The organism is Paenibacillus catalpae (assembly GCF_900112695.1).
Taxonomy (GTDB): domain Bacteria; phylum Bacillota; class Bacilli; order Paenibacillales; family Paenibacillaceae; genus Pristimantibacillus; species Pristimantibacillus catalpae.
The window spans coordinates 1-57671 of the sequence record NZ_FOMT01000008.1 but is presented as its reverse complement, the minus strand read 5'-3'; the positions used below and the strand labels follow the sequence as shown (position 1 = coordinate 57671).

58 protein-coding genes, 2 rRNA genes and 1 riboswitch (1 of these 61 running past the window's edge) are annotated in these 57671 nt (G+C 50.1%); of the genes, 5 read left to right on the top strand and 55 right to left on the bottom strand.

Features of this window, described 5'->3' with window-relative positions; translation table 11 throughout:
• The 21 genes from nadB to yabN form a co-directional block, all read right to left on the bottom strand.
• On the bottom strand, window positions 1–524 hold the 5' end (the start) of the coding sequence (nadB, locus tag BM200_RS28355) for an L-aspartate oxidase (protein ID WP_091190629.1). 1093 nt of this gene lie to the left of the window's left edge; only the first 524 of its 1617 coding nucleotides appear in the window; it begins with the start codon at window positions 522–524; its stop codon lies beyond the left edge, outside the window.
• Window positions 525–570: 46 nt separating this feature from the next.
• Window positions 571–1509, bottom strand: a complete 939-nt coding sequence (nadA, locus tag BM200_RS28350; RefSeq protein ID WP_091190584.1) for a quinolinate synthase NadA — start codon at window positions 1507–1509, stop codon at window positions 571–573.
• A gap of 249 nt (window positions 1510–1758) precedes the next feature.
• The gene (locus BM200_RS28345) at window positions 1759–2721 is read right to left on the bottom strand and encodes an ABC transporter permease (RefSeq protein ID WP_091190581.1); all 963 of its coding nucleotides are present in this window, start codon (window positions 2719–2721) and stop codon (window positions 1759–1761) included.
• Complete coding sequence (locus BM200_RS28340) at window positions 2718–3812, bottom strand: ABC transporter permease (RefSeq protein WP_091190578.1); 1095 nt, start codon at window positions 3810–3812, stop codon at window positions 2718–2720. Before BM200_RS28340 ends, BM200_RS28345 begins: the two co-directional genes overlap by 4 nt.
• Window positions 3813–3818: 6 nt before the next feature.
• The gene (locus tag BM200_RS28335; protein ID WP_091190627.1) at window positions 3819–5363 is read right to left on the bottom strand and encodes an ABC transporter ATP-binding protein; all 1545 of its coding nucleotides are present in this window, start codon (window positions 5361–5363) and stop codon (window positions 3819–3821) included.
• Between the two features lie 111 nt (window positions 5364–5474).
• Window positions 5475–6551: a BMP family lipoprotein gene (locus BM200_RS28330; protein WP_091190576.1), complete on the bottom strand. Its 1077-nt coding sequence runs from the start codon at window positions 6549–6551 to the stop codon at window positions 5475–5477.
• A 326-nt stretch (window positions 6552–6877) separates the two neighbouring features.
• Window positions 6878–8890, bottom strand: a complete 2013-nt coding sequence (ftsH, locus tag BM200_RS28325; RefSeq protein WP_091190574.1) for an ATP-dependent zinc metalloprotease FtsH — start codon at window positions 8888–8890, stop codon at window positions 6878–6880.
• 104 nt (window positions 8891–8994) lie between these two features.
• Entirely contained in the window at window positions 8995–9534 is a 540-nt protein-coding gene (gene hpt, locus BM200_RS28320; protein WP_091190571.1) for a hypoxanthine phosphoribosyltransferase, read from the bottom strand.
• A 54-nt stretch (window positions 9535–9588) separates the two neighbouring features.
• The gene (tilS, locus tag BM200_RS28315; protein ID WP_091190570.1) at window positions 9589–11016 is read right to left on the bottom strand and encodes a tRNA lysidine(34) synthetase TilS; all 1428 of its coding nucleotides are present in this window, start codon (window positions 11014–11016) and stop codon (window positions 9589–9591) included.
• Window positions 11017–11074: 58 nt separating this feature from the next.
• Complete coding sequence (locus BM200_RS28310) at window positions 11075–11992, bottom strand: serine/threonine protein kinase (RefSeq protein ID WP_091190568.1); 918 nt, start codon at window positions 11990–11992, stop codon at window positions 11075–11077.
• Complete coding sequence (locus BM200_RS28305; RefSeq protein ID WP_091190566.1) at window positions 11976–12704, bottom strand: vWA domain-containing protein; 729 nt, start codon at window positions 12702–12704, stop codon at window positions 11976–11978. The genes BM200_RS28310 and BM200_RS28305 overlap by 17 nt, the downstream gene beginning before the upstream one ends.
• Before the next feature lie 226 nt (window positions 12705–12930).
• Window positions 12931–15423 (bottom strand): stage II sporulation protein E, encoded by a 2493-nt coding sequence (gene spoIIE, locus BM200_RS28300; RefSeq protein ID WP_091190564.1) that lies wholly within the window; start codon window positions 15421–15423, stop codon window positions 12931–12933.
• 924 nt (window positions 15424–16347) lie between these two features.
• Entirely contained in the window at window positions 16348–16845 is a 498-nt protein-coding gene (locus BM200_RS28295; protein WP_091190562.1) for a S1 domain-containing RNA-binding protein, read from the bottom strand.
• Window positions 16846–16942: 97 nt separating this feature from the next.
• Window positions 16943–17254 (bottom strand): FtsB family cell division protein, encoded by a 312-nt coding sequence (locus BM200_RS28290; protein WP_175533069.1) that lies wholly within the window; start codon window positions 17252–17254, stop codon window positions 16943–16945.
• 87 nt (window positions 17255–17341) lie between these two features.
• Window positions 17342–17947: a spore cortex biosynthesis protein YabQ gene (gene yabQ / locus BM200_RS28285; RefSeq protein ID WP_091190558.1), complete on the bottom strand. Its 606-nt coding sequence runs from the start codon at window positions 17945–17947 to the stop codon at window positions 17342–17344.
• Window positions 17944–18228 (bottom strand): sporulation protein YabP, encoded by a 285-nt coding sequence (yabP, locus tag BM200_RS28280; protein WP_091190555.1) that lies wholly within the window; start codon window positions 18226–18228, stop codon window positions 17944–17946. The genes yabQ and yabP overlap by 4 nt, the downstream gene beginning before the upstream one ends.
• Before the next feature lie 118 nt (window positions 18229–18346).
• Window positions 18347–19129, bottom strand: a complete 783-nt coding sequence (locus tag BM200_RS28275) for a DUF817 domain-containing protein (protein ID WP_091190554.1) — start codon at window positions 19127–19129, stop codon at window positions 18347–18349.
• Between the two features lie 167 nt (window positions 19130–19296).
• The gene (locus BM200_RS28270; RefSeq protein WP_091190551.1) at window positions 19297–20040 is read right to left on the bottom strand and encodes a hypothetical protein; all 744 of its coding nucleotides are present in this window, start codon (window positions 20038–20040) and stop codon (window positions 19297–19299) included.
• A gap of 62 nt (window positions 20041–20102) precedes the next feature.
• The gene (locus BM200_RS28265) at window positions 20103–20381 is read right to left on the bottom strand and encodes an RNA-binding S4 domain-containing protein (protein WP_091190550.1); all 279 of its coding nucleotides are present in this window, start codon (window positions 20379–20381) and stop codon (window positions 20103–20105) included.
• Between the two features lie 3 nt (window positions 20382–20384).
• Entirely contained in the window at window positions 20385–20657 is a 273-nt protein-coding gene (locus tag BM200_RS28260) for an HU family DNA-binding protein (RefSeq protein ID WP_091190548.1), read from the bottom strand.
• A 196-nt stretch (window positions 20658–20853) separates the two neighbouring features.
• Window positions 20854–22332, bottom strand: coding sequence for a bifunctional methyltransferase/pyrophosphohydrolase YabN (gene yabN / locus BM200_RS28255; RefSeq protein ID WP_091190547.1), 1479 nt, complete (start codon window positions 22330–22332; stop codon window positions 20854–20856).
• A 165-nt stretch (window positions 22333–22497) separates the two neighbouring features.
• Here yabN and BM200_RS28250 point away from each other — a divergent pair, with 165 nt between their 5' ends.
• A complete protein-coding gene (locus tag BM200_RS28250) occupies window positions 22498–23643 on the top strand; it encodes a glycerate kinase (RefSeq protein WP_091190544.1) in 1146 nt (381 codons plus the stop codon).
• A 20-nt stretch (window positions 23644–23663) separates the two neighbouring features.
• Window positions 23664–24290: a GyrI-like domain-containing protein gene (locus tag BM200_RS28245; RefSeq protein ID WP_091190543.1), complete on the top strand. Its 627-nt coding sequence runs from the start codon at window positions 23664–23666 to the stop codon at window positions 24288–24290.
• A 384-nt stretch (window positions 24291–24674) separates the two neighbouring features.
• Here BM200_RS28245 and melA read toward each other — a convergent pair whose 3' ends face one another.
• Entirely contained in the window at window positions 24675–25973 is a 1299-nt protein-coding gene (melA, locus tag BM200_RS28240; protein ID WP_091190540.1) for an alpha-glucosidase/alpha-galactosidase, read from the bottom strand.
• A 186-nt stretch (window positions 25974–26159) separates the two neighbouring features.
• Between melA and BM200_RS28235 the strand changes: the two genes are divergently transcribed.
• Window positions 26160–27005 (top strand): AraC family transcriptional regulator, encoded by an 846-nt coding sequence (locus BM200_RS28235; RefSeq protein WP_091190538.1) that lies wholly within the window; start codon window positions 26160–26162, stop codon window positions 27003–27005.
• A gap of 72 nt (window positions 27006–27077) precedes the next feature.
• On the opposite strand, the gene spoVT is transcribed toward BM200_RS28235, so the two are convergent.
• From spoVT to BM200_RS28130, 21 genes are all read right to left on the bottom strand, one after another.
• Window positions 27078–27617, bottom strand: coding sequence for a stage V sporulation protein T (spoVT, locus tag BM200_RS28230; protein WP_091190536.1), 540 nt, complete (start codon window positions 27615–27617; stop codon window positions 27078–27080).
• A 489-nt stretch (window positions 27618–28106) separates the two neighbouring features.
• Window positions 28107–28289 carry a type II toxin-antitoxin system antitoxin gene (locus BM200_RS28225; RefSeq protein WP_091190534.1) on the bottom strand — a complete coding sequence of 61 codons (183 nt, stop codon included), beginning with the start codon at window positions 28287–28289 and terminating at the stop codon, window positions 28107–28109.
• A gap of 11 nt (window positions 28290–28300) precedes the next feature.
• Entirely contained in the window at window positions 28301–29173 is an 873-nt protein-coding gene (locus BM200_RS28220) for an SPFH domain-containing protein (protein WP_091190532.1), read from the bottom strand.
• Window positions 29174–29302: 129 nt separating this feature from the next.
• Window positions 29303–30412 carry a peptidylprolyl isomerase gene (locus tag BM200_RS28215; RefSeq protein ID WP_091190530.1) on the bottom strand — a complete coding sequence of 370 codons (1110 nt, stop codon included), beginning with the start codon at window positions 30410–30412 and terminating at the stop codon, window positions 29303–29305.
• A gap of 171 nt (window positions 30413–30583) precedes the next feature.
• Entirely contained in the window at window positions 30584–34111 is a 3528-nt protein-coding gene (gene mfd, locus BM200_RS28210; RefSeq protein WP_091190528.1) for a transcription-repair coupling factor, read from the bottom strand.
• Window positions 34112–34234: 123 nt separating this feature from the next.
• Window positions 34235–34465: an anti-sigma-F factor Fin gene (gene fin / locus BM200_RS28205; RefSeq protein WP_091190527.1), complete on the bottom strand. Its 231-nt coding sequence runs from the start codon at window positions 34463–34465 to the stop codon at window positions 34235–34237.
• A gap of 63 nt (window positions 34466–34528) precedes the next feature.
• Window positions 34529–35089 carry an aminoacyl-tRNA hydrolase gene (gene pth, locus BM200_RS28200; protein ID WP_091190524.1) on the bottom strand — a complete coding sequence of 187 codons (561 nt, stop codon included), beginning with the start codon at window positions 35087–35089 and terminating at the stop codon, window positions 34529–34531.
• 205 nt (window positions 35090–35294) lie between these two features.
• Window positions 35295–35948, bottom strand: coding sequence for a 50S ribosomal protein L25 (locus BM200_RS28195; protein WP_091190522.1), 654 nt, complete (start codon window positions 35946–35948; stop codon window positions 35295–35297).
• 59 nt (window positions 35949–36007) lie between these two features.
• Entirely contained in the window at window positions 36008–37408 is a 1401-nt protein-coding gene (gene glmU / locus BM200_RS28190) for a bifunctional UDP-N-acetylglucosamine diphosphorylase/glucosamine-1-phosphate N-acetyltransferase GlmU (RefSeq protein WP_091190519.1), read from the bottom strand.
• Between the two features lie 155 nt (window positions 37409–37563).
• Window positions 37564–37848, bottom strand: coding sequence for a septation regulator SpoVG (gene spoVG / locus BM200_RS28185; RefSeq protein ID WP_012772036.1), 285 nt, complete (start codon window positions 37846–37848; stop codon window positions 37564–37566).
• A gap of 129 nt (window positions 37849–37977) precedes the next feature.
• The gene (locus BM200_RS28180) at window positions 37978–38373 is read right to left on the bottom strand and encodes a RidA family protein (protein ID WP_091190625.1); all 396 of its coding nucleotides are present in this window, start codon (window positions 38371–38373) and stop codon (window positions 37978–37980) included.
• A 33-nt stretch (window positions 38374–38406) separates the two neighbouring features.
• Window positions 38407–39234, bottom strand: a complete 828-nt coding sequence (gene purR, locus BM200_RS28175; protein WP_091190516.1) for a pur operon repressor — start codon at window positions 39232–39234, stop codon at window positions 38407–38409.
• Between the two features lie 81 nt (window positions 39235–39315).
• Window positions 39316–40170 (bottom strand): 4-(cytidine 5'-diphospho)-2-C-methyl-D-erythritol kinase, encoded by an 855-nt coding sequence (gene ispE / locus BM200_RS28170; RefSeq protein ID WP_091190513.1) that lies wholly within the window; start codon window positions 40168–40170, stop codon window positions 39316–39318.
• Between the two features lie 128 nt (window positions 40171–40298).
• Window positions 40299–40487 carry a small, acid-soluble spore protein, alpha/beta type gene (locus tag BM200_RS28165; protein ID WP_091190623.1) on the bottom strand — a complete coding sequence of 63 codons (189 nt, stop codon included), beginning with the start codon at window positions 40485–40487 and terminating at the stop codon, window positions 40299–40301.
• A gap of 152 nt (window positions 40488–40639) precedes the next feature.
• The gene (gene veg, locus BM200_RS28160) at window positions 40640–40915 is read right to left on the bottom strand and encodes a biofilm formation stimulator Veg (RefSeq protein ID WP_012772031.1); all 276 of its coding nucleotides are present in this window, start codon (window positions 40913–40915) and stop codon (window positions 40640–40642) included.
• 155 nt (window positions 40916–41070) lie between these two features.
• Window positions 41071–41964, bottom strand: a complete 894-nt coding sequence (gene yabG / locus BM200_RS28155; RefSeq protein ID WP_091190511.1) for a sporulation peptidase YabG — start codon at window positions 41962–41964, stop codon at window positions 41071–41073.
• A 1161-nt stretch (window positions 41965–43125) separates the two neighbouring features.
• Window positions 43126–44022 carry a 16S rRNA (adenine(1518)-N(6)/adenine(1519)-N(6))-dimethyltransferase RsmA gene (gene rsmA / locus BM200_RS28150; protein ID WP_091190509.1) on the bottom strand — a complete coding sequence of 299 codons (897 nt, stop codon included), beginning with the start codon at window positions 44020–44022 and terminating at the stop codon, window positions 43126–43128.
• Window positions 44023–44027: 5 nt separating this feature from the next.
• Window positions 44028–44573, bottom strand: coding sequence for a ribonuclease M5 (rnmV, locus tag BM200_RS28145; protein ID WP_091190506.1), 546 nt, complete (start codon window positions 44571–44573; stop codon window positions 44028–44030).
• A gap of 151 nt (window positions 44574–44724) precedes the next feature.
• Entirely contained in the window at window positions 44725–45861 is a 1137-nt protein-coding gene (locus BM200_RS28140; protein WP_175533068.1) for a resuscitation-promoting factor, read from the bottom strand.
• A 239-nt stretch (window positions 45862–46100) separates the two neighbouring features.
• A riboswitch (cyclic di-AMP (ydaO/yuaA leader) is annotated at window positions 46101–46309 on the bottom strand.
• A gap of 183 nt (window positions 46310–46492) precedes the next feature.
• Window positions 46493–47266, bottom strand: coding sequence for a TatD family hydrolase (locus BM200_RS28135; protein WP_091190504.1), 774 nt, complete (start codon window positions 47264–47266; stop codon window positions 46493–46495).
• Window positions 47267–47296: 30 nt separating this feature from the next.
• Window positions 47297–48592: an HD domain-containing protein gene (locus BM200_RS28130; RefSeq protein ID WP_091190501.1), complete on the bottom strand. Its 1296-nt coding sequence runs from the start codon at window positions 48590–48592 to the stop codon at window positions 47297–47299.
• Between the two features lie 274 nt (window positions 48593–48866).
• Between BM200_RS28130 and BM200_RS28125 the strand changes: the two genes are divergently transcribed.
• Window positions 48867–49121 (top strand): AbrB/MazE/SpoVT family DNA-binding domain-containing protein, encoded by a 255-nt coding sequence (locus BM200_RS28125; protein ID WP_028609554.1) that lies wholly within the window; start codon window positions 48867–48869, stop codon window positions 49119–49121.
• Between the two features lie 122 nt (window positions 49122–49243).
• Here the strand turns inward: BM200_RS28125 and rsmI are convergent, their stop codons facing one another.
• The 10 genes from rsmI to BM200_RS28075 all read right to left on the bottom strand — a co-directional run bounded on the left by rsmI (window position 49244) and on the right by BM200_RS28075 (window position 56569).
• Window positions 49244–50125 carry a 16S rRNA (cytidine(1402)-2'-O)-methyltransferase gene (gene rsmI / locus BM200_RS28120; protein ID WP_091190498.1) on the bottom strand — a complete coding sequence of 294 codons (882 nt, stop codon included), beginning with the start codon at window positions 50123–50125 and terminating at the stop codon, window positions 49244–49246.
• A 44-nt stretch (window positions 50126–50169) separates the two neighbouring features.
• Window positions 50170–50820, bottom strand: coding sequence for a tRNA1(Val) (adenine(37)-N6)-methyltransferase (locus BM200_RS28115; RefSeq protein ID WP_245773186.1), 651 nt, complete (start codon window positions 50818–50820; stop codon window positions 50170–50172).
• A 115-nt stretch (window positions 50821–50935) separates the two neighbouring features.
• Window positions 50936–51355, bottom strand: coding sequence for an initiation-control protein YabA (locus BM200_RS28110; RefSeq protein WP_091190494.1), 420 nt, complete (start codon window positions 51353–51355; stop codon window positions 50936–50938).
• A gap of 32 nt (window positions 51356–51387) precedes the next feature.
• Window positions 51388–52197 carry a PSP1 domain-containing protein gene (locus tag BM200_RS28105; protein WP_091190491.1) on the bottom strand — a complete coding sequence of 270 codons (810 nt, stop codon included), beginning with the start codon at window positions 52195–52197 and terminating at the stop codon, window positions 51388–51390.
• A gap of 4 nt (window positions 52198–52201) precedes the next feature.
• Window positions 52202–53179 carry a DNA polymerase III subunit delta' gene (gene holB, locus BM200_RS28100; protein WP_091190489.1) on the bottom strand — a complete coding sequence of 326 codons (978 nt, stop codon included), beginning with the start codon at window positions 53177–53179 and terminating at the stop codon, window positions 52202–52204.
• Window positions 53180–53199: 20 nt separating this feature from the next.
• On the bottom strand, window positions 53200–53643 hold the full coding sequence (locus BM200_RS28095; protein WP_091190487.1) for a YaaR family protein: 444 nt from the start codon (window positions 53641–53643) through the stop codon (window positions 53200–53202).
• Between the two features lie 16 nt (window positions 53644–53659).
• Window positions 53660–53989 carry a cyclic-di-AMP receptor gene (locus BM200_RS28090; protein ID WP_012772016.1) on the bottom strand — a complete coding sequence of 110 codons (330 nt, stop codon included), beginning with the start codon at window positions 53987–53989 and terminating at the stop codon, window positions 53660–53662.
• 59 nt (window positions 53990–54048) lie between these two features.
• Entirely contained in the window at window positions 54049–54702 is a 654-nt protein-coding gene (gene tmk, locus BM200_RS28085) for a dTMP kinase (protein WP_091190485.1), read from the bottom strand.
• Between the two features lie 108 nt (window positions 54703–54810).
• The gene (locus tag BM200_RS28080) at window positions 54811–56289 is read right to left on the bottom strand and encodes an aminotransferase class I/II-fold pyridoxal phosphate-dependent enzyme (RefSeq protein WP_091190482.1); all 1479 of its coding nucleotides are present in this window, start codon (window positions 56287–56289) and stop codon (window positions 54811–54813) included.
• 88 nt (window positions 56290–56377) lie between these two features.
• Window positions 56378–56569, bottom strand: coding sequence for a sigma factor G inhibitor Gin (locus BM200_RS28075; RefSeq protein WP_091190481.1), 192 nt, complete (start codon window positions 56567–56569; stop codon window positions 56378–56380).
• A 182-nt stretch (window positions 56570–56751) separates the two neighbouring features.
• Here BM200_RS28075 and BM200_RS28070 point away from each other — a divergent pair, with 182 nt between their 5' ends.
• A complete protein-coding gene (locus tag BM200_RS28070) occupies window positions 56752–57282 on the top strand; it encodes a hypothetical protein (RefSeq protein ID WP_091190479.1) in 531 nt (176 codons plus the stop codon).
• 46 nt (window positions 57283–57328) lie between these two features.
• Here BM200_RS28070 and rrf read toward each other — a convergent pair.
• Both rrf and BM200_RS28060 read right to left on the bottom strand, forming a co-directional pair.
• Window positions 57329–57445, bottom strand: a 5S ribosomal RNA gene (rrf, locus tag BM200_RS28065).
• Between the two features lie 97 nt (window positions 57446–57542).
• Window positions 57543–57671, bottom strand: a 23S ribosomal RNA gene (locus tag BM200_RS28060); the annotation flags it as partial.

Sequence of the window (57671 nt, the reverse complement as noted above, 5' to 3'; positions counted from 1 at the left end):
TGCGTGACAAGGTCAATGACAAAATGGTCATCCCATACGTCAATGCCCGGATCCGACGTTGCCTTTTCCGATAAGGCGCGCACAATCTCATAACCAGTCGCATCACCATTGGCATGAAGAATACGGCGCTGACTGTGCGCCCCTTCCTTGGTTAATGCAAACTCGCCATTCTCCAGATCGAACTGCGTTCCCATGCTGATGAGATTGCTGACGCCTTCGGGACCTTCATGAACAAGTACATTAACAGCGTCCTCCGAGCAGAGCCCCGCCCCTGCAATAAGCGTATCCTCGCGGTGATAGGCCGGCGAATCCTCTTCCGAGATAACCGCGGCAATGCCGCCCTGGGCATAACGGGTATTGCTGTCGAGCAGTGATTTCTTCGTAATCATTAAGACCGAATGGTTATTCTCGCTTGCCCGAAGTGCGGTAAAAAGACCGGCGATGCCGGCCCCGATCACAATAACGTCCTTCTCGATTACCGGCAAGTCCTCAATCGACAGATCTACAAGGTATCTTGGTATCATCATCTTCGTAATGCGCCTCCAAGCATAGGAGTAGCGCATGCTCCTCCTATTTAACGAGTAACATGCGCTCCAGGGACTTACGGGCCTGATCCGCAACATGATCTGGAACGTAGATTTGAGGCTGCATGGTTTCTAGGCATTTCACCAGCTTCTTCAAGTTGTTCACTTTCATATTCGGGCAAACCAGATATTTGGATGCAAAATGGAATGTTTTGTCCGGGCTGTCCAGACGAAGCTGGTAACCGGTACCGTCTTCCGTACCTACGATAAACTCCTTACAATCCGATTCTTTGCAATATTTAATAATGGCCGTTGTACTGCCGACAAAATCTCCAAGCTCTACGACTTCAGGGCGGCATTCCGGATGCACAACAAACTGGGCGTTCGGATATTTCGCCTTCATCTCCTCAACGTCTTTCACAGTAAGCATATCATGCGTGTTGCAGTAGCCTTCCCAGATAATCATCTTCTTGTCGGTATTTTGCTGCACATAGTGACCGAGGTTTTTGTCCGGCACCCAGATGACTTCATCGCCTTCAACCGAATTTACGACTTTAACGGCATTGGCCGACGTACAGCAAATATCCGTCTCCGCCTTAATCTCTGCGGAAGAGTTGATATACGTAACGACTGTCGCATTCGGGTGCTGCGCTTTCAGCTTGCGCAGACCGTCCACGTTAACCATGTCGGCCATCGGACAGCCGGCACGTTCGTCGGGAATGATTACGGTTTTGTTAGGAGCAAGAATTTTCGCGCTTTCTCCCATAAAATGAACGCCGCAAAAAACAATAACGTCAGCGTCAGTTTGTGCAGCCTTCTGCGCGAGCAGGAAAGAGTCCCCGCGGAAATCGGCCACCTCTTGAATTTCATCACGTTGATAATAATGGGCAAGAATGATGGCATTGCGTTCCTTCTTCAATTGCATGAGCCTTTCACGCAGTTCACGATTCTGTTCCGCCTTGCGTTCCAGCGCCAGTGCTTCCACAGTTGATCCTCTCCTCTTATGAGGGATGGGCGATAAGTCCCATTCCGATTATGGCTATCCAGACTTTGTGAATTGATGCACAAACTATTTCAAAGTCAATGGCCTATTTATGATTCTTTTGTTAAGGTTTAATTTACTCCAGGTACAGGATGCTGTCAATGTATTAAATAATAAAAAAACCTCTTCCCCGCAGCAAATTTTGCATAAGGCGGAGAAGAGGGCTTTAATAGCTGCTTCAGCAGGACCTGGCTACCTTTTCGCCGGATCATACGGCTCGCCAAGCGCGCTTGGCGCCGACGAACGTCCCACTGCACCTGCAAGGACAATAAGTGTCAGCAGGTACGGCAGCATATAGAAAAATTCATTCGGAATATGATGCGACCATTCGAACAGCTGAGCCCAGTTGCGGAGCGCCTGTGCCATCCCGAAGAAGATCGCCGCGCCGGCTACACCAAGCGGATTCCACTTGCCGAAAATAACGGCCGCAATAGCGATAAAGCCTTGCCCGGAAATCGTGTTGTGCGCGAAGTTGCTTGTTGTTGTCAGGGCAATGGTTGCCCCGCCAAGTCCGGCTAATGCGCCACTCAGCATAACCCCGATGTAACGGTACTTCGTTACGCTGATGCCGACCGTATCGGCCGAGCTTGGATGCTCGCCCACCGCGCGGAGGCGAAGACCAAAGGTTGTGCGGTAGAGCACAATATAGCTAAGAATAACGACCCCAATGACAATATAAGTGGTCGGGTAAGCAGTGAAGATGCCTTTGCCGAGCAACGGAATATCGGACAGCCACGGAATCGCTACCGGATTAAATACGTACTCCAGAGTTGTTGTCTGCCCGGAGCCCTCGTACAGGCTCTTCGTCAAATAGATAGCTAGACCGGCTGCCAGGATATTAATAACAACCCCAACAATGGTCTGGTCCGCACGGAACGTAATGGTTGCTACAGCATGCAGCAGCGAGACCACCAGCCCTAAGACGAGACCGGCAATCAGCCCGATCCATGGAGCACCACGCGTCATTCCACCCTGGATGGCTTGATCCGCAAATACGGCAGCCCCAAACGCGCCGGCAATCATGAGACCTTCAAGGCCGATATTAACAACACCTGACCGTTCAGAGAACAGGCCGCCAAGACCGGTGAAGATGAGCGCCGTCGAGAAGACTAGCGTAATGCTTATTAATTGACCAATCGTATCGATTGCGTTCATCGCGCACCGCCTCCTTCCGACTTGCCTTTATTCGAACGGCGAATCATAAATGGCTTCAGGAAGAACTTCACAAGTCCATGCGAAGCAACAAAGAAAATAATTGAACCGATAACGATACGGACAATCTCAGGCGGTACATTCGCTCCAAAGCTCATACCGGCTGAGCCGTAGCTGAGGCCGCCGAACAGTACTGCGCCAAGGAATACTCCGATTGGGGTGTTACCGCCAAGCAAAGCAACCGCGATTCCATCAAATCCGTAACCCCATGAAGCAGCCATAACCGTCTGGTAACCAAAGACGCCGAGAATCTCGAACACGCCGCCAAGACCGGCGAACACCCCGCTGATGAACATCGAGGTAACAATCGTACGGTTAACGTTCATGCCTGCATAAAGTGCTGCGTTCGGGTTGAGACCGACCGCGCGGAGCTCGTAGCCTTTTTTCGTACGCCACAGGATGACATAAAACACAATCAGGCCGATAATCGCAAACAGCGTTCCCCAGTGCATCCGCGCGTTACCCATACTTTCGGACAGCCATTTGATCGACACAAGCGCCGATTCATGAATCGGCTTCGACTTCTGCTGGCCCTCCATAACGAGATAAGTACCAACGATATAGTTAGACAGGAAAAGCGCGATCCAGTTCAGCATAATCGAGGAGATAACTTCGTTGACGCCTCGCGCCGCCTTCAGGTAGCCGGAGAGCGCCGCCCACAGGCCGCCAAACAAACCGCCTACGATAATCGCCAGGGGAGCATGAAGGTACCAAGGAAGATCAAGCGTTACCCCGACAATCGTCGCCCCTGTCATGCCCATCATAAACTGGCCTTCTGCACCGATATTGAAAAGGCCTGTACGGAAAGCAAAGGCTACAGCAATACCGGTAAAGATAAGAGGCGTAATCGCACGAATCGCTTCACCCATATCATAAGGGCTGCCAAACAGCTTCTTCACGAGGGAAGAGTAGGCAAGCCATGGGTCGTAACCGCCGGCAAGCATCGCAAGCGCACCGCACAAGAGACCAAGAACGATCGCGACAAGCGGTACCAGGAAGGAGGACTTGTCAAATATTTTTCTCATCGTATTCATGATGTTCTAGTCCCTCCCTTCTGCTGACGCAGCTGCAGCTGCATCGCCCGCCATCATCAGTCCAAGCTGCTGATCATCGCGATGATCGGCATCCACTTCACCCATTAAACGTCCTTCGTACATAACCGCAATCCGGTCGGACAAGGAATACAGCTCATCCAGCTCAAACGAAATGAGCAGAATCGCTTTGCCTTGATTGCGGGCTTCCACGAGCCGCTTATGTACATATTCAATCGCGCCAATATCGAGACCACGCGTCGGCTGTACGGCAATAAGCAGATCCGGGTTCTTCCACAGCTCCCGGGCGATAATCGCCTTCTGCTGGTTACCGCCTGAGAGCGACCGGGCCTTCGCATGGATACCGGAGCCGCGGACATCAAATTCAGTAACAAGTTTATTGGCCAGCAAATCCATCGCTTTAAAATCAATAAAGCCGTTCTTGCCAAACTGCGGGTCGAAATAACTGCCGAGAATCATATTCTCGCTCAGCGTGAAATCAAGCACCAGGCCATGCTTATGCCGGTCCTCCGGAATATGGCTGACACCGGAGAGCGAAACTTGACGCGGCGTACGGTTCGTTATATCCTTGCCATTCAATTGAACGCTGCCACCGCTTACCCCACGCATACCCGTAATGGCATAGACGAGCTCGCTTTGACCGTTTCCGTCTACCCCTGCAATGCCAAGTATTTCGCCGGCCCGGATATCAAAGCTGATACCATCAAGCACCTGTCTGCCTTGGTCGCCTTTCATCCGCAGGGAATCTACGGACAGCACAACATCGCCAGGCTCCTGTTTCGATTTCTCGACTTCGAAGGTGACGTCTCTGCCGACCATCAGTTCGGCCAAATGCCGTTCATTGGTTTCCGAAGTTGGAAGAGTACGAATAACCTTCCCTCTGCGGATAACCGTTACCGTATCTGCCAGCGCCATAACTTCCTTCAGCTTATGGGTAATCAGTATGATGGATTTCCCCTCTGCCGACAGGTTGCGCAAAATTTCAATAAGCTCTTCAATTTCTTGAACCGTCAGGACGGCTGTAGGTTCATCAAAGATCAGAATATCGGCACCACGGTACAAGGTCTTCAAGATTTCTACCCGCTGCTGCATGCCAACCGTAATATCTTTAATCCGCATCTGCGGATCTACTTTCAATCCGTAACGTTCGGACAGATCCCGAACTTTCTGATTTGCTTTTCTATATTTCAAAAAACCAAATTTCGATGGCTCGTTGCCGAGCACGATATTTTCTGCAACCGTAAACGGCTGCACCAGCTTGAAATGCTGATGGACCATACCAATTCCAAGTTCAATTGCTTTACCTGCCCCGTCAATTACGGTCTTATTGCCATTAACCCAAATCTCGCCTTCTTCCGGCTGATACAAGCCGAACAGAATATTCATCAACGTAGATTTCCCTGCCCCGTTCTCGCCAAGCAGAGCGTGAATCTCGCCTTTTTTCAATTCAAAATTGATGTTGTCATTGGCCACTAACCCTGGAAAACGCTTCGTTATCCCTTTCAGTTCAACAGCCGTTGTGCTCCGGACCATTCCTTCATCATCCCCCCGGGTTTCTACCTGTATGGCAAAAAAGGACAAGACCGGCTTCAAGCCGGCCTTGCCTTGACACAGCGACATTAAATAATTTTCCTCGATCGAAAATTATTCAGTAGGCACTGTAATCTCGCCGCTGATGATTTTTTGTTTGTACTCTTCTACTTTTGCAAGAACATCAGCAGGTACGTTCTTCGTGGAAGTCTCAGGCAAGCCTACGCCATTGTCTTTCAAACCAAGCGTAACGACTTGACCGCCTTTCCAGTTGCCGTCGATCAGATCTTTCGATACTTTATATACGGCAGCTTCTACACCTTTCATCATCGAAGTCAGCGTAATTTCATCGCCGAATTCAAGCGATTGGTCTTTGTCAACGCCGATTACCCATACATCTTTACCCGCGTCTTTACGGGATTTCGCTTCGTTAAACACACCGTTACCGGATGCGCCGGACGCATGGAAGATGATGTCGACGCCAGCGTCATACATCGTTGCAGCCGCTTGCTTTCCAAGGTCAGGCTTGGAGAAGTCGCCTACATAGTTGATTTTCAAACCTTTTGCAGCTTCAGGGTTAACAGCTTCGATACCGGCTTTAAAGCCCGCTTCGAACTTTTTGATAACCGGAATCTTCATACCGCCTACGAAACCGATTTTATTTGTTTTTGTCATCAGACCAGCAACCACGCCTACGAGGTAGGAGCCTTCGTTCTCTGCGAACGCAACCGATTCAACATTTGGCAGTGCTTCAGTTGGCGTTGCATCAATTAGTCCAAACTTGGAGTCCGGGTTTTCCTTGGCTACCTTAGTCATCGCATCCGAAAAGAGGAAACCAATGCCCCAAGTCAGATCGTATTTCTCGGATACGAACGCCCTCAGGTTAGGCTCCATATCCGCATCGCTTTTACTTTCAAGATATTTAGTCTCTGCGCCGGTATCAGCTGTTACTTTCTTCAGAGCTTCCCATGCGCTTTGGTTAAAGGATTTGTCATTAACGCCGCCCACGTCTGTGGCCATTCCGATCTTCAGCTTGGAAGCCGGCGCTTCAGAATTTCCTGGGGATGCAGCACCTTCGTTGCTGCCTGTGTTAGAGTTATTGGCACCGTTATCGCTCTTGCTTCCGCATGCGGACAAGACAACTGTCAGCGCCAGGATGATCATAAGCATTAAGCCAACCTGTTTTTTCATTCTTTTTCTCTCCCCTGCTTTTTATTTTTTAGGGCAATTGCACTATCTTTATTATTCTTGATGTCCACCGCCACTATTCTCCTAATTATAATTACAATCTAACAGCCGTCAATCACATTATGTCAACTAATTTGACACAGAAATTATGTTCACAAACAACTGCCTTAATTATGTAACATTTGTGCGCGTTTGTTCGGAATATTCGCAATGATTACTCCCCTATTGCCCATGTTTCTGCTTCTTATTACCCCTAATACCCGAACGCAAAACAAAAAACAGCTGTCCTTCGTTTGCTTTTGAGCAAACATAGGACAGCTGTTCGATGATTAAGATCCTTTGTTAGGGTCTTCGTCGTCTGGTTTTTGCTCATCCAGTTCAGGAGGCGTAATCTCGCCTGCATCACGGGTTTGAATGCGGACTTTCACGCCGCCAATCGTATCCACGATTGGCTCGGAAGCCGATTCCGCCGCAGCGCTTCCTTCACCTGTAGGCTCATCTCCGCCTGCAAGTTCTCCGGATTCAATCAAATTCTTGATTTGCTCAAGCTCAAGCGTTTCTTCTTTAAGCAGTGTTTGAGCGATCAGATGTACTTCTCTGCTCTTCTCCGTCAACAACTGCTTCGCACGATTGTAGCAATCATTGACAAAGTTTTGCATTTCTTGATCAATCTCATAAGCGATCTTATCCGAGTAGTTCTGCTCGTGACCAAGATCTCTGCCGAGGAATACCTGGCCTTGCGATTGGCCGAACTGCATTGGACCAAGCTTTTCGCTCATACCGTATTCCATAATCATGCTGCGGACGATACCCGTTGCCTGCTTGAAGTCGCTGTATGCGCCAGTACCAATCTCGCCGATAAACAATTCCTCAGCAACACGTCCGCCCAGCAAACCGGTTACTTTATCGAGCAGCTCCTGCTTCGTTACGAGCATGCGGTCTTCTTTAGGAAGCATAATGACGTAACCGCCGGCGCGGCCGCGAGGAATAATTGTAACTTTATGAACCATGTCGGCGTGCTCCAGGAAGTAGCCGACAATCGTATGGCCTGCTTCGTGGTATGCGACGATACGTTTCTCACGATCGCTGATGACACGGCTCTTCTTCTCCGTACCAACGATAACGCGGTCAATCGCTTCATCAACCTCTTGCATGGCAATATCTTTCTTGTTGCGGCGGGCGGCAAGAAGGGCTGCTTCATTCAGCAGGTTCTCCAGATCCGCACCGGTAAAGCCTGTCGTACGCTTCGCAATGACATCCAGCTTAACATCCTTATTAAGCGGCTTATTGCGGGCATGTACTTTAAGGACTGCTTCGCGTCCTTTTACGTCAGGGCGGTCAACCGTAATTTGACGGTCGAAGCGTCCCGGACGAAGAAGTGCTGGGTCAAGAATATCCGGACGGTTCGTCGCAGCGACGATGATAATGCCTTCATTTGCACCAAAGCCGTCCATTTCAACGAGCAACTGGTTGAGCGTTTGCTCACGCTCGTCATGTCCGCCGCCAAGTCCGGCGCCGCGCTGACGGCCAACCGCATCGATCTCGTCAATGAAGATAATACATGGAGCATTTTTCTTCGCATTCTCGAACAAGTCGCGGACACGGGATGCACCCACACCAACGAACATTTCCACGAAGTCCGAACCGGAGATGCTGAAGAACGGCACGCCTGCCTCACCGGCTACTGCGCGGGCAAGGAGCGTTTTACCCGTACCCGGAGGACCAACAAGCAATACGCCCTTCGGAATACGCGCGCCTACCAGGTTAAACTTACGAGGATCCTTCAGGAAGTCGACAACTTCGACAAGCTCTTGCTTCTCTTCGTCGGCACCTGCCACATCCTCAAACGTGATGCGTTTCTTCTCTTCGTTGTAAAGCCTTGCACGGCTCTTGCCAAAGTTCATCACTTTGCCGCCGCCGCCCTGGGCTTGATTCATCAGGAAGAAGAACAAAATAAATATGATCACAAAAGGAATTATGGAAGTAAGGAACGTAAGCCAGATGCTGGGTGTATCCATAGGCTTATAGTTCAGTTTAAATCCATATTGCTCTTCTGCAGCGAGAATATCTTCTCCCGCTTCCAGACCGATCCGTGCGGAGAAATTCTTTTCTCCATTTTTGGTGTCCGCAGGCGGCTCTTTATATTTACCTGAAACCAAATAAGTATAACCATCGTACTTCACGGTCAGCTCTTCAACATTGTTGGAACTGATCGCCTGGCGAAGCTGATCGTAACGAATTCCGACGGTAGTATTATTTTGGCTGCTGATAAACTGAATAATCCCAACCGTTACTAAAAAGATGATCAAATAAAATCCAGTATTACGGATGATCCGATTCATCCCCTACCTCCTCTCAAGACGCTTCTAATATTTTAACATAGCATGACTTTCCATCTCAATAGAACCAAAGGCGAGGGCGAGACATGCCGGTTTAACCGCAAATACTATTTCTCGTAAACTTCCGGCTTCAGAATGCCGATGAACGGAAGGTTGCGGTATTTCTCTGCGTAATCAAGGCCGTAGCCGACAACAAACTCATCCGGCAGCGAGAAGCCGGTGTAGTCCGCTTCCAGATCAACCGAACGGCGCGCAGGCTTATCGAACAGCGTAGCAACCGTTACCGACTTGGCATTGCGGCGCTCCAGCACATCGATCAGATAGCTCAGCGTCAGACCGCTGTCGATAATATCTTCGACGATCAGGACGTCACGCCCTTCTACAGAAGCATCAAGATCTTTAATAATCTTGACCACGCCCGACGATTTGGTCGAAGCACCGTAGCTCGATACCGCCATAAAGTCGATCTCAAGTTTAATCGGCATCTCTTTGACCAGGTCAGACATGAATATAAATGCACCTTTAAGGACGCAAATAACGAGCGGATTGCGCCCGTCGAAGTCGCGGCTAAGCGTCTCCCCGAGCTCTTTCACCTTCGCTCTGATTTGTCCTTCATCATAGAGAACCTCTTTAATATCGTTCAACAAAATGTAAATCCTCCCATATCTTTCACTTTATAATTATGAATACAGCAGTGCTTCTTATTCGTTCTCCATGCGAATGAACAGGAAGTCCGTTGTCTCATGACCGGTTAGCGCATGGCTCGAACGTCGGATGCCCGGAACCCAGAGCAGGCGGTCCTCCGCATCAACAAGCAGCGGATAGCGCTCACGCTCGGACGGCGCGATCTTTTCGTCAACGAACATATCTTGCACTTTTTTGGAGCCGTTTAATCCTAAAACTTGAATTCGGTCGCCGGGCAGCCGATTACGTACCTTAAGCGGAAAAACGAGTTTGTCTGCGTCAAAGCAAACTTCGTTCCTTCCTGCCGGCATCACCGCTTCGCCCCGCTTCTGCCATTCCATATACAGCGTTCGTCCGCCGGCCGTTAAATCCACCGCTCCGGAATTGCGTGATATGGAATACGCGTAGCCTTCTTCAAGCGATTCCGATGCGTTCAGCACTCGCACCCACCGCATGCTGCTATACTCACGGATGCACCGAACGCCCGAGCCCGCATCATAGCGCCAGGTACTCGGGGCTACAGGAGCTGCCGCAAGCCGCATCTTCTCAATTGCGTCAAAGGAGGCAATTTCTGCATCCTTCGAAAGATAATTTAATATTAGTTTAATCAATCTTCTTTGTAAAGCGACATGAAGGCCGTTCAGCATGCCGGCGTCTACCTTGCATTCATCCGGGGCTGATGTCACAAGCGTTGCAAACAGCCGTTGCCCTTCATGCTCCATCCAGTCATCCTCTGCCCCCGCCACATCGGCGATCCGACGAAGCGAGTGGGTAAGCTGAGGGTTAAATTGTGAAAGATAAGGAATAACATCAAGCCGAACGACGTTTCGGAAATAATATCGCTCATTGTTGCTGCTGTCGAGGCAATAAGGAATATCCTGCCCGGAGCAATAACGCACAATGTCTGACTTGTTCATACGAAGTAATGGCCGTATAAGTTCCACGTTTTTTTCTTGCCGTTTGGCAGCCATGCCTGCAAGGCCGGTAAGACCTGCGCCGCGGATGACACGCATGAGCACCGTCTCCGCCTGGTCATCAGCGTGATGAGCAAGCGCAATGGCAGATGCGCCATATTTTGCTGCTGTCTCATGCAGAAAAGCGTAACGCTTCTCGCGTGCAGCAGACTGGGCGTTCATTCCTGTTTCTTCTATGTATGCGGGCATATCCAGCTCAATCATCTCAAAGGATATACCCAGCTGCGCCGCATATTGGCGGACAACCTCCGCCTCCTGCCGCGATGCCTCCTTGCGGAAGCCATGATTCACATGGGCGGCAATAATCGTAAGCTGATCCTGCCGTGCCGCCATGCAGAGCAAATGAAGCAGAGCCATCGAATCGGGACCGCCCGATACAGCGGCCACGATCCGGTCGCCCTTCGACCATAGCTGTTCAGTCGCCGCGCACTTCATCATTTCAGTCAGCAGCTTATGGTCCCCCGTTTCCATATGCGTATGTATCTCCCCGTTCCCTTCATTTTAGTTTCCTGTTTCTTCTATATACCTCTTATATACCACTGCGAAGCAGCCAGTAAACCGAGATGCCCAGCACAACCGCTGATACAGCCGCAAGTCCCTTTAACCATCCGGGTGTCTTTGAGCTTTTTACTCTCGTATCCTTCCGGTGCAGCAGCCTGCGCCAGGCTTCTACGCCTTCTGAAGCATCGTAAAACCGTCCGGCCATAGCCTGCTTCAACCATCCCGCTACGGGAGACAGCCCCTTGCACTCACTAATCAAACGTTCCAGCTCTTCGACCGAACGCGTCTGCGGCAGTCCTCCCGTCAGCGCTTGAAGCTTCTTTGGCTCATGAAGCATGATGCACAGCAGCGCAAAGGAGAACAGATCATATCTGGCGTCCGCTGAACGCGAGCCTGCATTCCAGAAGCCTCGGTCATAAATCTCGGTAAACTGACGAATGCCCTTGCCCATTGCCGTAACACCGCCATAATCAACAAGCTCCACATACCCGTAGTCGGCTACCAGCACATTATCAATCTTGAGATCGCCAAATACCCAGCCCTTACGGTGAAGCTCGGCAAGCTTGCCAAGCAGGTTAAGCCCGATAAGCGGAAACCACTCCGGCCCGTTCTTGGCCAAAAAATCAGAAATCGTTACTCCGCGCACGTATCTCATAATATAGAAGGGATACTCTTTGCCGTCAGGTCCAAACAGATCGTCCACTTCATAGAGGTAAGTCTGCTTCCGGTCCTGCTTCTCAAGCGCCTGCAGAACGTTAATCTCTGACTGCAAATCAATCGCATCCATTCCTACCTTAAGCGCGCACCAGCCGCGGTCGGCATGAACGAGATATACTTTGCCGTTCGCTCCCTCTCCAAGCAGCCGCTCGACACGATAACGGGAGTGCTTCCATTTGCCCGTTATAATAGCACCGCGGCGGAGACTTAACTTAAACGACGTAGTCACTCATCATCCCATCCGTTTCATCGTCTCTACCCTTCTTACCATAATCCCCCTGCCGGTAAAAATCAATGACCTGCATAATCGCAGGACCTGTAGGCGTTGTTCCGCTCATGGGAAATTTCGAAAATATAGAAGAAATACCTTTCAAATTATCGGTCCAATCCAAATCCAGCTTACAGTCCTCTCCATACTTGCTGCTTGGAAAATGGAACACCGCAATTTCGCTATGCCCTTGGCGTGCCTGCAGGCTCAGCATCAGGTCGTGTATCGCTTCCTCTACTGCGCGAAGCTTCGGCTTCATGCTGGCACTCGCATCAATGAGCAGCGCAACCTGCAGCTTGGAGGTTTCCCCGAGCTCGTCAATAACACGGACGACCTCACTCCGCTTCTCTGGAGGGAGCGCTTCGATCGAGCCGTTGCCGAGCACCTGCTTCAGTTCCTTCTGTACAGCCAGCTGTATCGTTTGGACCGCTGTTTTCCGCGTCATCATTTGAACCGTCTGCGACAGCTGCCGCATATTCACAAGCCTGCTAAGGCCTCCACCGGCACGGGCAATTTCTTCAATCTCGGATGCACCGAGCTCTCCTACATCACCATAATCCAGGATGCCCACGACATTGAGGGCAATCCCTTCGGCTTTAGCATGTGCTGCCGCTACAACCGGACTCATCCCGACATTGGAGCAGCCATCTGTTACCAGCAATATTTGCTTCATTATTCTTCACAGCCTCCTATTCAAACAAGCATAACCTCTCTATCAGTTTTGCCGTTTGAAGCGAGGGATAAACCGCTAGATTACCCTATTTCCCGAGAAATTATGCAGCTGCTCCCGTTCATATAACAAATAAATTTGTTGCAAAGCCAAAAGGCTCTTGTCTAAAGCGCAACCTGACGCGCTTTAGTCGAAGAGCCTGCATCCGCCCATTTGTCCTATGCCTCCTTCAGCTAACCGTCCGGGGCCGCTCCAGCCGGTTAAGCCCTGGCCAGCGGAATGACGCCCATTCCGGCAAATGTTTATCAATCCGTGCGACAAGCACGGTCATGTCATCGAGAATATCACCCTCATGATACCTTACAACGGTCTCCAGTAAGGCATCGGCTATCTCCTGCGGGTCGTCCGTCTTTAGCTCCTGAATGATCCTCTTCATCCACATCTCCTTATTGACCGCATGACCCGGCGCATCATATATTCCGTCACTCATCATGACAATCGTATCGCCCGGCTCCAGCGGCATCGAAATCAAGTCGAAATCGATATCCTGCAAAATGCCGACCGGCAAATTATTCGCCGAAACCGGAATGACCTCGTTTCCTCTCTTAATAAAGCTTGGCGTTGAGCCAATCTTCATGAAGGTTGTTTTGGCTGTATATAAATCAATCATCGCCAGATCAATTGTTGCGAACACCTCATCGGGCGACCTCAGCAGCAAAATCGAATTAACTGATTTGATCGCCAGCTTCTCATCCATCCCGGATTGCAGCAGCTGCTGCAGAATCGACAGGGCCGCGCTGCTCTCCTGCCGCGCACGCTCCCCGTTGCCCATGCCGTCGCTAATTGCTACGGCAAACTTGCCGTTGCCAAGCTCGAGCATGCTGAAGCTGTCTCCCGACAGCAGATCGCCGCCCTTGGCAGCGCCCGCAATGCCCGTCTCCACTTCAAACTCCTTGGCCGAGCCAAACACAACGAGTGTCGGCTCGCCGTTCTTCTCAGGCGGCCTCTCCGATTTGACGGCCACATGCTCGCCCAGTATATCCGACAAGAGCGGAGCTATAATTTTGCGGCATTCATCGTAGCCTCTGGCGAAGTGATGGTACAGCTCAATCTCCACATTCCCCTCCTCCAGATTGATAACCTCGATCTCCTGTATGGATAAGCCTAGTCCCTCCAATGCTTCGCGGATTTGTTCTTCCTGCAGGTGAAGCGTTTGTCCCTCCCTCTTAATCTCTCGAGCCAGATCCTCCATCACCTGCGATACGCCCGATAATTGATCCGCCACAAGCTGGCGGGAGTCGAATATTTGTTTTTTCCAGTGCATATCATTCTTATAAAGCTCGTACTCCTGCTCGATAATGCCAAGCACCTGTGCCGGCTTCGTGCAGTGGGAAGCCCATGTGCGCGGCATATTATGCGATGGTATGCGGTCCTCCTCCACAGCCGAGATCATATCCTTCATCATTTGATAGGTTTGGTAGTACTTGCCCTCCCAGCAAGCCCGATTCCGGTGGCAGTCTGCGCAGCTCCGTGCGGATACAGACTGCATAAAATGATTAAGCTCCTCCTCCCGCTTCACTGTCGTAACTGTGCTATTCAAGTGACCAAAGCTCTTCGAGAGCTGGCGGAACACCTCCGAATATTGGGATACCCGCTCTGCAGTCACATCGCGTACACGCTTGGCGTACTCATGCTGCGACTTGGCGTGTTCGTTTGTACCCGGAACATAGCGGGCAATGGTTCGAATCATAACTTTTGGGGTAAGCATAAGCAGGACGGCCGCTGCCACGGACTCCCAGGTGGATGTCATGACATCCGATCCGCTGCCGACATAGACGGCAAGGATCGAAGTACCAAGCAGCATGCCGAAAGCAACTGCCGCTTTGCCGCCTTCCCTCAGAAGGCCGGCGAGCAGCCCTGCGAAAGCGAGCAGACTCATCTGCACAACCGAATTAAAGTCGGCGAGACTCAGAATAAGCCCGGCTACTACTCCTACACAGGCTCCAAGCGGAGCACCTCCCGCCAGTGCAAACAACAGCAGCAGGAACCGCGACATAATATGTTCAACGGAAAGACCGTAAATTTGCCAGCCTACCGCCCCGGTCAAGACGGAGGCAAGCAGAATCATGAGGCATATAATCTCCTCGTTCTTGAGTGAGGCGGTCTTCTTTGACATGGTTAGAACCGGTATGGCCTGAATAAAGACCAGCGTAAGAACGAAGCTAAGCGCCGCCTCTACCACCACCATCATAAATCCATACCAGCTCATCGTATCTCCTATGAAGAGTCCAAATAGCTGCACAAGTAAGGTGGAGATAAAGACGAGTAAGGGTGCAGTCCCAAGCTCTGCTTTTTCGTACGCCTCCAGGCCTTTAAATAAGAGGAATAGAACGGCCAGCTCCATCCCGATCCATAAGGGTGCGGGTGTAACCGCGAACCAGCTCCCGGCCACAAGAGAGACAGCTGTCCAGGCGAACGCGTCTTTTCGAAGAAAGTAAACAACGGCGAAGTAAGCAGCAGCAAAGGGCATCAAGGACTCCAGGATGACCGCCCGTCCGAGCAAAAAGCCTAGCCCTACCAGCATAATGGTCCATTTTTTAGCCAGTACTAACTGGATAAGCCTTCTTGAGGATAACCACCCGCGCCCCTTATCAATAATGGAACGACTCCACCCCATCTGTTGCTCTCCTGCAGGAAACATAATGACATTCTCCTTCTTCATAACCAACACCACCCATTCCGGTTTATTGTGTTTCCCATTATAGGAGCATGTCCGTATAAAAGTTTGTCAGTTTACCGTGGGTGTACAAAAGTTTTTTCCGACAAAAGCCAAAAGCTCAAACCATAAATTGTCAACGCTTTCAAAGCCGCATTGTTATTGGTTTTATACCTAACACGAGACTAATGGCACATCTGCCGCTTCAACAAAAACCGTCGCGCCGCGCCTTCCGCAGCCTGCGACATTTTTGTTTTCTGCTGTCGGGATTACAAGGAGTATCGGGGAAATAAACAAAAACTTTTTTGGGAAAGAGGTATATTTTTTAGAAAAAGTGCATAGAGGCAGCATAAAAAACTTCTAACCGGAGTCTTTTTGAGAAAGTAGAACCCTGAAATCGCAGGAAAACCCTATCCGCCAGTCGTTTGGAGACAGCGTGACCCTGCTTATTGAGGAAGTTTGTCAGTCGTACAGACGTGCAGGATGATGTATATTACCCGTCCATGCTTTTTTATAAACTTAAGCGGCGGGAAAACCCTTGTCGAAGCGTTTGGGGAAGAATGACTCTGTCTTTAGCGGTAGGTTTTCATGCGGTTCAGGAGGATCTTGCGGTGAGAAAACCTTTATCGTAGCCATTCGGTGATGAGCGACCGCGTTTAGCGGTAGGTTTTATCGCCAAAAGAGGTGAGAAAACCCTTATCGAAGCTATTCGAGGATGAGCGACCGCGTTTAGCGGTAGGTTTTATCGAAAAAAAGAGGTGAGAAAACCCTTATCGAAGCCATACGATGATGAGCGACCGCGTTCAGGGGTAGGTTTTATCGCCAAAAAGACCTTTGTAAATTCCGCTTTTCGGAATTTATAAGGTCTTTTGTGGTAAAAAAGGCAGAACCGTTTAGGTTCTGCCCTCATATGATTGTATAAAATCCAGCTTAGACCCGTTTGGCACCGCGGCCGCCGCGTTTGCCTTCGGTATTTTTCTTGAGGGAGGAAATCCGTTCTTCGCTATCTTTCAGGAAGCGAGACATTTTATCCTCGAATGACGGTTTGTTGTAAGACGGTCTGCCAGCCGACTGCTTGTTGAATGGACGTCCACCGCGATCTTGACCACCGCCGCCGCCTCCACGGTTAAAACCTCCACCACCGCCTCCACTTGGGCGTGGCTCACGTTGTGGCGGTGCTTGGCCTTCCGGCCGGTCAACTGCCTGTTTAATGGAAAGTCCGATCTTACCGTCTTTATCAACGTTAATCACTTTGACTTTAACTACATCGTCAATTTTCAGGTGATCCTTCACGTCTTTGACGTAGTTATCGGCAATTTCCGAGATGTGAACGAGCCCTGTGACACCCCCGGACAAATCGACGAATGCTCCGAAATGCGTTATGCCTGTCACTTTGCCTTCTAACTTGGCCCCTACTTCAATTGCCATAAAATAAAATGTTCCTCCCTAAGCTAAATAGCGTTACTATCGTGATTATAACTTAATCGTCAAAGTAAGGTCAACAGACGTTCACCCGTTATGGCGTCTATTTAATGACCTGGATCTGCTGTTCACCAGGTGTTACCATTCCTTGCTCCTTCGTTGCTAGTTGTCTGATATATTCCGGATCGTTAAGCCGATCAATCTGCTGCTGAAGCTGTTTGGACTGCAGGCTGGAATCATCTACCTGCTTCTTGATCTCCGTTAATTGCACCTTTGTGACTCGGGCATCCTTAATCTGTCCGATAAAGGTATAGGCCGCCCAGCACAAAAAAAGAGTGATGAACATGGCCCATATGCGCAAGCGGCGTTTGGAGCCGGAGTTCCCTGTCGATTGATTGGCTGTGGCAGTCGTCATAACGGTAAACCTCCTAAAATGAATGATCACCCAAATAACCATTTTGAGGCCATTGCGATGATTCATGCCTTGAAAGCATAGGCTGCGTTAAAAAAGGCGTTTCCATAATTTAATCACGCCCGAACGGATCTTGTCCCATCTTTCTTTGAGCTGCAGGCTGGAGAGACGCGGTTCAAGCCATCGCCACAGCGGACGAATGAGCGGTCCCAGCAGGAATCGCAGCAAAAGCCAGAATGGTCGAACCAATTGTAGCACAATTTTTAACAGGAATATAGTGAGTGCAGTCCCAAATCCGATTAGGACGCGGATTAACCGGTACAGCAGAAGAACCGGCTTCACGATTAGAAGATCAAACGTCCGGAGCGTGAACTGGATAAGGGCTCGTACCGCATCAATGAGCCATTTCACAATACCGATAACCGGCTTGCTCAGCAGCCAATAATAGCTTAGCACGCCAATAAGCAAGCCGAGAAAAACATACGCCCGCACCTCGCCGTAGTTGCTGGCGTACAGCACCCGGAACACAAGGAGCGATGCGGCCAGCCAGTACACCATATCGAGTACCGGCAGCGACCACCGCGGAAAGCGCAATTCATTCGACACAACCCGATAGCCGTCGAAGATCACGCCCAGCCCAATGCCCGATAGCAGCATCATCCCCATTGTGAAGAACTGTAGGTTTAAGGAGGTCACTTAAACAGCTTCCCGAATAAGCCTTTTGTCTTGGTAGAGGCATTGCCGTCCAAATAGGCGAGCGAATGGACAAGCCCCTCAATCGCAACCAGGTTCTGCTCGAGGTTGAGATGCTTAATATGCAGGTTTTGCCCTTTTATCATCAGGAAGCCAAGTTCGGTATCGAGCAGAAACTCTTCGCTGTCGAAACTTTCCACATTTAATACGCCGGTAATTTCGAGCAGCTTGCGGTTTAGCATTTTGACTTCCTGCCGCTTCTGCCCTTTGCTTTGTTCAACCATTGACCCGTCCCTCCACTTCGAAAGCATAGCTTGAGACTAGCTTATGGGAGTGGGACGAACTTTAGAACAGCCGGCCGCGGCAAATCTACTCTTTCATATTTTCGCTAGAGAGCCGGAATTATCTGGCGCTCTTCACGCGCTTGAGCTGCGCTACGATAATGACGCTGATGACGACAAGCAGGAACCAGGAGCTGATCTTGCCCAGATGGACAAGCCGCCAGGAATGTTCTTGGTCCGGATACGCCCATGCCCCCATAAACGTCGAAATATTTTCTGCCAGCCATATAAAGAAGCCGATGAGAAGGAAAGACAGCACGACATGCATACGATACTCCTTGCCGCCGACCTTGTATGTGAATGAAGTGCGGTAAAAGACAATAACAAGCAGAATCGTCAGCACCCAACGCAAATCCCAGAAATAGTGATGGGTAAAAAAGTTCAAATAGATGGCCGTGCAGACGATAACCGCATATCGCTGCCGCGGCCATCCATATACGGAAATAGACAGCCGCCTCCATGCCTGACAAATATAACTCGCAACGCTGGCGTACATAAATCCGCTGTATAGCGGTACACCGGACAGCTTCGACCAGCCCTCGCCCGGATAAGACCAGGACCCCATATGAACTTTATATAACTCAAGCATAAGTCCGATGATATGGAACATACAGATAACTTTCAATTCGTCGATCGTCTCCAGCTTGAACGCCACCATGCCAATCTGGGCAATCAGGCAGATCAGCAGCAGCAGATCATAGCGGTGAAAGTACGGAATCGATACAACCTTCGTCAATGCGAGCGAAGCGAAGATAATAACCGGGAAGATGCAGGACATCGCCTGCTGATAGCCAAAAATAAAGAGCTGCCTGAAGCGGTATAGCCATACTCCCTTTGATACCATACGCATGCTCCCCCTTTCTATAATGACCAGCGGGATTTTGATGTGCTTAAGGTATCATAATGTTTATCGTTTTACAATAAATAATTAATGATATCAGTGATATATTTGTTGTTAGAAATAGAAAAGAGCACTTCTCATAGAGAGAAGTGCTCTTTAGCTTTAACCAGCTATAAAGTTACTGCTGCTTCTTCAGCCGCCTGGGCGGCCCTATTTTGTTCCGTTCTAATTTTCAAATACAGGACAAGAGGCAGAATGACCCCTAGCAAAGAGATCCAGTCTATAAATAGATTACAGAGCGTAACCGAGATCCCGTTAATGAAGCCTACTCCGTCAAATAGTTTGCCCGTGACCCGGCCAGCAAGATAGGTAATGCCGTTGATGACAATCCCATATCCGATAAAAGCCCAGAATTGCCCCTTTGCCATGTTGCGGCTGCTCTCCAGCGGATTGGTCACCGAGGTATTCTCGATAGAGACTACAGCTGGCAGCAGTAAAAGCCGTACGTACATGAAAAAGCCAGGAATGATGAACAGAAGGAAGCCTGCCGTTAGTATGATGCTTTTGAGAAAATCATACATGATCATCCTGGCCCATTTGCGCAGACCCCAGCGGTAAGCCTCGGCCACGCTGCCTTTGCTGCCTCGAAGCCGCTCGATCAGATAATGAATAACGACGGGAGTTAAGAGGGTTAGAAAGATAAATGAAATAATGATTTCCCGGATCGAATATCCCCAGGAATCAGAGTCATAAATAAAGCTGTAGTTGGCTATCAATTCAACCGGCACAGCGGTGATCGCCGTTATGAAGAGCAACACCCCGGCATTTTTAATAAATAAGGTAAAAGTCAGCCTTAACACGCCTCCGCCGTTGGAGGGGTTAATCTCGGGCAAATTCGTCATCGTAGGGATCACGGGTGCTACTCCTCCTGAGCATAGAAAAGAGCTGCCACATGAATCGTGACAGCTCTTGGTGGTTACCAGCCGAGGTCATCCTCGCGCGGGCGCTGTTCTTCCTTGATCAAAGTGTAAAGCTCACCGGCTTCATCCTTACGGGTCGTCTCCGCAATCCGTTCGATACGAACGGTTACGGTCTTCTGACCGTATTGGATCGCAAGCTCATCCCCTGGTTTAACCGTACTGCTTGCTTTCGCTTCACGGCCGTTGATCCAGACGCGTCCTTGCTCGGACACATCCTTTGCTACCGTACGGCGCTTGATCAACCGGGACACTTTGAGGAATTTATCGAGACGCATTTATTACTTGATAGCGTCTTTCAGTTTGTTGCCTGCTTTGAATGCAGGAACTTTGGATTCCGGGATGGAGATTTCTTTACCCGTTTGCGGGTTGCGGCCAACGCGGCCGGAACGTTTACGAGTTTCGAAAGTACCGAAGCCGATCAGTTGTACTTTATCTCCAGTAGCAAGCGCGTCAGTAACTTCGCCGAGGAAGCCGTTAAGTACAGCTTCTACGTCACGTTTAGTCAAACCGCTTTTTGTTGCAATGTTGTTGATCAGATCTGTTTTGTTCATTATTAATATCCTCCTAAATTCAATTCGCTTGTTTTGTTCGGTCAGCGTAGTTTAACGCTCCGTCTGTTTGGTAATTTTAAGCATAAACACAAACTCGATGATACTTATTCTGCTTGTCTTCGAAAAAATCCTGCTGCATGAGAAAAAATTTACCGAAAGATGCAGAAATGTTGCGATTAATGGCGAATTCGCGCTCCTATTGTCGCTTCGCTTCTTCCCACCAACGATCCATTTCTGTTAAATCAGTCTGGTCAAAAGTTTTGCCGTTTATACGAAGCTGCTCCTCAATATAAGAGAATCGGCTCTTAAATTTTGCATTTGTCCGAGAGAGCGCCTCTTCAGGATCCGCATGGATAAAGCGAGAAGCGTTCACAACCGCAAACAGCAAGTCTCCCAGCTCTCCTGCCTGCTCCTTAGAATCTTTCGAATCTATCGCCTCGCGCAATTCACGAAGCTCTTCTTCAATCTTGCTCAGTACCGGTCCAAGCTCGTCCCAGTCGAAGCCAACCTTGGCTGCTTTCTTCTGCAGCTGGTAGGCCTTCATCAGCGCGGGCAGATCCTTCGGAATGCCGTCCAGCTGCGACTTGCGTGCGTCGGCTTCGCCTGTGCGCTTCTTCTCCTCGGCCTTCATCTGCTCCCAGTTGCCAAGCGCCTCTGCCGCATCACCGGCACTCCGGTCGCCAAATACATGCGGATGGCGGAAGATCAGCTTCTCGTTCAGGCTCCCGATCACATCATAAACAGAGAATGCCCCTGTCTCCTCTTCCATCTGGCTATGCAGCATGACCTGCAAAATCACATCGCCAAACTCCTCGCGCATATGATCGGGATCATCGTTGTCGATCGCTTCAAGCGCCTCATACAGCTCTTCGATAAAGTTCTTACGGATGGATTGATGCGTCTGTTCGCGGTCCCAAGGACAGCCTTCAGGGCTGCGGAGAATGCCAACGATCTCGTGCAGCCGGTCGAAGGTGCGGTTAAGGACAGCATCATCTTCCGTACGCGGCACCCAAATAAGCGACAGGTTGCCAAAACCCGGTGTCCGGTCCAGCTCGTAGAGCGGAACCTTCACAATCTGCTCCTCACCCGTAACACCCAGTGCATGGCCAACGACAACCTCATAGTCATCCGGATAACGCTCCATAAGCGCCAGCTTCACGTCAGAAGCGGTATAAGCATCATAGACCTGACCAATAATCGTATGTACGCGCGGCTGTACATGAGCAGCCTTCAGCTCCGCAGCATCAAGCAGCGCAAAGCCTTCAATCGGATCAATGCCAAGACGGATAAAAGCCTGATCAAGGAAGCTTTCGCCGCCGATAATCTCCAGTATAATACCAGCTGATGAGCAGCGCTCGCGCAGCAGCTGCACCGTGCGCTCCGCTACCATCGGATGCCCCGGCACCGCATACAGGACTGGCGCAGATGCTTCCTGCGCCTTGCGGACAAGCGTACTCGCTATTGTATCATAAACCTCCGGAAAGGTATCGTGCTGCTCATACACGCTGTCAAAGGACGTGTAAGCCAGCTGGTGCTCCCGCAGCAGCGACATGACCGGATGCTGCTCCGTGCGGACATAAATCGCTTCAGCCCCCTGCAGCCGCCGCCACACGCCAAGCGTTAACTGATCGGGATCGCCGGATCCCAGGCCAACTACCGTAATCGATTGTGCCATATTCGTAAAGCCCTCCTTGCCAAATGAACATTTTACACGTAGTATACCATTTCTTGCATGCAGATTAATAATAACCGCCGGGCGGCGCTCCAGGCCTATGACCTGCACTCTCTCGTTTCGGTATAATGAGCATAAGAAGTTTATAACAAGAGAGGATGGCTGTTCATGAAATTCGTCATAGCACCCGATTCCTTCAAAGGCAGCTTGTCCGCCGCTGCTGCTGCTGCAGCCATTGCACAAGGCATCTGGCGATGCGTGCGGGATGCCGATATGGTCAAACTGCCAATCGCCGATGGCGGCGAAGGAACACTTGACAGTCTGCTCGCCGCTGCCGGCGGACAGCGCGTGACCATTAGCGTAAGCGGCCCGCTGGGAGCGCACGTGAGCGCTTCTTACGGACTATTGGAGCGTGGATCAGTGGCCGTCATCGAAATGGCCGAGGCATCCGGCCTTTGCCTGCTGACGGAGGAGCAGCGTAATCCCGCCTTAACCACAACCTACGGGACAGGCGAGCTTATCCGTCATGCGCTTGACTCAGGATGCCGGCGGTTTCTGCTCACCGTTGGCGGCAGCGCAACCAATGACGGCGGAGCCGGCATGCTGCAGGCGCTTGGCATGCGGCTGCTTGATCAGGCTGGCGGGACCATTTCGCCCGGCGGCGGAAATCTGACCGGCATTGCTGCGATTGACGATAGCTCATGGGATCCGCGGATTGCCGAATCCTCTTTCGTCATTGCTACAGATGTGCAAAATCCGTTAATCGGAGAGGATGGCGCTTCCCGGATTTTCAGCCCGCAAAAAGGCGCCTCGCCTGAAATGGTGGAGCAGCTTGAGCAGGGTATGACCGTTTGGGCGGATCTTATCGAAGCAAAGACAGGGATTCGGCTCCACGACCGCCCAGGGGCCGGAGCGGCGGGAGGCCTATGCGGTGCTTATCTGGCCTTCTTCCCCGCTTCCATACGCCGCGGCATAGATATTGTCCTTGAATACGCCCGATTTGGCGAGCATCTTGCCGGAGCTGACCTAGTCATTACCGGTGAAGGACGAATCGACCATCAGACGGCATCCGGCAAAGCGCCGATGGGCGTCGCCCAACTGGCCAAGCAGCACGGTGTTCCGGTGATTGCGATAGCCGGTTCGGTTGGCGAAGGAATAGATTCCTTGTATGCGGAGGGCATTCATAGCGTGCATAGTATCGTGAATTCGCCAATGACGCTTCAGGAAGCGATAGAGCGTGCCCCTATCCTGCTAGAACGAACAGCGGAGCAAGTAATCCGCACCTTCCTCGCGGGACGCAGAGGCAGTGAATAAACGATCTGGAGGTGTTTCAGATGAAATACGAATGGAAGAAGAATGACAAGCAGCTCTATCTGCCGAAAAATGTCCCTTCCGTTATCGATGTCCCTGCTGTCAACTATTTCATGTTAAGCGGAAAGGGAAACCCTAATCAGGCGGATTTTGAAGAGGCTATTGGCGTCTTATATTCCTTGTCTTACACCGTTAAGATGATGCCCAAGAAAGGAATAACGCCGGAGGGTTATTTCGACTACTCCGTTTTTCCATTGGAGGGTATATGGGATTTAGAAGAGGAAGCGAGGCACGCTGCAGTCCTCGATAAAGATAAACTCATTTATACCATTATGATTAGGCAGCCTGATTTTGTGACAGAGGCACTCGCATTAGAAGTAATCGAGACCGTAAGCAAGAAAAAACCGCACCCGCTCCTCGGCAAAGTAACGTTCGGACAGCTGGAAGAAGGGCTATGCGTTCAAATGATGCATCATGGTCCGTACGACGATGAGCCGGAAAGCTTTGCGAAGATGGAGCAATACTGCGACGAGCATCATCTCAAACGAATCTCCAAGTTACATAAGGAAATTTATATTTCAGACGCAAGAAAAACAAAGCCTGAAAAGCTGAAAACCGTCCTCCGGTTTAAGGTGGAGGACGCCATTTGATTTTCAGTACGGTGTAGTACTGATGGACGCATTGCGATTTCGGTTCCCTCAATCAATTGCTATATAAACCGCAATAGGCTGTCTATAGAACCGGGCAGCCGAGCTGTTGTAAGAACGGCCCATTGTCCCCGGGCCTCAAACAAAAAAGGCTGCCCAGATGAATGGGCAGCCTAACTTCGGTTACAAAATCGCCGGCTTAGGGCGATTTTTTTGATCGCCGATGCGATCGATAGATAGGGTAAAGGAACTGTACTTACTGGAGGAGCGCAGCGCCTGCCTTTGCCTGTACTTTGCAACCACCGATAAATTGTTCAGGCAAAGTACAGGCAACAGCAGCCGGAAGGAAGTACAGTTCCTGCACCCGCCCACCATCGATCATCCGCATCACTTATATCGCGGCAACCAATCCCCATGAGCCTCGATCAAATCATCGCACAAAGCCACAATATCATCGATGGACAGCTCAGCCGAAGTGTGAGGATCCAGCATCGCCGCGTGGTAAATATGCTCCTTCTTCTGCGTCAGCGCTGCTTCGATTGTAAGCAGCTGCGTATTAATGTTCGTGCGGTTGAGCGCAGCCAGCTGCGGCGGCAGATCGCCGATATACGTCGGATTAATGCCGGAACGGTCTACGAGGCACGGTACCTCTACGCAAGCTTCCTTCGGCAGGTTGGTAATGAGGCCGGTGTTCATCACGTTACCGCCAATTTTGAACGGGTTACCGGTTTCAATTGCCTCCATAATGTGGGAAGCGTATTCATGACTGCGTTTGTGCTCGATATTGCTGTTCGCGAGCAAGGATTCCCTCATATTGTTCCAGCCTTTGATCTGCTCGATACAGCGGCGCGGATACTCATCCAGCGGAATATTGAAGCGTTCGATCAGCTCCGGATAGTTGCGTTTAATGAAATACGGATGGTATTCCGCGTTATGCTCGGAAGACTCCGTAATGTAATAACCGAATTTCAGCATCATTTCAAGACGTACCATGTCATGATGCTTCTCCTTCTGCTTCTCAATCGCACGGCGCTTGATTTCCGGATACAGGTCTACGCCGTCCTTCTTCACTTCAAGGAGCCAGGCCATATGATTAATGCCCGCAATCTTCGACTCCACGCCTGTGGAATCCATCCCCAGATTCTTGAACAGATCCGAGACGCAAGACTGCACACTGTGGCATAAGCCAACGGTTCTTACCCCGCCTGCTGTAGACAGTACATTCGTCAGAACGGCCATCGGGTTCGTATAGTTCATGAACAAAGCATCCGGACAAACCTCCCGCATATCCGAAGCAAAGTCCAGCACGACCGGAATTGTACGCAAATTACGGAAAATACCGCCGATGCCTACCGTATCGGCAATCGTTTGGCGAAGACCGTATTTTTTCGGGATTTCAAAATCCGTAATCGTACATGGATCATAACCGCCGACTTGAATCGCGTTAATGACATATTTAGCACCGCGGAGCGCTTCTTTCCGGTCGGTATAGGCTTTAATCACACAGCTGCTTCCGAGTGATGCTTTCATATTCAACAGCAGCTGCTCGGAATCACGCAGCCGGCCTGCATCAATATCAAACAGGGCTAGCTCGAAACCTTGCAGCGGCTCCGTAGACATCACGTCACCAAGTACATTTTTTGCGAACACTGTACTTCCCGCGCCTAGAAAAGTAATTTTGGACATCGTTGCTTCCGCCTCCCATTATCGTAAAAGGAATTAACTCCTTCACTATATCTCCGAAGCGGTTAAGCGAACATGGCAAAGCCTCTTATTTATTTGTCATAATCCCATTTCCTTGTGACGAGCCGGCATTCACGCTTTATAATAAGCCTATAAGCTGTTGACCACCCGATGGAGGGAACTCGCCTTATGCCTATATCCGAAATTCAACTTCCGGTAACAGAAAGATATATGGATTTAAGCTTATTATTTTGGGGCAAGCAGGATTGTGATCCCGGGCATTATTGGGGCCCCGGTCTGCGTGATATGTATATTGTGCACTATGTCCATAGCGGTTCCGGGCAATTCCGTTTAGGAGAGCTCAGCTATGAGCTGCATGCGGGACAAGGCTTTCTTATCATTCCGGGCGCACTCGTGTATTACAAAGCGGATGAGCATAACCCATGGACTTATTCCTGGGTCGGGCTCAAAGGGCTTCATGCCAAGTCCCTGCTGCAGCGAGCCGGCATGAACCACTCAAGCCCGATTTTTGAAGCTAGCGAGTACAGAGACTTTTTCGAGACGGTCTACGAACAATTCCATCATGCCTTTGAAGCATATCCAAACAGCGGAGATCTGGTAAGCCAAAGTCTTCTTTACCAGTACATGGCCCGGCTCGTCGCCTGCAACAGACAATCGGCCTCTCCGCCGCATGCCGTCAACACCAAAGAGATCTACATCAGCAAAGCCGTTACCTTTATCGAGAACAGCTACAGCCTGCCCATCTCCATTCAGGACATTGCAAAGTTTGTAGGACTCGACCGCACCTACTTGTCCGGCATATTCAAAGCGCAGTTTGGCGTATCCCTGCAGGCCTTCCTGCTCCGCTTCCGCATGAACCGGGCGGTTGAGCTTCTCCATCATCAAGAGCTGACAATAGGCGATATCGCCCGTTCTGTCGGCTATACCGATCCCTTCCTTTTCTCCAAAATGTTCAAGAGAGTGATCGGCACCTCTCCCCGGGCATCCAGGGACCATATTAACCGCACCATATAAAAAAGGCTTGGGTTTCCGTGTAGATCGCGCTGCGACCGGTTGACGGGAAGCCAAGCCTTTGTTTTTGACTGCTTATTGTTCCATTTGCTTCGCCAGGAAGCCTGCCGCCGTCTCCACCATTTTGGTTTCCATCTGCGACATTTTGACCGCATCATCCTTGCTGAGCAATACGACCGTGCCGATCGGGTCTCCTCCTGCAACGATAGGTGCTGCAACATAAGCGGAGTATGTGTCATGCAAATCTTTTACGATCTCGTATGTGCCGGCAGTTCCTTCCGCCGTTTTACGGTTATCCATGCAGCTTTCCAGAATCGATCCGATCTGTTTCTCCAGCAGCTCCTTTTTCGAAGCGCCAGCTACGGCAATGACCGTATCGCGGTCGGTAATGAGAGTGACATGATTCGTGCTTTCGAATAAAGATTCGGCATACTCCTTAGCAAAGTCGCCAAGCTCGCCAATTGGAGAGTATTTTTTCAGTATCACTTCACCGTCGCGGTCAACAAATATTTCGAGCGGATCTCCTTCGCGAATACGTAAAGTACGGCGGATCTCCTTCGGAATCACCACACGCCCGAGATCATCGATGCGACGTACAATTCCAGTTGCTTTCATTTCTTGTTGCCCCACTTTCCTAGAGGATTTTAAGTCACTGGATACGATTTGCCTTCATGACAAGCGATTATGCTAAACCCTCACCTTGCAATGACGGGATAAAGCGTTCTCGCGGAAAAAGAATGATACAGCTAGCGGAGCGCCTGTTCAAGCTGCCGTATTCCTGGATGTCGTTCGGCTGCTCTTATACCTAGCGCGTTCGATAACGAATTCTTTTGTGAATCTGACCATAGTATTCATCGGCTCCCAAATTCTTATGCACGGCCATCCGCCGTATCATGCGGTCCCCTGCTGAAGCCAGGCGTATCGGATGTGTTCAGTTAGACAAGCCGTAAATCACCATTTAAAGCATTCCCTTCTATGGCAAAAACCTTGCTTCATTTCCTTTTTTTTAATAATTAACCCCGCTAATTGTTCCACGTGAAAAAAATCCGCGCATGCAAAAACCGTCGTTTCACCCTCTTGCAGGCGGAACGACGGCTCCATATGTCATGGTTGATCTGGATTTTTGGCCGAGGGCTTAGGAAGCCTGCCCGCTTTGCTCAGCGCTTCCCTGAGCAAAAACTCGATATGCCCGTTAACACTGCGGAACTCATCACTCGCCCACTGCTCGATGGCACGGTGTACATCTGGATCAAGCCGGAGCGCAAAAGCTTTCTTTTCTTTCCCCATTGGACTGACCCTTAGGAGTACAGCGTGCCCGTATTAATAACCGGCGTTGCTCCGCGGTCCGAGACAATCGCGACCATCAAATTGTTGACCATAGCAGCGCGCCGCTCCTCATCCAGTTCAATCCCGTTCTCCGCCAGCTGCTTCAAGGCCGAATCCACCATGCCTACGGCTCCCTCAACAATTCTTTGACGGGCCGACACGATCGCAATTGCCTGTTGACGCTGCAGCATCGCGCTTGCAATCTCGGGCGCATATGCCAAATGCGTCAGGCGGGTCTCCAGCACCTCAACTCCGGCTACCGCAAGCCGGTTCTGAAGCTCATTCATCATCTCCACCGCTACCTCGTCGGCATTGCCGCGCAGCGATTGAACATCATTATCCGTAAACGTATCGTAAGGATATTGTGCGGCAATATGACGAACCGCTGTTTCGCTCTGAATCTCCACGAACCGCTCGTAGTTATCAACATCAAAGGATGCCTTGGCCGTCTCCGTCACCTTGAACACAACAACGGCGCCAATCTCGACCGGATTGCCTTCCGCATCATTTACCTTCAGCGTTTGGCTGTTGAAGTTGCGAACCTTCATCGACACTTTCTTCTTATTCGTGAACGGTACAACTATCCAAAGCCCGCTGTCGCGGACGGTACCTACGTACGTACCGAAGAACGTAATCACCTTCGCCTCATTCGGCTGAACGATCGTAAGCGAGGATACCGCCACAATAAAGATCACTTCAAGCACGATCCCAAGAACGATTAGAAAAATATTCGGATCCAGCTGATCGGATCCAAATACGATAAGCGCGATACCGCCGGCAAAGGAGATAATCGCGGCAAGCAGTGCAAGGAATCCGTTCACATGCCAAGCTTTGTATTCCTTCATAAGTGAAACACCCCTTATATTGTTTTGATATAATTATGATATCACTTTTTACAAATTCAAGAAAGTCCTTTTTGCCACAAAAAAAGCTGATCCCATCATTTACATGATAAGATCAGCTTTATTCATGATTTATTTAGCAGCTGGCGATTCGCTTGCTGCCGGAGATTCGGATGCCGCTGGCGATTCCGATGCACCTGGCGATGCGGATGCGTCGGAAGAAGCTTCCGGCGATGCCTCAGGCAAGGTGATTTTCACGTCTTGTTTCGGCATTTCATCCGTCATGAACGTGTTCATGTGGTTATAAGCCACTACGCTTTGAACTTCTTGCTTCTGCTCTTCCGTTACCTTGTCATAGGTTACTTGGTCGCGTTTCTCAACCAGGATAACGTGGTAGCCGTATTCGGTCTCAACCGGATCGCCAATTTTGTTAAGAGGCTGTGTCAGAGCAGCATTCTTAAATCCTTCTACCCAATCCGATGCTTTCGCATCCGCGTATTGGCCGCCATTATCCTTCGAGCCAGTATCGTCGGAGTATTGCTTCGCAAGTGCTGCCCAGTCGCCGCCAGCATCAAGCTTCGCTTTTACTTCTTTGGCGCGCGCAAGAGCTTCCTCTTTCGTGCGGAGTGTCTTCGTCGAATCCGCAGGATCGGCCGTAGCTACAAGAATATGACGAACCGTAACCGGATTGTAGTTGCCGATGTTTTTCTCATACTCGGCTTTCATCTCTTCGTCGGTTACTTGCGAGTTCATGTGCTCAACCACTACCAGCATCAGGTTGAGGTACGTTCTAACGTCAGCTGTCGATACTTTTTTGTCATCCAGCGTTTTCTTCACGTCGGCATTTGTTTTGAGCGTATCTTCAAAGCTCTTCATCTGCTCGTCCGTTTCGCCGTCGGCTTTTTTCACCGTGTCTTCGGAAGCTTGTTTAGCCAGAATTTTATACGAAACGTACTGTTGGAGCAATTGCTCCTTGAATTGCGGGATTGCAATCACTTGCTCATAGCCCGGCTGCATAATGTTGAAGATATCAAGGTACTTGTTGAACTCTGGTTCTGTAACATTGCCGTCCTTGTATGTCGCAACGACGGTACCCTTGCCTGCCCCTTCGAAAGTAAGGCCCGAGGAACCTTCGTTATCTTTCTTACCACCGCAAGCCGCCATGATCGTCATGACGAGCACTGCCGCGATAACGAGCAGCGCGCTTCTGCGCCATGTCGATTTGCGTGTTGTGTGCAACATGTTGAATCCCCTTTCAAATTGAGAAGTTTATTGTATTGTAACAGAAAACGACAAGCCTTTGCTATAAGGCGAAACGGCTTGCGTCGTCTTTAAGAGGAGCAGCACACGTTTCGTGAATAAAAATATAAGCCCAGTATAGTGAAAAATTATACTTTCTTATATTTTATACGATCATGACTTCGCATCTTGCAGCGCTTCTTCGCCTTTTCTCGCATCCTTGAATTTCTTCAGGAAGCCCTCCAGCATCTGTACCTTCTGATCCATTTCGAGCCCTTTGCCGCGAAGCAGAAGCGAAGGATGATCATCCTGCAGCGCGCCCTGGCGGAACCGGTTCTCGTACTGCATGCACAGCTGGTCCACCATCTTGCGGTCAATCCGCTTCTTCTCGCGCTCGCCGAAGCGAACGATGAGATCGTCGCCCTTCTGGCTGATCTGCTCGATGCCGTATTGCGAGCCGTATACCTTCAGACGTCCGACCGAGAGCAGGTTGTCGACGGCCTGCGGCAGATTGCCGAACCGGTCGATCAGCTCCTCCGCAAGATCCTCCGCCTCATCAATGGACGTGACGGTCGCTACCTTCTTGTAAATCTCGATCTTCTGAATGCTGTCGTAAATATAATCCGATGGCAGATAAGCATCAATGCTGATGTCAATAAGCGTTGTAACGCGGCGTTCTTCCTTCACTTCCACGCCTTCCATCTCTGCTTTACGCTTGGCAATCTCATCAGCCAGCATCTGCGAATACAAATCAAAGCCAACGGATGCAATAAATCCATGCTGCTCCGCACCAAGCAGATTGCCCGCTCCGCGGATGGACAAGTCGCGCATCGCAATCTTGAAGCCGGAGCCAAGCTCCGTAAACTCCTTGATCGACTGCAGACGCTTCTCCGCCACCTCGGTGAGCACCTTGTCCCGTTGGTAGGTGAAGTAGGCGTAGGCGATCCGGTTCGAACGGCCGACCCTGCCCCGCAGCTGGTACAGCTGGGAGAGACCCATTTTGTCCGAATCATGAACAATCAATGTATTTACGTTCGGAATATCGACGCCGGTCTCGATAATGCTTGTGCTGACAAGCACATCCGACTCGCCGTCCAGAAAATCAAGAATGGTCTTCTCGAGCTCTTGTTCCGACATTTGACCGTGGCCGACCGCTACCTTCGCGTCCGGCACAAGCGCGTTGATCTGCTCCGCCATCTGGTAAATCCCTTGTACCCGGTTATATAGATAGTAGACCTGTCCGCCGCGCGCCAGCTCCCTCTCGATAGCTTCACGCACAAGAGAGGTGCTGTATTCCACGACATACGTCTGCACCGGGAAGCGGTTCTCCGGCGGCGTCTCAATAACCGATAGATCCCGTACGCCGAGCATCGACATATGAAGCGTCCGCGGGATTGGCGTTGCGGTCAGTGTCAGCACGTCGACATTCGTCTTAAGCTTCTTGAGCTTCTCCTTATGCGACACGCCAAACCGCTGCTCTTCATCCACGATAAGCAGACCCAGATCTTTAAAGATCACATCTTGCGACAGCAGGCGATGCGTGCCGATCACCACATCAACCGTTCCTGCCTTCAAGCCCTTCATCGTGTCCGTCTGTTCCTTGCGAGAGCGGAAACGGCTGAGCACTTGAATATTAAACGGATAACCAGAGAAGCGCTCGCGGAACGTCTCGTAATGCTGCTGCGCCAGAATCGTTGTTGGCACAAGTATGGCTACCTGTTTGCCTTCGATCGCAGCCTTAAATGCGGCACGTACTGCCACCTCGGTTTTGCCGTAGCCTACGTCACCGCATAGAAGCCGGTCCATCGGCTGCGGCTTCTGCATGTCCTTCTTGATCTCTTCGATCGCCCGCAGCTGATCGCGAGTCTCATCATACGGGAACATCGCTTCGAACTCATTCTGATAGGCCGTATCCTGGCCAAAAGCAAAACCGGGCGCTGCTTGACGTTCCGCATACAGCTTGATCAGGTCGTCTGCAATGTCTTGTACCGAAGCGCGGACTTTATTTTTCGCCCGTACCCATTCACTGCCGCCCAGCTTATTAATCTTCGGCTCCTTCTCTTCGGAACCGACGTACTTCTGAATCATATCGACCTGCTCAACCGGAACGGACAACTTATCGCCGCCCGCATACAGAATGTGCAGGTAATCCTTATGAATGCCTGCGATCTCCAGCGTGCCGATGCCGACATATTTGCCGATGCCATGATTCTGATGAACGACATAATCGCCGACCTTCAGCTCGGTATAGCTCTTGATCCGCTCGGCATTATCGATCTTCTTATCCATCCGGCGTGCCTTACGCTGCTTCTGCGAGAACATCTCGCCTTCCGTAATAATGACAAGATGGGAGGATGGCAGCTCAAAGCCGGATTGCAGGTTGCCCTCAATCAGGATAGGAGGTTCAATATGATAATCCTGCAGCACTCGGCGGATCCGGTCGAGCCGTTCGCTATTGCCGCCCAGCATCATCACTTTCGCTCCGGTCTTCTTCCAGCGTTCCATCTCCGCTTTGAGCACATTCATCTGCCCATGGAAGTTTTGCATCGCGCGGCTCGTCATATTTAAAATGTTTTGCGGCTGAGAATGAGGAATTTGCCGCAGGAAAAGAGACATGAACAACGTCTGGAATTTGCGGTGATGGAGAATCTCATCCGATTCCCGGGCGAGCACAAAGGTTGGTAATGACTTGCCGTTAGTCAGCAGATGCGTCGACCATTCGACCTCATCCCGCTCCAGCTGGCGACCCGTCTCGATCAGACGTGTCGGCTCATCCAGGATAAGAACCGTGTCCTCCGGCACATAGTCCAGAATAGTCTGTCTTTCCGGATAAAGCAGAGATATATATTTATAGATTTCAGGAAAATAGACTTGCTCCCGCAGCTTCTCAATCTCGCCGCCAATCTCCTGGCGAAGACGGTCCTTCGCCGTACGGTCCGTCATCTTATCGAGCTGCTGGGCAAGCAGAGATGCCGCATGGTCCGCTGCAGCTTTGAAGCGGCGCTCATCCGCCACAATCTCCTGGCAAGGCGGTACGGTAAACGTCTGCAGGTTATCCAGCGACCGCTGATCCGTTGGGTCGAAGGTGCGAATGGAATCCACCTCGTCACCAAACCATTCAATCCGGTAAGCAAGCTCCGCCGTCAGCGGATAGAAATCCACGATACCGCCGCGGACACTCATCTCGCCTTTGGATTCTACGCGGTCCGCGCGGACATAACCTAGGCCGGTCATCTGGCGCAGGAAAGCATCCAGCTCCAGCATATCGCCAACCTTGACGTTAATCTTGGCTTCCGACATAACACCCTTGATCGGCTGGTAGCGCCGAATACCGGAAAAGGGAACGACAATAATCCCGCGGAAGCCTTCGGACAGCCTGATCAGCACATCCATGCGCTGCGCCAGCGTCTCAGGACTTGAGATCGCCGCTTCGGCAGCTACCAGCTCATTCGCGGGATATAACAATACGTCATCGGCAGAGAAGCATTCCTGCAAATCCTCTGCAATCTTCTGTGCAGCATACATATTATGCGTAACAACGAGCAGCGGACGGTCTAAATCTTCCTTCACCGCCGCTACGAGCACTTGCCTCGAAGAGCCTGCAAGTCCCGATATCATCTGTTCGCGCATTCCTTTGCGGACACCGGCAATAATCGACTGTACGTCCGGATCCGCGGCAAAAGCCTGTACTAACGCTTTCAATCGTGAAGGCACCCCGTTTCTATACACAAGACACTAGCAAGCAATTATTTTACAAATAGAATCATCGAAAAGAAGCCTCAGCCGGATGCTAAGGCTACGAACACTATGGTGATACGCCCCGAATTATTGCAGCGGGTTAACGACGAGCAACAGCTCCGGATTTGCTTCCAGCGCCTCGCGGCAGTAATCGCAAACGACTTTGACCGTTATATCGCCGTTCGAGTTATACGCTATTATATCGCTGCGCTCTTCGGGGGTCAAGAAATGGAAACCGAGTCTCGTCTCCGAGATTTCTTTCTCTTCAATCGTCCCCATGGACGTCCGGCAGTGCCGGCAAATATAGTTTACAGCCATATGTATGCCTCCTGAAGAATGGTTATACCCTTCAGTATGCCCGTTTTGCCCGAGCTTAGGCGGTTACTTGTTAAACTTGGCCATCGTATTATCGAAACTAGCTTTGAGGGAATACTCCACAGCGTCACAAGCCTGCTCAATCATGCTTTTCAGCGCTTCCTGTTCGCTCTTCGGAAAGTTATCCAGCACGTAGTCGGCAATATTGCGTCCCGGCTGCGGGCGTGAGATGCCCATTCTGACCCGGTTGAACTGCTGCGTGCCCAAATGCTGAATGAGCGACTTGATGCCGTTATGGCCTCCCGCGCTGCCCTGATAACGAAGGCGGATCTTGCCGATCTCCGTATCCATATCATCATAAACAATAAGTCCGTCTTCCAGATCAGCCTTGAAATAATCAAGGAAGCCCCGTACCGATTCGCCGGACAGATTCATGTACGTCATCGGCTTAATAAGGACAACCTTCGTACCCTGAACATTCCCCTCGCCGATCAGCGCCTTGCATTTGCTTTGCGTCACTTGAATGTTCCAGCGCCGCGCCAGCTCGTCTATAACCATAAATCCTACATTATGCCGCGTGCTTTGATAGGTTGTGCCGGGATTCCCCAGCCCCACAATCCACTTCATGCTATCCTGCTCTCCAATCTCATTTGCGTATGTCTTATTATTCTACACGAGGGACAACATCCCTGCATCTAGAAAGGAAGAAACGGTATCTTCCCTAGAGGGGCAGATACCGTTTATTTGACCACAATTCTATTTGGCGATTAACCCTGCATCTAGACGCGGTCGCTCATCTTCGAGAAACCTCGATAGAGGTTTTCTCATGCCTTTATTTTGCAAAATCAACTTCGTGCATTTGCGCTTCCGTCGAGCGCGATTCTGCTTCCTTCGTCTCCACTTCCTGGGCTTCCGCCTCCTCAGCCGTCAGATCCTTCTGAGGAACCAGGATAGTAACGAGGACAGCCGACGGATCCGTTACAATGGTCACGCCTGCCGGAGTCTGAACGTCGCCAACAAGATAGCTGCTGCCCATCAGAAGACCAGTCACATCAACCGGGATCGAATCCGGAATTTCTCCCGGCAAGCAGCGTACCTCAAGCTCATGCAGCAAAGCCTGCACGATGCCGCCTTCACGCTCGCCCTGCGAATCGCCTACCAGGTCGATACGGACATGCGTTGTTACTTCCTCATTCATATTAATTTGCTGGAAATCAACATGGAGCAGCTTATGCGACAGTTTATCGCGCTGTACCTCTGCAATCATTACCGATTGCTTTCCTGCTCCGGGGATATCGAGATCAATAACCGCATTTGGATGGGATCGCAGCAGTGCGTGCAGCTCCTTCTCCTGTATAGCAATAGAAGCCGGGGAAGCAATTTGCTTGCCGTAGACTACGCCAGGCACTCTGCCGCTCGCCCTTAAGCTTCGAAGCTCGCTTTTCATTTTCGTCATTCTTGGTTCTGCCGTCATCGGTATGGACATGGATATAGTAGCCTCCTAAAAGTCAATTTCCATATCACTTTGCCCAACCTCTGGAAAACCTATTCTTTCTTGCTTCTTTCTTTCTTCGCTTTTGCCCGTGCACGGATTTTATCCGCATAGCCCGGTTTATTCACCTGACGCTCACGCGCAATAGCCAAATCACCGGATGGAACATCCTGCGTAATGGTCGAGCCGGCTACGACATAGGCACCGTCACCAAGCTTTACCGGCGCAATCAGGTTCACGTTGCTGCCTACAAAGGCATTGTCGCCGATTTCGGTAATCGCCTTGTTAAAGCCGTCATAATTGACGGTAATCGCCCCGCAGCCGATGTTAACGTCTTTACCGACAACCGCGTCGCCGACATAGCTCAGATGCGATACTTTGCTGCCGTCGCCAAGGCTAACGTTTTTAAGCTCGACGAAATCACCGATTTTGCAGCCCTCGCCAAGCTTGGAGCCCGGGCGCAGGTTCGCATATGGACCTACCGTGCTGTCCTTGCCAACAACCGAATCCGCAATGGTCGAATATTTCACAGCGGCGCCGCTGTGAATTTCAGAATCTATAATATCAGCCTGAGGCCCGATAACGCAGTCTTCGCCAATAATCGTTTTGCCGCGCAGAATAGTACCCGGATATACAATCGTATCCGAACCGATGCGTACGTCAGCTTCAATATACGTATTAGCAGGGTCAATAATAGTTACCCCTTCGATCAGATGCTTTCTGTTAATGCGCTCACGCATGAAGCGTTCTGCTTCCGCAAGCGCAACGCGGTCATTAACCCCGATAGCTTCGGCCAGATCCGCTGTGCAAAAAGCCTGTACGGATTCGCCTGCCTGACGGAAGATGCCGACCACATCGGTCAGATAATATTCGCCTTGCGCATTGTCGCTTTTCACTTCAGCCAATGCAGCGAACAGCTTCTTGTTGTCAAAGCAATACGTGCCCGTATTGATCTCTTTCGCAGCTGCTTCCTCGGCCGAACAGTCCTTCTGCTCGACAATGCGTTCTACGGCGCCGTCTGCACCGCGGATGACGCGTCCATAGCCCGTCGGATTATCAAAGGAGGCTGTCAGCACCGTTGCCGCAGCGCCGCTCGATGTATGAAGGTCGAGCATGGATTGAATGGTCTCGGCCTGTACAAGCGGCGTATCGCCGCAAATGACGATAGTCGTGCCTTCTTCCGATCCCAGAAGCGCCTCCGCCTGGCGGACAGCATGGCCGGTGCCAAGCTGCTTCTCCTGCAGCACATATTCCGCGCGGTCCCCAAGGTAACCTTTTACCATTTCCGCTCCATGGCCCACGATTACGACCGTCCGCTCGCTCTTTGCTTCATTAACTGTATCTAGTACATGGCCCACCATCGGTTTGCCGCTTACTTGATGAAGAACTTTATATAATTTCGATTTCATCCGCTTGCCTTGTCCGGCAGCCAGTACAATCGCCATCACTTTCAACCGTAATTCCTCCTACACTACCTTTTTTGATAAGACTATATCCCATTATACACAAAAAGAAAAGAGAGCCTCTCGGCCCTCTTTTCTATTAGCCCCCATTGGAAACGGCGATGCCGTCCCAAATCGGGACGTAATCCGTTACTTAGAGAATAGGCTTAAGCTCCTTCTTCAATTGCAACTTCTTCCACTGCAGCACGCTCGTATTCAGCGAGTACAGCAGCTTGGATTTTCTCCCGGGTTGTCGAAGAAATTGGGTGAGCGATATCCCGGAATTCTCCATCTGGCGTACGTTTGCTTGGCATAGCCACAAACATGCCGTTGTTACCATCGATGACGCGAATATCGTGAACAACGAATTCATTGTCAATCGTAATGGAAGCAATAGCCTTCATACGCCCTTCCGAATTTACGCGGCGGAGTCTGACATCAGTAATTTGCACTTGTGTTCACCACCTTTGCCTATCTGAGACTTGGTGTATACTTCCACATTTTTGTGCAAATTCCTTCTATTTTTTTGGAAAAAAATGCGATATTTAAAATAATTTTTTAGGATTAATTATTTTTCGTTTCTATTCGACAACAGTCGATGCAATGAGCTCGATTTCGACAAGTACATCCTTCGGAAGCCGCGCCACTTCAACGGCGGAGCGTGCTGGCTTATGGTCGCCGAAGTAAGAAGAATAGATGCCGTTAACAATTGCAAATTGATTCATATCTTTCATAAATACTGTTGCTTTTACCACATTATTTAATGTTACACCCGCTTCTTCCAATACTGCCTGTAAATTACGGAAAACCTGGTGCGTTTGCTCCTCAATTCCGCCCTCTACCAATTGGCCCGATGCATCTAATGGAATTTGACCCGATGTGAACAGCAGGTCCCCTACTTTAATAGCTTGCGAATATGGCCCGATTGCAGCCGGCGCTTTATCTGTAGCAATTACTTGCAGCTTCTTGCTTGTCATCACGAATTCCCAACCTTTCGATCTTATCATTTCTTATATCTTAAAATAGTTACCCGGAATAACCTTCGTCTGCTTCGTCTTCAGGTCAACGGCCGTCAACGTCGCAAGCGATACGTAATCCTCGAGCAGACGCTCTTCATGCTCCACCTCGCCCGATTCTACAAATACGCCAACACCCGCAACGGTTGCTTTGAATTCGAAGAGCAAATCCATCATCCCTTGAATCGTTCCCCCGGCCTTCATGAAATCATCAATAATAAGGACGCGGGACTGCTCTTTCAGGGCGCGTCTAGCCAGCGACATCGTCTGGATCCGCTTGTTCGAGCCGGATACGTAATTGATGCTTACTGCCGAGCCTTCCGTCACTTTGTTATCTCGTCTTACTATAACGACCGGCAGGTTAAGGCAAGCAGCCGTTGCATAAGCAAGCGGAATCCCTTTTGTCTCCACGGTCATAATCACGTCAATATTTCGATCAGCAAATGCGGTCGCGAACATTCGTCCAACATCGGCGAGCAGCTCCGGTTGCCCCAACATATCGGTCATATACAAATAACCGCCCGGCAGTACCCTTTCAGGCTGTTCCAGCTGGCGGCAAATGTTGTCCATAATCGATAAAGCTGTAGAGGTATGCATTTTGGGCGTATACTTGACGCCTCCTGCAGCACCGGCAAGCGTGTTTAATTCACCAAAGCCTTCTTCTTCGAAGACTTCTTTTATAATGGCTAAATCTTCACTGATGGAAGACTTCGCAGACTGATAGCGATCAGCAAATGCTGTTAACGAAATTAACGTGTGGGGACGACTCAGCAAATATTGCGTCATCTCTACCAGTCTTGCGCTTCGCTTCAATTTTTTCAAAGCCATTCCCCCCACTAAATCCGAATAATATAAAGTCAATATAACATTTTTATACGGATTTAATCAAGAAAAACGTCAGCATTATGTCAGCATTCTTACCACGTATACTTCTTTACAGAATCCTCGAAGCCCATTATAGATACGTGGAAGCTTGGCTTCCTTCGAGACAAGACCAAACACCGTTGGTCCGCTGCCCGACATGAGGACGCCGTCAGCACCTAGCTTTTGCATGCTTTCTTTCAGCTGCAGCACTTCCGGATATAAATCCAGTGTCACATTCTCCAGCACATTGCCTAGTCCGGTGCAAATATCCGAGAATGAACCTCGCTCAATGGCCGATACCATGTCCGCCGTTGAAGGATGTTCCCTCAGCTCATTTGCACGCAGTTTGCCGTATACGTCGGCTGTTGATACGTTAATTGGAGGCTTGGCCAGAACGACCCAGCACTGCGGCGGATTACTGATCCGCTCCAGCTTCTCTCCCCGGCCTGTTGCAATGGCTGTACCGCCAGTCACGCAGAAAGGCACATCAGAGCCGAGCTCCGCGCCAAGACGGCATAGCTCGTCCTCCGGGATGTTAAGCTGCCACAGGCGGTTCAGTCCGCGCAGCGCAGCGGCAGCGTCGCTGCTGCCTCCGGCAAGCCCTGCGGCTACCGGGATCTTTTTGTCCAAATGAATATAGACGCCCTTGCGGACATCGTAACGCTCTTTGATCAGACGCGCAGCCTGAAAGGCCAGGTTCTTCTCATCCAGCGGTATGTAACCAGCCTGGCTCGATATAATAATCGTATCCCTCGGCAGTTCCTCCAGCTCCAGACGGTCGGCCAGATCGACCATCGTCATGATCATCTCGACTTCATGGAATCCGTCTTCCCGCTTCCGAAGGACATCGAGCAGCAGGTTAATTTTCGCCGGAGCCTTCTCGTAAATTTTCATGGCAAGCTCTCCCGTTCGTTGTTAACTAAGCAACATTATAGCAAACGGGCACAAGAAAAGCTAAGAGGTCAGCGCCGGCGTTTAGCGCCCTGCTCTCTTAGCTTCCGTCAATGGATGGTATTCCTTGTTTATTGCTGTCCGTGCGATCTGGCTGCGGCTTGCTCAGCAAGCTGGATTGCCCTTTTTACCATATTGCCGGCATCCTTCGTACTAATACCGCCCCAGCCTTCCTGCTCTACCTTGTCGATGAAACCAAGATCTTTCGCCAGTTCATATTTCAGCTGCTCGGACATGACACTTCTTCTGCGGCTCATGATCCTCGCACCTCCTGTCCTTAGGAATGATTGTGATTGCGGTTTAGTATGCGCCATGTCGGCTGCAGCTTATGCAGCACGGGCTGAATTGCATGGAATAGGGACGAAAAAAAACGCGAATCCATTGGATCCGCGTCTAAAGCACTTACATGCATTTATTGTTGAATATGTGTAATTCGGACTTGACCTTCATCATTGCACACGGTCACTTCCACCGACTCTGTCAGTATATCCGCATAACTGTAGGAAACGCGCTTAAACGCGTGAGACTCCTGGTCCAGTTTGACAATGAAAACAGAAGGGTAGATTTCTTCCAACGTGCCGGTGCGTTCGATGGTCTTTCGCCGGCCACCGTTAGCTCGAAGACGGATTTTGGAGCCTACATGAGCTTCCAAATTGCGTTTAATTTCCAATAGCGCGTTTTTTGCCATTGTCCACTACCACCTCTTTCCTTGTCCATTATAACCAGAAAGAGGAGGTTTGTCAAATGAAGCAAAATATTATATCAGCCATCTACTTTTCTTGTCAACGGTGTTTTCGCCCATTTTTACGATTTTGATGCATAATCGTCAAAAACATGTACATATTAAGACGTTATCTTCATACTCGCGGTGGATTGGGTTACTTTTTTTGGCTTCGGCAGACCCATTCTATGGCGTCCCATCGTTTCAATACCGCCTACCCCGTCAATCCCGCTGATGGTGCCGTGGATTACATCCGAGAGGTTGATCGACTCCCGCACCGAGGTATAGCTTGCCTTAATGGCAATATAAACAGGATCCAGCGCATGGATCAATATTCTGCCCGGCGAGCTGGCGAAGTTGGAGCCAGACTGCAAGAGCGCTTCGAAATGCGATTGGCAGGCGCCAGCCACCACGACAAGCCCATCCATGTTTTTCTCATATTGTCTGGCAACACGCACCGCATTCACGAAGTGCTGCGAGTTTTTGTAGCTGCTCAGGCTGTATAGATCTTCACCTTCCCGGTTCTTCAAGACACCATCATGTCCGGTAATGACGACGATATCCGGTTTCACCTGCGGGAGCAGACGGTGCAGAAGCTGGGCCATCTGAGATTCATGGGCATGCACGCCATGCGCGGGTACCTTCATCGTCTGGTACAGCTGCATGCTCTTCCTTAAGTAATTCCCGTCCCCATCCAAATGAAGCACCTTGCCAGGCAGTTCGAAATAAGACTGGCTTTGCTGCTGCAAAGTAGCCCGATCATGACCCGATAATACGGTCAGATGCGCTTTCTCCTGCCGCATACGTTTGAGAGAGTCGTTTACTTTTATCTTCACTTGCTGCCGCGCACTTGTCGATTCCGGGTCATGAACAACCGACAAGTCGGGAATTGGCGCATCCGCAAGCAATCGGTAATCCGTGCCTTTCAATAATGCTTTATCTGATCGCATGTCTTCAACTCGGAACAGCACGTCACCGCCATAGGATTTGCGGACGACCAGGTCCCCTTGCTTCATAGGTAAATCACCTCTTCGTCTATCGTATGGGTGGAGGGCGCGGAATGTGCGGAGAAAATTGAGCGGTGGCTTAAGGCGTATTGCTTCGGCTGCCGCAACGAGGGACGGGGTAACTCCCTACGGCCGCTGTTGCCTGTGCATTGCTTGAACTTAGCCACATAGGTGGCAATGTACAGGCAAAGGCGGACGCTCCGCTCCTTAAGGGAGTTACCCCTTACCCTCTCCTGCGGTTAGCCTGCGCAGCCCAAATGCCTCCACACATTCCTTGTGGAGGCAGACGGCTGCCGCGCTGCTGCGGCTGGCGCAGCTTAGATGCAGGTGGACTGGCGGCGGTGGCATGTCCGCCATACGCGTGCATTGTACGCGTGGGTTGCGCCCGCGCACCCGCGCTTTACAGGTTAGCCTATTATGGCCACATATATGGCACATACGTCGTTTCACGCGTACGTGATGGTACAGCCTTCGCCTGCAGCGACTAGCACGAGTATCGTTTCGCTCTGTGACTTAGATGCTCGGCATTCAATAACGCGCTTATATGGCTGCCTGAACGCATTACGTGGTGCATGACTATACACGCGCTTAAACACTCCACATCTCATTGTCGACCTCTGCAGTTGAATTCCCGCTTGCGTAATAAACTTGCCTCCGCCGCCCGATCCGCTATGTAGTGTCACTTGCCATGGGACCCATTAGACACCTGCGGGATTAGTTATCCTAACCGTCCACTTGTAGGATGTTACTTCGCTACATTCAAACTGCCGTGCTCCTCTTAAACCGAATCGCACGTTTACAATTGGTATTGCCCGGGTAATCTTCACCGCCAGGCACGGTTTTTCGTGTTGCACGGGCAGCAAGTGTGGACTTAGTGCGTTCGTTGGGATGTAAGAGGAAATTTCCGTGCTGCTGGAGGCGTGTCTGATGGATGCGCTATGAGAGGGCAAATAAGTCGGTGAGTGGAGAGATTTAAAGGTACGTAGCGTCTACGTACCAGCAGAACAGCACGGCGCTTCGCAGCCGTGCCTGAAGCGGCTCCGCCCGCCATGCGGCGGCGGGCGAGGGCCATAGCCGCGCAATCTTTGCGCGCGGCCACAAAAAAAGCCGGCGGCGATACAGCTCGCCGCCGGCACAACAGGGCTCGGCCCTAACGTGAGGCCGAGCTGACTACCCCCGCCAGCCCGCCGCCAGGAAGGCGCGGCTGATGCGGGCGAATTCGTCGAGGGACAATGTCTCTCCTCGACGGACAGGATCAATATCGCAGCTGATCAGCAGCTGCGTCATTTCTTCGCGGCGTTCCTTGCCCACGAACGCCGTAAGATTGTTCGCCAGCGTCTTGCGGCGCTGGGCGAAGCTCGCCTGGACGATGCGGAAGAAATGCGCCTCGTCCTCCACATCCACCGGCGGCTTCTCGCGCACCGCCAGCTTGATGACAGCCGAGTCTACATTCGGCTGAGGGATAAATACCGTGTGCGGCACGATGCACACAAGCGATGGCTCGCAATAGTACTGCACCGCTACGCTCAAGCTGCCGTATTCCTTGCCGCCCGGCTTCGCCGCCATCCGCTCCGCCACTTCCTTTTGGATCATCACGACGATGTTCTCGAGCGGCAGACGTTCTTCGAGCAACTTCATCAGAATCGGAGTCGTCACGTAATACGGCAGATTCGCGACTACGCTGATTCCTGTCACGTCCGGGAACTGCTCCTTGAACAGCTTCTTCAGATCCAGCTTCAGCACGTCGCCATGCACAACCTTCACATGCTCTTCGCCCGCCAGAATGTCGCCCAGAATCGGAATAAGCCGGTTGTCGATCTCTATGGCCGTTACCGCACCCGCTGCAGCAGCCAGATGCTGCGTCAGCGCCCCTATGCCCGGTCCAATCTCAAGAGCACCTTTGGTTTTGTCTAGCCCCGCTGCATTAACAATCTTGTGCAAAATATTTTGATCGATCAGGAAGTTCTGACCTAAGCTCTTCTTGAATGAGAATCCGTATTTCGCAATAATTTCCTTCGTGCGCTTTGGCGTTGCAACTTCAATCGCCTTCATATCGTTTCCGTTCATGCTGATCACTCCTGTCCTTGTTCCATTGTACGCAGCGCCTCTGCGAACTCTTCGCGGGAGATGCGGAAGCTTGTACACCGTTTGAAAAACTGCTTGCCGTTCGCATACCCGATCCCAAGCAGCTTACCCATCTCCAGACGACGGTTTGCCGCATCCGGATGAATGATCAGGCCCGCTTCCATCAGGTCCTCCCAGGTAATATCCCCTGTTCCCGAGGTTTCCTCTGTGCGAAGCTCGGAGAGCGCCTGACGGATTGCTTCAGGACTGGCGTTCTCGATTCCTATATCGCCCTTGTACATCGCCTTCTCCTGCGGCAGAAAAGCATGCTTGCAGCCCGGCACACGCCGTGCAACAATTTTGCGGATTCTCTCGCCCGCATGATCCGGGTCTGTAAATATAATAACGCCTCTGCGTTCCATCGCCAGTTCGATTCGGCGCAATACTTCCTCGCCAACCGCAGAGCCATTTGTTTCAATCGTATCCGCTTCAACAGCCCGCTTCACGGCAACTGTATCGGATTTGCCTTCCACCACAATAATTTCCCTAATCACAAGCGAACATTCCTTTCTCCAGCAACTTTCGCTCTTCTTGCTGCGTCATAAGAATGCAGCCTACTTATCCTATCCATACGCACAAAAAGAAGAGGCAGCGCCTCTTCTTATAATGGCATATTTATCAATGAAATACGATAGCGGGAAACCTTTAGCTCGCGGTTGGCTTGGTTGGTCCAAGCACGTATACAGTATACCCTTTTTTCCGGCCGAACTTATTGGCATAGCTTGTGCTGTCGAAGTAAACATCAATCTTGTTGCCATTGATGGCACTGCCCGTATCTTCCTCTCTGCGGAAGCCGATGCCTTCAATGTATACCCACCAGCCGATTGGAATAACATCCGGATCAACCGCAATCGTGCGGCCTTCCTTCACTTTCGCGCCGGAAGCCGTAATGCCGTACCCCGGATGGCTCTCATCTTTGCCCGTAGACGCTACCCCTGCTGTATAAGCGGTTAAGGTTACGTTCTTCAGGATCTTCTTCGCTTTAAACGTTACGCCGCTCTTCGAATACGAGGCGGTGCTCGCGGCCGAGAGCGTATGTACGCTTTTCTTCGAACCGATAGCTACGACCTGACTGACCGTATGTTTCTCGACAACCTTGTCGACCAGCTTGGAGGAAACGAGAACACCATTCTCATACTTCTTCTCCACTCGCTCGACGACGACGCCGTTCTTGCCGGTTTGAACCAGCTTTTCCTTCCCTGTCTCGAGGGTTGGATCTTGCTTCTTCACGATCGAGAACGGCAAAGTCCGTTCTATCTCTGACACTTTGGTATCGACGCGGGTAACGGTAACCGTCATCGCCTTCGAGACCGCAGTTTCCAGAGATGGGGTAACCCTATCTTGATCGCGAACAGGAATATTTAATTTCCCGATCGCCGCCTGTACTGTTTTCTCTGTCGTGTACACCGTCGATGTTTTGCCATCTGCTTTTACGGTAACCGGAACCGCCACCTTAATTTCGATGCGATCTCCGTCTTTGATGGACGCATTCAGAGGATGAGATACCTCGTCATATGGTCCTACCGTTATAGCTTGTTCATCCAGTAGGCGTTGCAGGACCCATTGTTTTGTCTTCACAACAGTCTCTTGTCCATTCACTACTACGGATACGCTCTTATCAGCCGATCCGTACAACAACACCAAAAACATGAAAGTCATAGCGATTGAGATAATTGCACTCAGAACAATTAAACGCAAATTTTCATGCTTCCATCGCATTGCGAAAGTCATGCTGGATGATCGCTTCCCATGGGTCTCCTTAATAGCTTGGATCATTCCCACTTCAATCGGTCCTCCTTCATAGCCCCGCCGCCAATCTGTTACGCATGATACTATTGACGCGACTATTAAGTATATTGGCGTGACAAGCACGCTCCAGTGTTACGGCCTCTCACCTCCAGATCTACCCACCGAAAGACTATTTCCGCATGAATCGAAAATAAAAAGAAGCCTTCGACAGAGGATCTGATCGTGGCTTCCTGGGTAATCAAACATTCAGGAAAAGGTGAATACACGAGGTTGATCGCTCTCTATACGCGCTTACGAGGTTAGCTGACGGGTTCGGGCGAGAGAGCTGCCCTATCCACGGATCGAATGCTCATGGCAATCGCCGCAAAATTCACCCCTGAAGAATTCAATGCGCCGCCGATGCTCTAAGTCGTCTTAACCATGCATCTGCCGACGTTGGTTCCCCCGCTCTCCGCTTCCGGAGATTAAGCGTAAACTGGAAATCCAATACAAAAGTTAAAGCTCTGAGAAAAATCATACCTTCCTGACCGTACAATTGTAAAGATGCGTTAAAAGACGATTTTAACGAAATTTTAGCATTCTGAAGGCAAAAAAGGGCGATTCCAACAAGTAAAAAGAGTTTTATCGCCGCTATAGTCTTTATTTCAGCGGTTTTAATCCGTTTTTAAACAATACCAAAACATTTTTTACCGTTTGTGCTTGTAATAACTGCAATTTCCTCCTTAGATTTTCCTGTTATCTCGGCTGCTGCGTCTGCGACCAAAGACACATAAGAGCTCTCATTTCTCTTTCCTCTAAATGGATGAGGTGCTAAATAAGGGGAATCCGTTTCAATGAGCAGACGTTCAAGCGGAACCTTCGAAAGTACTTCTTTTGGCACCCTTGCATTTTTGAAAGTGACCGGTCCTCCAAACGAAATATAGAAGTTCATATCAAGACATAATTTGGCTGTTTCCCAGCTGCCGGAATAGCAGTGCATGACCCCTCCTACTTCAGAAGCTTTTTCTTCCCTCAGGATACGAACGATATCCTCATGAGCATCCCGGTTATGGATAACGATAGGCTTGCCCACCTTCCTGGCTAACCGGATTTGCTCCCGAAACACTCTGTGCTGGACGTCTTTCGGCGACGTGTCCCAGTGATAATCGAGTCCAATTTCTCCTATCGCCACTACTTTGGGATGGGAGCACAGCTGCTCAATCCATTCGAGATCTCCCGGCTCCATAAAAACACTGTCTACCGGATGCCAGCCAATCGCTGCATATATAAAATCATATTTTTCCACAAGCTCCATCGTCGTTGGAATCGTCTCCCGGTTAAAGCCGATATTGAGCATTAAATCAACACCGGCAGCACGTGCACGCTCAATGGCCTCCGTGCGGTCGCCGTCGAATTGCGAAGAGTCCAGATGGGTATGTGTGTCGAATAAAGAAATCATCGTAAATGCAATCTCCTTCTATATAAGAATTTAAATTTTGAATAGCTCTCTCACTCCAGGGCTTAACTGATCAGCCGCAGCAAGGAGAGGCTCCACCGGATAATAGATATGGTACTGTCCCTGGTGCAGACCGCTGATGGAGCGGACAATGTCGGATTTTACCGATATTTCGCTTAAGCCGTTATCTTCATTTAACAGCAGAATCGGCGCTTTCTCCTCTTTCCCGCCTTTTTTCGCATCCGGGCGGTAAATGTCATATGGCTGGTCAAATGGAAAATCAATTTCCATATGATAGTCCGGGTTAAGACCGATGGCAATGAACTGCCCGGCGGCTTCTTCTAATAAAGAGTCCCCCGGATCATCCAGCGTGATGTATTTGTATAGACGGCGGTTAAGGAACCTGTCGCACAGCTCGGCAAGAAGGCTGTCCTGCTCCTCTGTCCATAGGGAGAAGATGGTCTGCATATACGCCTCGTCCAGCTTCAAATAATCTTGTACGGCAATGGTTCCATCGAGAAGCTTATTAATCGGTCCGGGCATCCATGCGAAGCTGTAGCCATTATCGTACAACTCCTTCGCCCGGCGGGTAATTTGCCGCAAAATAATTTCCGAGCTCCGTGTTACCGGGTGAAAATAGATTTGCCAATACATTTGATAGCGGGACATCAGATAATGCTCAATGGCATGCATCCCGCTTTCCTTCACGACAATTTTGCCTTGTACTGGGCGCAGGACACGCAGTATCCGCTCCAGGTCAAAATTGCCGTAGTTAACACCCGTGAAATAGGCATCTCGCAGCAAATAGTCCATTCGGTCTGCATCCATCTGACTGGAAATGAGACTAACGACTATCGGGTTCGGGTAAGTCTTGCCGATGACCGAGGCCACCTTATCCGGGAAGTCCTTCGAGACGCGCCGCAGCACGCGGTTTACTTCCGTATCCTCGAGTAATATCGCACAAGTCCACTGCTCATGATGCGTGTCAAATACCTGCTCCAGCGAGTGGGAGAAAGGCCCATGACCAACGTCATGCAGGAGCGCTGCGCATAGAGCCAGAAGCCTCTCCTCCTGCGGCCAGCCGGGATACTCGTTACGCTCAAACTGGGAAATGATTTTTCTCGTTATTTCATAAACCCCAAGCGAATGGGAGAAACGGCTGTGTTCTGCGCCATGAAACGTCAAATAAGAGGTTCCTAGCTGGCGAATTCGTCTAAGCCTCTGAAACTCCTTCGTATTGATCAAATCCCATATTGTTTGATCCTGCACGTAAATATATTTGTGCACCGGATCTTTAAATACTTTCTCTTCGGTCAGCTGCTGATTCATTCGCCCTTTCAACTCCTTTGTTCATGGTTTCGACACAAAACTATGATATAATGTCGAACAGTGTCGTAAAATAGTTTCCAAATTGTCGAAGCTGATGTATTCTATAGTAAGATTAATATGACCATGCTATAGAGTCAAATTCCTATAAATCGAGGTCTATCAAGGACTTTCTCGGTTGACTATTATGGGAATCGTTGGTATTATAGTAGCCATAAAAAGAAAAACTATGTCGAATAGTGACGAAATGTAATTTCCTGAGAGGAGAAACAAAATCATGATGAAATCTACTGGTATTGTTCGTAAAGTCGACGAATTAGGTCGTGTAGTTATTCCTATTGAATTGCGCCGTACGCTTGGAATTGGCGAGAAAGATGCTCTGGAGATTTATGTAGACGGTGAGCGCATCATGCTTAAGAAATACGAGCCTGCATGTATCTTCTGCGGCAATGCAGAAAACGTTTCTTACTTCAAAGGCAAAATTGTTTGCCATATTTGTTTATCAGAGATGCCTACTCCTGTGACAAAATAAGAAATATAGGTTATAATAGAAATACACCAACTTGTTAATTCTAACCTTTTTATACTCCTTGATGCCTTCCTGTGCTAGAACCCGGCCAGGAAGGTCTTTTTTTGCCCAAATAACGCAGTAAACTAACGGTTTACTGCGTTATAGACATCCCGCTTTGGCAGGCCGCGGTCCTGTGCCGCTTTTTTTATCGCTTCTTTACGGTCCAGGCCTCCGTTCTCATAATGGGCCACATGCTGCTCAAGCTCAAGTGAACCCCACCAAGTCTCTCCGTTATTCGCTAGATCACCCGCTCCTGAAGCCGCGCCTTCTACTATAAGACAATATTCTCCGAGAGGCGGATTCACCTCCAGAAAGGCCAGACATTCTGAGATCGTCCCTCGTGCCGCTTCCTCATGGCGCTTTGTCAGCTCTCTTACCATCGCAATCCGCCGGTCGCCCCAGTGCTCCAGCATCGCATCCAGCGTCTTCTTGAGGCGGTGAGGAGATTCATACAGCATCAAAGTCCCTTCTTGATGCTGCAGACGGATCAGCCATTCCGCAAGCGGCTTCTTATCTCTTGGCGGGAACCCGGTAAACATAAATCGGTCTGTCGGCAATCCCGAAATGATCAAGGCCGATAATGCTGCGTTAGCCCCTGGAATCGGTACAACAGGAATTCCCTGCTCTACCGCATCGGCTACCAGATCAGCTCCAGGATCGCTCACAGCCGGCAAGCCCGCGTCACTAACCAAAGCAATAGATTGCCCTTCTATTAATAGACGGATAAGCTCGCTGCCGCTAGCCTGTTTATTATGCTCATGATAGCTGACTAGTCTGGTAGAGATTTCGAAGTGCGTAAGCAGCTTGCGCGTCTGCCTGGTATCCTCTGCAGCGATAAGCTGTACTTCCTTTAACGTCCGGATCGCCCGGAAGGTCATATCCTCCAGATTGCCGATTGGTGTTGCAACCAGGTATAGAGTGCCGTACTTCGTCTGCTCTTTAAAGCTCTTTTGTATCTGTACCATCTGTGCGCTCCCTCTCATCTGTAAAGCAGCTGACTGCTCGCCTCTTATTCATAGACAAAAACCGGCGGCAGCAGCCTAAGCTCCGGCTTACCGTCACGTATGGCTTCAATGAGCACCATATTGGCCTCTCCTTGCGCATTCGGATGAACAAATTGCACACGCTTCGGCTCAAGCCGGTATTTCCGCATCGTCTCTATAATATCAATGAACCGGGATGGCCGGTGAACCATCGCGACCCTTCCTCCGGAACGGACAAGCCTTGCACAGGCATGAACAACGTCATCCAGCGTGCAGTGTACTTCATGGCGCGCAATCGCATAGTGCTCATTTTCATTGGAGTCGCCCGCTTTTACCGCCATGTATGGAGGATTGACCGTAACGGCGTCATAAATACCATTACCCGCTTCTTTTGCGAATATTTTCAGATCTGCTTCTATTATAGAAATTTGCTCTGACAAGTTATTCATCTCAACACTACGCCTTGCCATATCAGCAAGTCTCGGCTGGATCTCAACCGCATCAATCCGAGCACTCGTCCTGGTCGTGAGGAGCATCGGAATAACACCGTTGCCGGTACACAAATCAATAATGCGTCCGCCCTTCGGAATCGTAGCGAACTTGGACAATAGCACAGCATCAAGGGAGAAGCTGAATACTTCCCGGCTTTGAATAATGTGCAGCCCCGTCTCCGTCATCAAATCGTCAATTCGTTCATTTGGTTCCAGTTTTACTTCCTGCACCTTTGACCTAACTCCCCTAACATAAAGATACCGCCCTCAAAAGCAAGGACGGTATGCATACAATGTTCTGTTATTTATTAAGGAAGGATAAGCAGAACAAGCAATCTCCTTCTGTCCGCAAATGCCCGTAGTATACGTTGCAAATGTGGAATCCTTCGTGATACAGCCTAGCCAAATTATCATGCGCCTCACCGACGAGACCGGCTTGCTGCGATGTATCGTTAACCGTATCTTCCTCCGCATGCGCTGCAATCTCCCGACGGACAGGCTGTTGTGCAGCTTGTCCCTCATTCCGATTAGCAGCAGACTTTGGCTTCGGCGACGTCTCGCGTTTCAATATTTTGCGCAGCTGTTCATTTTCCATACTTAGCTGCTGATTTTCTTCCAGCAGTTCTTTGACCCGCTGTTTGAGAACGCCGATATGAGCATGAATATTACCCATCTGGCTTTCTAATTGCTCCATTTGATTAAAGATTTCTTTGTTCTCCAAGCTTTCACCCCAGAGCTTTCAAACGTAGTCGTTCATTGTTCCTTCACAACCACATCGTCGAGCGGCAGCTCCTTCGGTTTACCCGACACATCGAACAACTGCACGTACACAGACTTCGTGGAAGCGTTGATGCCCGTTACTTTGCCTTCGCCATAAGACGTGACGACAATCTTGCCGACGGAAGGAAGCTCCTCCCGCACGCTTTCATAATTGTCATGCTCGAATTTCAAGCAGCACATGAGACGGCCGCATAATCCCGAGATCTTCGTAGGATTGAGCGATAAGTTCTGATCCTTGGCCATCTTGATTGATACCGGCTCGAAATCTCCGAGCCAGGACGAACAGCATAATACGCGTCCGCATGGTCCGATGCCTCCCAGCATCTTCGCTTCGTCACGTACACCAATTTGCCTAAGCTCAATCCGTGTACGGAACACACTGGCCAAATCTTTTACAAGCTCCCGGAAGTCGACTCTTCCTTCTGCTGTAAAGTAGAAGATGATTTTGTTGCGGTCAAATGTGAATTCCACGTCAACCAGCTTCATCTTCAGCTGGTGATCCCTGATTTTTTCCAAACAGGTAGCGAATGCGTTTTTCGCGGCAGCGCGATTCTCTTCCACGACCTTCGCATCTACCTCACTGGCAATCCGGATCACTTTCTTTAGCGGAAGGACGACGTCCGATTCACCGACTTCTTTCTGTCCAACCACGACTTTACCATATTCGATCCCCCTGGCCGTTTCGACAATAACATGCTGGTCCTTGTCCACGGGGTGCAGGGCCGGATCGAAGTAATAAATCTTGCCCGCCTTCTTAAAGCGGACACCGACGACGTTATACAAGGATTTAGCCCTCCTGTAGGTTTACCAATAGTTGCTCGATAGCAAGCTGCGGGGATACGTTGGAACGTATTCGCTTACCCGCTTCAAGGGTATGCTCGATGCAAGAGATCCAACTCTCGATCGGGCGGTTAAACGCATGCTTGCTTATCCAGTCCAACTGATCTATATAAACAATACTTTCCTGCCTTCCGGCCTGAAATTGAATCATGTCTTTGAACCATAATACAAATAGAGACAACAATAGCTGTGCCTCACCTGCCAGGTCCGTTTTGAAAAATTGCTGCTGGGCGGTGAGCATTCCCGCGGTGAATCGGGTCAGACTCTCCTTCCCTAATTGTATCACTACGTTTCTGATTTCTGCAAACTGATTCTGTTGGATAATCTCTCTAGCACCGTCAAGTCCGGAGCTCAGCTGCACAGCTGCACGAGCCAGAAGCGGCGAGGCACCTTCATCCACCAATGCCTGCAGCATTTCGCTTGAGGAGAATGGCAGAAATGGCACCCACTGCGCTCTTGAACGGATCGTCGGCAATACAGCTTGTCCATTATCCGTGATCAGTATGGCAACAATAGGGGAAAGCGGCTCTTCCAAAAACTTGAGCAGACTGTTTGCTGCCTGAAGGGTCATTGTCTCCGCACGCTCGACAATATATACCTTTTGTGAAGTTCCGCTCCCCCTGTATGCAAGCTCCCTCTGGAGCTCGCGGATTTGATCAATCTTGATGGATTGCCCATCCGGTGTAATGGTCAGCAAATCCGGCTGATTCCCATTATCGAACTTCCGGCACTCCAAGCAACGATCACAAGCATCATCTCCGCCCTCTGTACAAAACAGTGCCTTAGCGAAGGCTCTTGCCATAGCCTTTCTTCCTGTACCGGAAGGACCGTAGAACAAATAAGCATGCGATACCTTTCCGCTCTGCAGCGCATGCTTTAATATCCGCTTTGCTTTCCATTGGCCGGCTACTTGTTCCATGCTCATTGCTTATTCCTTACCCTTTCTTAAAACAATAAATTAATAAGAAGTCCGCGAATTTCTCCGATCCGGCCAAGCAGCTCAATTCTGCCCTGCTCACTATCCAGCAGTTCCTCGGCCATCGACACCAGCGCCGAATCTATCTCATCCAGCAGCTTGTATCGTTTGGTCCTGCCTCTTCGATCAAAACCGCGCAGCTCTTTCAGCCCGATTCCGCGTCTAACCGTATCCTCGAGGAATCGCTTTACCATTTGCCGGTACATCTTCAGCTCGCGGACCGTCATAGTCCTGGCGAGACGCTCGCCTTGCCTATGAATCTCATCGAGCTTCTGCTGCAGCTGTTCCTGCGTCCGCAGAGCGTCTTGCTGTACCATTGCATCGGAGAAGCTTCTAGTCGGAGCCGGCTTCGCAGCCGTATCTCCGCCTGTGCGGTTCTGGCCAAGCGGACGCCAGCTTTGATCGATCTTCATCGCTCAACACGCCCCATCAGAAATGTTCGAATCGCTCAACAGGAACGACGAATACCGCCGCGCCGCCTACCTGCACCTCTACAGGGAAAGGAATATACGAATCGGTCGAGCCACCGATTGGAGATACCGGCGTTACCAATTGATCTCTCACCTTGCAATTCGAGCTGATCACTTGCAGCACTTCATGAACACGTTCATCTTCTATACCAATCATAAAGGTTGTATTGCCGGCACGAAGGAATCCCCCCGTACTTGCAAGCTTGGTTGCCCGGAATCCATCCTTCACAAGAGCATTTGACAGTCGGTTGCTGTCCTTATCTTGTACAATCGCAATGACTAATTTCATCCTCATTCCTCCCATTTCGTTAGGTTAATAGAACAGGCACAAAGTCATTCCTACGTTGTTTATTGCACATCAGCTGCGAAAAATCCTTTAAATCTGCGGTCAATCGTCAAAATAACTTCTTCCAGCACAACATTCGCAGCTTTTCCTGCGTCTACTTGCACAATCCGATCCGGGAACCGCTTAAGCAGCTTCTGATAGCCTTCTCGCACAAGCTGGTGAAAAGCAAGCGATTCCAGATCCAAGCGATTGACTTCGCGTTCCCCTGCGGATCTGATCCGTTCTAAACCAACCTCCGGATCAATATCCATGTAGATCGTAAGCTGAGGCATTGCTCCATCCACCGCGAACCGGTTGATCGACCATACCTCATCCATCCCAAGACCTCTCGCATGACCTTGGTAAGCAAGGCTGCTGTCTACGAAACGGTCACAGATGACAATCTGACCGTCCGCAAGTGCCGGCATGACCTTCTCGACCAGATGCTGGCGTCTTGCAGCTGCATAGAGCAAGGCTTCCGTCCTGGCATCCATACCTGTATGGCTGCGGTCGAGGATAACGGAACGGATCTGCTCCGCAATCGGAATGCCGCCCGGCTCGCGGGTCGTAATAACGGCTTTGCCCCGCTGCTGCATCGTATGCGCCAGCTGCTCAATCAGTGTTGTTTTGCCGGCACCTTCGCCGCCTTCTATAGTAATAAAAATTCCCTTATTCAACCTTGTATGGCTCCTAACCTAAGCTAATCATAACTATAGTTGTGTATAGTATATATTCTAACAAAGTTCTAACAAAGCGAATACCCTTGTACCATTATTTTCACCTAATTAGCGAGAATATACGGCAATTGTCTGCATGCTACTGTCGACTGCCCCCTGAAATTTGGCTCCCGTCTCAGCTAATGTCGAAATATACAGGATAAGTTCTTTCGTTAGTATTTCCCCCGGATAGATAACCGGTATACCAGGAGGATATGGAATGACCATCTCTGCAGCCTCCAAACCTTCCGCATCTACCAATGGTATTCTATGATGCTCCCTCTTTTTACGGTTCCAATTTACCGGGTTCAATAGGCTTGGAGTACCATTACCCTTATAAATGCTTGCTGAAACTTTTGTCTCTCTATTCTTTGAAGGGCTTTCCTTAATCCAGTGCTCAATTTGGGTGCATACAGCTTGCAGCTTTTTTCTTTCGTCATCGCCAGTACGACTACCCCAAACAAGGACAACATGCCTGAGATCCGCCATTTCCGCCCAGCAGCCTTGCTCCTCTAATTTCTTCTGCAGCTCGAAACCGGTTAAAGTACCCGTAGCATCCCACAGTACGACTCTTAGCGGGTCCAGCTTATCGTATGCTGCCGACTTTTGCCCCGCATGTAGACATTCTAATGCCCCATCCCCATTATCTAGCCAGTCCCTGAACGCCTGTGCGGAAGCAACACCCGGTTCAAACCAGTCAGATTGATATCGGTCCACCATGACGCGCGCAACATCAAGTGAGGCCATAATGGGGAACGATGGACTAGAGCTTTGAATCGCAGCAAGCACATCCCTTATAGATTCCTTTGGAATTCGGTCACCCTGCATATGGAGCATCGCCCCCATCGTCAAGGCAGATAATGTTTTATGAGTCGACTGAACGACAGCATCGGCCCCTGCTTTTATCGCTGACTCTGGAAAAGAAGGATGCTGCCCAAAATGGGCGCCATGCGCCTCATCAACTAACAGCAGCTTATTATAGCGGTGAACAAGCTCCGCATACTCTGTCAGATTCGTAGTCATGCCATAATAATTCGGATTTGTCAGCATAACCGCTTTAGCCTCAGGATACAGCCGAAGGGCATGCTCCATATTCTCTATGGATGGTATAGTAGCCAGTCCAGTCTCCTCATCAATCCGCGGCATTAGAAACACCGCACTAGCCCCTGCCAGCCTCAGTCCATTGATGACCGACTTATGTACGTTTCGTTGAACGATAATCAAATCGCCTGGCTCACATACCCCCAAAATCATCGCCAGGTTTCCTGAAGTACTGCCTCCAACAAGGAAAAGAGTCTCCTCCGCACCAAAGCACTGTGCTGCAAGCTTTTGCGCCTCGGCTATTGAGGATTCCGGATGATGCAGATCATCTGTGGACGACAACTCGGTTGCGTCCAGCTTCATAATGGTAGACAACCATTTCTTCTCTATGGAATGTTCATGCTCGTATATTTGCCCATAACCGTGACCCGGCACATGGAAACTTACCGGACCGCTCTCATAATGCCGTACCAATGCTTCAAATAAAGGGGCCTGCAATTGGTTCATAATAAATAAAGCGTCCCTTCTATCTATTTTCATCTATTGTAACGGATTTCTGCACAAAAAAAGAGCGGCATCCTATTAAAGAATCCGCTCAAGCGTTCTTTTCAATAAATATCTGTTTCATTTGATGAATAAAGAAAGGATATTTAGCGTCTTTTACATCTGTACGCACCATCTCGGATTCGCATGTCTCGCAAATAAACTCCGATACAATGCGGATTCCTTCACCCTCTGCTTTATTCTCCCCGCAAATAATACAGTGAAGCTGGCGATCTTCTACCATAGCATTCCCGCCTTTCTGTCATCCTATATAGCTATTATTATGGCATATATTCTAGCGGTTTATACTTGTTTCATAGCCCATTTCAAATATTTCTATATCGTATGCAGCATCCGCCTAATTGGTGAATCCCAAATTGCCGATATACTAAGAAGTAACTTCAACAGTACGAAGGGAAGTCATACATGCGTCAATCATTATCGGAGCAGCAAGCAGCCACGATATATCAATATCAGCTTGTTCGAAGAAAGGTTATCCGTTCTGAGCTAGTCCATAGTCATATCCTTATTGCAGCTATCTTTCTTGCTTTTCAGCTGTTGATGTACGGCATGGACGGTCTGTTCAGCTGGCTCTTCGGATTTGCCATCGTTCAAGTCATCCATCTTATTATTCTGCTGCTTGCCTTTATACGTGTCGAAGATGCCGTGGACCGGCGCTGGGTTTGGGGAATCACTCCACCATGGTTTGGGTTCAAACCAGCCAATGATATACGTCTCTCTTTATATCGCCGAGTACATCGCCATCTCTTCTGGATTGGTCTCTGTGCTGTCGCTGTTATGTATCCATGGATTCAGTCATCGCTCTTGATCAGCGTCTTCTGCTGGCATTTATGGCTCATCGTTCCCCGGATGCTCTTATCCCTTGCCTTCCGCAAGCAGCGTAAAGACGGTATTCTCCGCCTGCAAAGAAATGAAGCCTCATATTATCATCAATAAAGACAAAACAAAAAGCCTGCCGCATAAATGCGACAGGCTTCTCGTTGCTTGGCGACGTCCTACTCTCCCAGGACCCTGCGGTCCAAGTACCATTGGCGCTGGAGGGCTTAACGGTCGTGTTCGGTATGGGAACGCGTGGTTCCCCTCCGCCATCGCCACCAAACGTAAGGCGTTATTTGCGCCTTGAAAACTGGATGCGAAAGTTTGAATTCCTTAAGTTCAAAGCCTATGCTTTCGAAGTACAACTACTTCGTATTAATTAGGATAAGCCCTCGACCGATTAGTATTCGTCAGCTCCACACATTGCTGTGCTTCCACCCCGAACCTATCAACCTCGTCGTCTTCAAGGGGTCTTACTAATTGGGAAATCTCATCTTGAGGGGGGCTTC

Coding starts and splice junctions, on each gene's coding strand:
- BM200_RS28125 (WP_028609554.1), top strand. CDS start 48,867: ATGATGAAATCTACTGGTATTGTTCGTAAAGTCGACGAATTAGGTCGT.
- veg (WP_012772031.1), bottom strand. CDS start 40,915: ATGGCAAAAAACGCGCTATTGGAAATTAAACGCAATTTGGAAGCTCAT.
- BM200_RS28090 (WP_012772016.1), bottom strand. CDS start 53,989: ATGAAATTAGTCATTGCGATTGTACAAGATAAGGACAGCAACCGACTG.
- BM200_RS28295 (WP_091190562.1), bottom strand. CDS start 16,845: ATGGCAATTGAAGTAGGGGCCAAGTTAGAAGGCAAAGTGACAGGCATA.
- fin (WP_091190527.1), bottom strand. CDS start 34,465: ATGGCTGTAAACTATATTTGCCGGCACTGCCGGACGTCCATGGGGACG.
- BM200_RS28305 (WP_091190566.1), bottom strand. CDS start 12,704: ATGAAGCAAATATTGCTGGTAACAGATGGCTGCTCCAATGTCGGGATG.
- BM200_RS28340 (WP_091190578.1), bottom strand. CDS start 3,812: ATGAATACGATGAGAAAAATATTTGACAAGTCCTCCTTCCTGGTACCG.
- BM200_RS28335 (WP_091190627.1), bottom strand. CDS start 5,363: ATGGTCCGGAGCACAACGGCTGTTGAACTGAAAGGGATAACGAAGCGT.
- rsmA (WP_091190509.1), bottom strand. CDS start 44,022: ATGAACGGAAACGATATGAAGGCGATTGAAGTTGCAACGCCAAAGCGC.
- ftsH (WP_091190574.1), bottom strand. CDS start 8,890: ATGAATCGGATCATCCGTAATACTGGATTTTATTTGATCATCTTTTTA.
- yabP (WP_091190555.1), bottom strand. CDS start 18,228: ATGGTTGAACAAAGCAAAGGGCAGAAGCGGCAGGAAGTCAAAATGCTA.
- BM200_RS28290 (WP_175533069.1), bottom strand. CDS start 17,254: ATGACGACTGCCACAGCCAATCAATCGACAGGGAACTCCGGCTCCAAA.
- BM200_RS28235 (WP_091190538.1), top strand. CDS start 26,160: ATGCCTATATCCGAAATTCAACTTCCGGTAACAGAAAGATATATGGAT.
- BM200_RS28135 (WP_091190504.1), bottom strand. CDS start 47,266: ATGATTTCTTTATTCGACACACATACCCATCTGGACTCTTCGCAATTC.
- spoVT (WP_091190536.1), bottom strand. CDS start 27,617: ATGAAAGCAACTGGAATTGTACGTCGCATCGATGATCTCGGGCGTGTG.
- BM200_RS28220 (WP_091190532.1), bottom strand. CDS start 29,173: ATGAAGGAATACAAAGCTTGGCATGTGAACGGATTCCTTGCACTGCTT.
- BM200_RS28070 (WP_091190479.1), top strand. CDS start 56,752: ATGCGTCAATCATTATCGGAGCAGCAAGCAGCCACGATATATCAATAT.
- BM200_RS28245 (WP_091190543.1), top strand. CDS start 23,664: ATGAAATACGAATGGAAGAAGAATGACAAGCAGCTCTATCTGCCGAAA.
- BM200_RS28075 (WP_091190481.1), bottom strand. CDS start 56,569: ATGGTAGAAGATCGCCAGCTTCACTGTATTATTTGCGGGGAGAATAAA.
- BM200_RS28345 (WP_091190581.1), bottom strand. CDS start 2,721: ATGAACGCAATCGATACGATTGGTCAATTAATAAGCATTACGCTAGTC.
- yabN (WP_091190547.1), bottom strand. CDS start 22,332: ATGGCACAATCGATTACGGTAGTTGGCCTGGGATCCGGCGATCCCGAT.
- pth (WP_091190524.1), bottom strand. CDS start 35,089: ATGAAGTGGATTGTGGGGCTGGGGAATCCCGGCACAACCTATCAAAGC.
- BM200_RS28115 (WP_245773186.1), bottom strand. CDS start 50,820: ATGACGGAGACGGGGCTGCACATTATTCAAAGCCGGGAAGTATTCAGC.
- BM200_RS28080 (WP_091190482.1), bottom strand. CDS start 56,289: ATGAACCAATTGCAGGCCCCTTTATTTGAAGCATTGGTACGGCATTAT.
- BM200_RS28260 (WP_091190548.1), bottom strand. CDS start 20,657: ATGAACAAAACAGATCTGATCAACAACATTGCAACAAAAAGCGGTTTG.
- holB (WP_091190489.1), bottom strand. CDS start 53,179: ATGAGCATGGAACAAGTAGCCGGCCAATGGAAAGCAAAGCGGATATTA.
- BM200_RS28275 (WP_091190554.1), bottom strand. CDS start 19,129: ATGGTATCAAAGGGAGTATGGCTATACCGCTTCAGGCAGCTCTTTATT.
- spoIIE (WP_091190564.1), bottom strand. CDS start 15,423: ATGAAGAAGGAGAATGTCATTATGTTTCCTGCAGGAGAGCAACAGATG.
- BM200_RS28095 (WP_091190487.1), bottom strand. CDS start 53,643: ATGAAGATCGATCAAAGCTGGCGTCCGCTTGGCCAGAACCGCACAGGC.
- BM200_RS28225 (WP_091190534.1), bottom strand. CDS start 28,289: ATGGGGAAAGAAAAGAAAGCTTTTGCGCTCCGGCTTGATCCAGATGTA.
- yabG (WP_091190511.1), bottom strand. CDS start 41,964: ATGAAGCAAGGGGACCTGGTCGTCCGCAAATCCTATGGCGGTGACGTG.
- BM200_RS28130 (WP_091190501.1), bottom strand. CDS start 48,592: ATGAATCAGCAGCTGACCGAAGAGAAAGTATTTAAAGATCCGGTGCAC.
- BM200_RS28330 (WP_091190576.1), bottom strand. CDS start 6,551: ATGAAAAAACAGGTTGGCTTAATGCTTATGATCATCCTGGCGCTGACA.
- BM200_RS28180 (WP_091190625.1), bottom strand. CDS start 38,373: ATGACAAGCAAGAAGCTGCAAGTAATTGCTACAGATAAAGCGCCGGCT.
- melA (WP_091190540.1), bottom strand. CDS start 25,973: ATGTCCAAAATTACTTTTCTAGGCGCGGGAAGTACAGTGTTCGCAAAA.
- tilS (WP_091190570.1), bottom strand. CDS start 11,016: ATGGAAACGGGGGACCATAAGCTGCTGACTGAAATGATGAAGTGCGCG.
- BM200_RS28265 (WP_091190550.1), bottom strand. CDS start 20,381: ATGCGTCTCGATAAATTCCTCAAAGTGTCCCGGTTGATCAAGCGCCGT.
- rsmI (WP_091190498.1), bottom strand. CDS start 50,125: ATGGTACAGATACAAAAGAGCTTTAAAGAGCAGACGAAGTACGGCACT.
- BM200_RS28215 (WP_091190530.1), bottom strand. CDS start 30,412: ATGTTGCACACAACACGCAAATCGACATGGCGCAGAAGCGCGCTGCTC.
- ispE (WP_091190513.1), bottom strand. CDS start 40,170: ATGAAAATTTACGAGAAGGCTCCGGCGAAAATTAACCTGCTGCTCGAT.
- BM200_RS28195 (WP_091190522.1), bottom strand. CDS start 35,948: ATGTCCATACCGATGACGGCAGAACCAAGAATGACGAAAATGAAAAGC.
- BM200_RS28250 (WP_091190544.1), top strand. CDS start 22,498: ATGAAATTCGTCATAGCACCCGATTCCTTCAAAGGCAGCTTGTCCGCC.